Below are 55,987 nucleotides of genomic sequence, written 5' to 3'. Positions count from 1 at the left end.
ACGGATATTTCGAATTGGACGCCCAGCCGCCCATGATCACGCCATAGACCTCGAGCGAGGAGATGGCGAAGACGTAGAGGATGCCGACATTGACGTTGGCGATCGCCCAGCCCTCGTTGACCGGAATGACCGCCCAGGCCGAGATCGCCAGCACCGCCGACACCAGCGGCGCCAGCAGGAAGACGCCCTTGTTGGCGCCTGACGGGATCACCGGCTCCTTGAAGACGAACTTCAACAGGTCGGCGAAGGCCTGCAGCGTGCCCCAGGGGCCGACCACGTTCGGACCGCGGCGCAACTGCACCGCCGCCCAGATCTTGCGGTCGGCGTAGAGGATGTAGGCGACGAAGATCAGCAGCACGACGATCAGCACGACCGACTTCAGCAGGATCAGCAGCGCCGGCAGCACGTAGAAGGAGAAGAAGGTTTCCATGCTTATTCCGCCGCCTGCTTGAAGCCGCTCTTGGCCAGCGCCGAGCATTCCGCCATCACGGCAGAGGCCCGCGCGATCGGGTTGGTCAGGTAGAAATCCTTCACCGGCGAGGTGAAGGTGCCCTTGTTCAGCCGACCGCCGAGCTTCGCCACGTTGGCAACGTCGTCGGCGCTGCCGGCCAGAACCTGGTCGATGCGGGCAAGATGCGGATATTCGCCATAGAGCCTGGCGCGCAGCTGCGGCAGCGAATCGAATGGCAGCTTCTTGCCGAGCACATCCGACAATGCCCTGAGGATCGCCCAGTCCTCGCGCGCGTCGCCGGGCGCGAAACCGGCGCGATTGGTCTGCTGCACGCGGCCTTCGGTGTTGACGTAGGTGCCGGACTTTTCGGTGTAGGCCGCCGCCGGCAGGATGACGTTGGCACGGTGCGCGCCGGCGTCGCCATGCGTGCCGACATAGACGACGAACGCGCCGCCGGTCTTGGCCATGTCGATCTCGTCGGCTCCGAGCAGGAACAGCACGTCCGTCTCGCCGAGCATGGCAGCAGCGCCCTTGCCGCCCTCGCCCGGCACGAAGCCGAGGTCGAGGCCGCCGACGCGGCCGGCGGCATTGTGGAGCACGGCAAAACCGTTCCAGTCGGCGCGGGCGGCGTTGACGGACGCCCCGAGTTTGGCCGCCTGGCCGAGCACGGCGGCACCATCGGCGCGCGCCAGCGCGCCCTGGCCGACGATGATCAGGGGATGCGTCGCCTTCTTCAGCACCTGGAAGAACTTGCCGTTGCCGTCGGCCAGGTCCTTCAGCGATTCCGGACCGGCGCCGATCTGCTCATAGTCGTAGCGCGTGTCGCCGACCTCGCCGATGACGCCGACCGGCAGGTTGCCGATGCGCCAGCGCTTGCGGATGCGCGCATTGAGCACCGAGGCCTCGAAGCGCGGATTGGCGCCGATGATCAGCACCGCGTCGGCCTGCTCAATGCCCTCGATGGTCGGGTTGAAGATGTAGCTGGCGCGTCCGAGCGACGGATCGAGCGCGGCGCCGTCCTGGCGACAGTCGGTATTCTTCGAGCCGAGCGCCGCCATCAGAAGCTTCAGCGCATAGATTTCCTCGACCGCGGCGAGATCGCCGGCAATGGCGCCGATCCGCTCGGGCGCCGTCTTCGAGACCTCGTCCTTGATCGCCGCGAAGGCCTCCGCCCAGCTTGCCGCAACGAGCTTGCCATCCTTGCGCACATAGGGGCGGTCGAGGCGCTGCGTGCGCAGGCCGTCCCAGATGAAGCGGGTCTTGTCCGAGATCCATTCCTCGTTCACCGCCTCGTTGACGCGCGGCAGGATGCGCATCACCTCGCGACCGCGGCTGTCGACGCGGATCGCCGAGCCGACCGCATCCATGACGTCGATGGATTCGGTCTTGGTCAGCTCCCACGGCCGCGCCTGGAAGGCGAACGGCTTGGAGGTCAGCGCGCCGACCGGGCAAAGGTCGATGACATTGCCCTGCAGCTCCGAGGTCATCGCCTGCTCGAGATAGGTGGTGATCTCTGCATCCTCGCCGCGGCCGATCAGGCCGAGCTCGGAAATGCCGGCGACCTCGGTGGTGAAGCGGACGCAGCGCGTGCAGTGGATGCAGCGGTTCATCACCGTCTTGACCAGCGGCCCGATATACTTGTCTTCCACCGCGCGCTTGTTCTCGTGGTAGCGCGAGGAATCGACGCCGAAGGCCATCGCCTGGTCCTGCAGGTCGCATTCGCCGCCCTGGTCGCAGATCGGGCAGTCGAGCGGATGGTTGATCAGCAGGAACTCCATCACGCCTTCGCGGGCCTTCTTGACCATCGGCGTGTTGGTGAAGATTTCGGGCGCCTCGCCATTCGGGCCGGGGCGCAAATCGCGCACGCCCATGGCGCAGGAGGCCTGCGGCTTGGGCGGGCCACCCTTCACCTCGATCAGGCACATGCGGCAGTTGCCGGCGATCGACAGCCGCTCATGGAAGCAGAAGCGCGGCACTTCCGCGCCGGCGTCCTCGGCCGCCTGCAGCAGCGTGTAGTGGTCGGGTACAGTGATCTCTTTCCCGTCGACCTTGAGCTTTGCCATCTCGCCTCAAACCTCTGCGGACGTCCCGCAATCCCTCTTGCGGGCGCGACCAGAGCCGCGCCCGGCATTGAATTTCAACCCTTGGCCGCCAGCGCCGTTGCCTGGCTGGTCCAGTCGTCGCGGCCGACGCGGCCGGCGAGCGACAGATAGTCCTCGACCCAGGCGATCTCTTCCGCCGTCCAGGCCGCGATCTGGCCGTATGACCAGATGCCGAGCCCGTTCAGCACCTTCTCCAGCTTCGGGCCGATGCCCGAGATCGCCTTGAGGTCGGCCGGCTCCACCGGCCTGTCGATGGCCTTGGGCTGCCTGAAATCCTCCGGCATCAGTCCGGCCGCGGCACTGCTGGCCACCGTGTCGGCGCCGCCGGTGTCTTGCGCCTTCTCGACGCTGGTCTGGCCGATGTCGGTCACGTCCCTGGCGAAGGTCTGCGCCTCGGCGATCAGCGTCTTTGCCGCCTTGCGCGCCTTGGACGAGGTCTTCTGGGCTTCCGCGAGCTCCTCGCTCCGCGCCTCGAAATCGTCGACGATCGGCTGGAACAGCCGCTGCGAGGCTTCTGCGGCGCCCGAAAGCGCACCCAGCCAGACACCGAAGGCATGATTGGCCAGCCCGATGCTTATCGCCGACATGGCGGCGACTCCGGCAACAGGGTGCGCCAGGAGATTGACGGCGCTGGCCATCTCCTTAGGCATCATCCTGGTCAGATCCTGGTTCATCTTCTCCAACTGTTCCATGTCGGGCATCAGTGCATAGGGTATCGAATACAGCGCCATCGAGTGCTCCTGGTCGTTTCTTCGTATGCCCCGCCCGTTATTCCTGTCGCCGGGCTTTCGCCCGCAATTCCAACCTTACTCCGCCGCCACCATCACCGGCTCGACCCGGTGCGCGTTGCGCGAAAACTCGTCGATGCGGCGCTCCACCTCGCCGCGGAAATGCCGCATCAGGCCCTGGATCGGCCACGCCGCCGCGTCGCCCAGCGCGCAGATCGTGTGGCCCTCGACCTGCTTGGTGACGTCGAGCAGCATGTCGATCTCGCGCTTCTGCGCCTCGCCGCGCACCAGCCGCTCCATCACCCGCCACATCCAGCCGGTGCCTTCGCGGCACGGCGTGCACTGGCCGCAGCTCTCATGCTTGTAGAAGTAGGAGAGCCTGGCGATCGCCTTCACGATATCGGTCGACTTGTCCATCACGATGACCGCCGCCGTGCCGAGGCCGGATTTCAGGTCGCGCAGCGCGTCGAAATCCATCGGCGTGTCGATGATCTGCTCGGCCGGCACCAGCGGCACCGACGCGCCGCCCGGAATGACCGCCAGCAGATTGTCCCAGCCGCCGCGGATGCCGCCGCAATGCGTGTCGATCAGCTCGCGGAACGGGATCGACATCGCCTCTTCGACGGTGCACGGATTGTTGACGTGGCCGGAGACGCAGAACAGCTTGGTGCCGACATTGTTCGGCCGGCCGAAGGACGAGAACCAGGCCGCGCCCCGCCGCAGGATGGTCGGCGCGACCGCGATCGACTCGACATTGTTGACGGTGGTCGGGCAGCCATAGAGGCCGACATTGGCCGGGAATGGCGGCTTCAGCCGTGGCTGGCCCTTCTTGCCTTCGAGGCTTTCGAGCAGGGCCGTCTCCTCGCCGCAAATATAGGCGCCGGCGCCATGGTGCATGTAGACGTCGAAGTCGTAGCCGGAGGTGTTGTTCTTGCCGATCAGCTTGGCCTCGTAGGCCTCGTCGATCGCCCGTTGCAGCGCCTCGCGCTCGCGGATGAACTCGCCGCGCACATAGATGTAGGCGGCGATCGCGCCCATGGCGAAGCCGGCGAGCAGCGCGCCCTCGACCAGCGTGTGCGGATCGTTGCGCAGGATGTCGCGGTCCTTGCAGGTGCCGGGCTCGGATTCGTCGGCATTGATGACCAGGTAGCTCGGCCGGCCGTCGCTCTGCTTCGGCATGAACGACCATTTCAGGCCGGTCGGGAAGCCGGCGCCGCCGCGGCCGCGCAGGCCCGACGCCTTCATCTCGTTGACGATCCACTCGCGGCCCTTGGCGACGATGCCTGGCGTGTTGTCCCAGGCGCCGCGCGCCATCGCGCCGTTGAGCGACTTGTCGAAGAGGCCGTAGATGTTGGTGAAGATGCGGTCTTTGTCCTGAAGCATGGTTCGTCCCTCAGACCGGCTTCTTGCCGAAGACACGGATGTATTCGGCGACGCCGCCCTTGGCGAGCGCCTTGGCCTGCTTGACCCAGTCGTCGCGCTCGATACGGCCCTTGAAGTTCAGGTAGCCGTCGACCCATTCGCGCTCGGCCTTCTTCCAGGACGCGACCTGCGCGAAGGTATAGATGCCGAGCGATTGCAGCGTGCCCTCGATCTTCGGACCGACGCCGGAGATCAGCTTGAGGTCGTCGACCGCGGCGGGCCGTTCCATGCCGGCGGGCCGGTTCCTGTCGTCGAGCGAAGGTTTTGCGGCGGCAGGCTGCTTGGCTTCCGGCGACTTGAAGGCGGCAACCGGCTCGCCCTTGTTCTTCGGTCCGTTGCGCTGCTTCGAGACCCCCTCGACTTCCGGCGAGGCCTTGTTGGCGTTGGCGGCGGAATGCCGCGGCGCTGAGACGCTAGCCGCTCTTTCCACGGCCGGCGCGACCTTGACCGGCGACGGCGTCTTCAGCGCCGGGCTGGTTTCGGGCGCGTCGGTCTTCGGCTTGCTGGCCTTGGAGGGCGCGACCGGGGCAGCCGGCGCCGGCACCGGCGCCGCGATGATCGCATCCGGCGCCGCCTTGGCGGCCTTGGCCGCCGCCTTGGCTTCCTTCTCGCGCATCGACTTCAGGATCGCCTTTTCGCTCTTCAGCGTCGTCAGGCCGGTGGCCGGTTCCGAGCCGGTGCGGCCGTTCTGCGGGCCAGGCGTCACCGAGGCGCCCTTGCCGCCCTCGTAAAGGTCGATGATCTCGGCCAGCCGCTCCGGCGTCAAATCCTCGAACGTGTCCTTGAAGATCATCACCATCGGCGCGTTGACGCAGGCGCCGAGGCATTCGACCTCCTCCCACGACAGCGTGCCTTTTTCATTGGTGTGGAACTGGTCGTGATGGATCTTCGAGCGGCAGACATCCATCAGCGCTTCCGAGCCGCGCAGCATGCAGGGCGTGGTGCCGCAGACCTGGATGTGCGCGCGCGTGCCGACCGGATTGAGCTGGTACTGCGTATAGAAGGTCGCGACCTCGAGCCCGCGGATGCGCGGCATGCCGAGCATGTCGGAGATCGTCTCGATCGCCGCCTTCGTCACCCAGCCTTCCTGTTCCTGCGCGATCATCAGCAGCGGAATGATGGCCGACTGCTCGCGGCCCTTCGGATATTTCTTGATCCACTGCTTGGCCGCCGCCGTATTCGCCTTGTTGAAGGCGAAGGAAGCTGGCTGGACGCTGGCATCTGCGAGACGGCGGACTGACATTTAGCGATCGACCTCACCAAAGACGATATCGAGCGAACCGAGCACGGCGGTGACATCGGCCAGCATGTGGCCCCGGCACAGGAAATCCATGGCCTGCAGATGCGCGAAGCCCGGCGCGCGCAGCTTGCAGCGGTAAGGCTTGTTGGTGCCGTCGGAGACGAGATAGACGCCGAACTCGCCCTTCGGCGCCTCGACGGCCGCATAGACCTCGCCGGCCGGCACGCGATAGCCTTCGGTGTAGAGCTTGAAGTGATGGATCAGCGCTTCCATCGAACGCTTCATCGCCGCGCGCTTCGGCGGCACCACCTTGCCGTCGAGGTTGGACACCGGGCCGCTGCCTTCCTTGCCGAGCAGCAGGTCGACGCACTGGCGCATGATCTTCGCCGACTGGCGCATCTCTTCCATGCGCACGAGGTAGCGGTCGTAGCAGTCGCCGTTCTTGCCGATCGGGATGTCGAAATCCATCTCGGAATAGCATTCGTAGGGCTGCGACTTGCGCAGGTCCCAGGCAGCACCCGAGCCGCGCACCATCACGCCGGAGAAGCCCCAGGCCCAGGCATCGGCCAGCGACACGGTGCCGATATCGACATTGCGCTGCTTGAAGATGCGGTTCGGCGTCAGCAGCGCGTCGAGGTCGTCGATCGACTTCAGGAACGGTTCGATCCACTTGCCGATGTCCTCGACGAGCTTCTGCGGCAGGTCCTGGTGCACGCCGCCGGGGCGGAAATAGGCCGCGTGCATGCGCGAGCCCGAGGCGCGCTCGTAGAACACCATCAGCTTTTCGCGCTCGACGAAGCCCCACAGCGGCGGCGTCAGCGCGCCGACGTCCATCGCCTGCGTCGTCACATTGAGGATGTGCGACATGATGCGGCCCATCTCGGAATAGAGCACGCGGATCAGCTGGCCGCGCTTCGGCACCTCGATGCCGAGCAGCCGCTCGGCGGCGAGCGCGAAGGCGTGCTCCTGGTTCATCGGCGCGCAATAGTCGAGCCGGTCGAGATAGGGCACCGCCTGCAGATAGGTCTTGGCCTCGATCAGCTTCTCGGTGCCGCGATGCAGCAGTCCGATATGCGGGTCGACACGGTCGACCACCTCGCCGTCCAGTTCCAGCACGAGGCGCAAAACACCATGCGCCGCAGGATGCTGCGGTCCGAAGTTGATGTTGAAGTTGCGGACGGAGGTTTCAGCCATTGTGGCGCCTCTGGCGAAGAGCCAGTAGTGAGTAGTGAGTAGTGATCATCAGCTCAACGCCTACTATTCCGCCTGTTTCGCCTGCACCGTTCTGATCAGAGATCGCATCATTTTCCCAATCTCTTCGCATCGCAGCAGCAGTTCAGTCTCGTTGTCTCGCTCCAGCATACCGACACGGCACGCCAACAATATGTGAGTTTCTAGTTCCTTCAACGAACCCTGCGCCATGCGCAGAAATTGAACGAACGAGCCTCTGTTCTCACGACCGTACCCCTCAGCGATATTAGCGGCGATCGATACCGCCGAGCGGCGCATCTGGGAGGTCATTCCATAGATCTCGTCTTTCGGAAAACCTTTGGTGACGCGATAGCAATCTTCGGCGAGAACCATCGCCGCTTGCCACACCATCAGGTCGCGATAAGATTCGATCCGCTTTCCCAATTCCTTCCCTACTTACTACTGACTACTGACCACTCACTGTTTCGCTTTTTCATCCCCCGGCAGCACGTAGTCGGTGCCTTCCCACGGGGAAAGAAAATCGAAATTGCGGAATTCCTGCTTGAGCTCGACCGGCTCGTAGATCACGCGCTTGGCCTCGTCGTCGTAACGCACCTCGACGAAGCCGGTCAGCGGGAAATCCTTGCGCAGCGGATGCCCCTCGAAGCCGTAGTCGGTGAGGATGCGGCGCAGGTCCGGATGGCCGGAGAACAGCACGCCGTAGAGGTCATAGGTCTCGCGCTCGAACCAGTCGGCGCCCGGGTAGACGGCGGTCAGCGAGGGAACCAGCGTCTCCTCGTCGGCCTGGACCTTGAGCCGGATGCGGACATTCTGCTTCGGCGACAGCAGGTGGTAGACCACGTCGAAGCGCTTGGCGCGCGACGGATAGTCGGCACCGCTGACGTCGATGAACGAGACGAACTGGCAACGCGGATCGTCGCGCAGGAAGGTTGCCACCTCGATCAGGCTGCCCGGCTCGACGGAAACCGTCAGCTCGCCATAGGCCAGCACGGCTTCGCCGATACGGCTGGTGAGCTTCTCGCCGAGATAGGTGGAGAGTTCGTTCAACTTCTGGCTCATCGGCTCACCGCTCGATCGTGCCGGTGCGGCGGATCTTCTTCTGCAACAGAAGAATGCCGTAAAGCAGCGCTTCCGCGCTCGGCGGGCAGCCAGGCACATAGATGTCGACCGGCACGACGCGGTCGCAGCCGCGCACCACCGAATAGGAATAGTGATAGTAGCCGCCGCCATTGGCGCAGGAGCCCATGGAGATGACGTAGCGCGGCTCCGGCATCTGGTCGTAGACCTTGCGCAGCGCCGGCGCCATCTTGTTGGTCAGCGTGCCGGCGACGATCATGATGTCGGACTGGCGCGGGGACGCGCGCGGCGCGACGCCGAACCGCTCAGAGTCGTAGCGCGGCATCGAGGTGTGGATCATCTCGACCGCGCAGCAGGCGAGGCCGAAGGTCATGAACATCAGCGAGCCGCTGCGCGCCCAGGTGATCAGCGCCTCGGTCGAGGTGACAAGAAAACCCTTGTCGGCGAGCTCGTTGTTGATCTCGAGGAAGAACGGGTCATCCTGCCCCACCGGCCGGCCGGTATTGGGGTCGATGATGCCCTTGGGCTTCGGCGCGACGAGGGTGCCTGAACTGTCGTTCAATCCCATTCCAGCGCTCCTTTTTTCCATTCATAGGCGAAGCCGATGGTCAGCACCGCCAGAAACACCATCATCGACCAGAAACCGAGCATGCCGATCTTCGAGAAGGACACCGCCCACGGGAACAGGAAGGCCACTTCCAGATCGAAGATGATGAACAGGATCGACACCAGGTAGAAGCGGATGTCGAACTTCATGCGGGCGTCGTCGAACGAGTTGAAACCGCATTCATAGGCGGAAAGCTTTTCCGGGTCGGGGTTGCGGTAGGCCACCAGGAACGGCGCCGCAAGCAGCGCCAGGCCGACGACAAGCGCCACGCCGATAAACAGGACGATGGGCAGATACGAACTCAAAAGTGCGTTCATGCTGCGGCTTTCCGTTGGCGGTCAATCCACGTTGATTACAGCAACCGATCCTATTGCGGAAGCGTGACAGATTCACCGCTGAACCGTTTTAAGGGCCTATGCTGCAACGCGGCGAGGGTTAGCGCAGCGCTTTCGGCGAAGCAAGTCAAACCTTGTTCAAAACCTGGCGCTGGACGCCAGATCGGAAGAAACTGGTCCGATCCGCTCCTGTTTGATTTCCTTCGCTTTTTACTCCACTTTTCTCTCCTGACATATCTCCCGCCATTTGCCTGCTAGCATGGCTGGAATCATTGACTGGAAATTCGGGTAGACGGATCGGGGCAAGGCTTCTGGATGAAGGAAAAGATATCGCTCGCCATGGCCAGGCGCATCGCGCTCGGCGCGCAAGGTTTCACTGACCCGCAGCCGGGCGGCACGCCGGACCGCCGGCACCTCGCCCGCGTGCTGTCCCGCACCGGCCTGCTGCAGATCGATTCCGTCAGCGCCGTGGTGCGCGCGCACTATATGCCGCTCTATTCGCGCCTCGGCCCCTACCCGCTTTCCCTGCTCGACAACGCCGCGCTCACGCGCAAGCGCACCGTCTTTGAATATTGGGCGCATGAGGCCTCCTTCCTGCCGGTCGAGACCTGGCCGCTGCTGCGCTGGCGCATGCAGCGCGCCGAACAGGGCGAGGAAATGTATCTCGGCCTCGCGAAATGGGGCCGTGAGCAGCGCCAGATGATTGACGACGTCTACAACGAGGTCGCCGAACGCGGGCCGATCGCCGCCTCCGACATAGAAGGCCACAAGGGCAATGGCGGCTGGTGGGGCTGGAGCGCGGCCAAGCACGCCTTCGAGTGGCTGTTCTGGGCCGGCCGCATCACCACCGCCTACCGACGCGGCTTCGAGCGCTACTACGATTTGCCGGAGCGCGTGCTGCCGCAGGCCGTGCTCGATCTGCCGGTTCCCTCCGTCGAGGACGCGCATCGCGAATTGCTTCGCATTTCCGCCCGCGCGCATGGCATCGCCACCTACAGCGACCTGCGCGATTATTTTCGCCTCGCCCCCGGCGACACGAAGGACCGCATCGAGGACCTGGTCGAGATGGGCGATCTGCTGCCGATGCGGGTCGAAGGCTGGGACAAGCCCGCCTACCTGCACAAGGACGCCCGCTTTCCGCGCAAAATCGAGGCGCGCGCCCTGCTCGCGCCGTTCGATCCCGTCGTTTTCGAGCGCACGCGGACGGAAAAGCTGTTCGACTTCCGCTACCGCATCGAGATCTACACCCCGGCCGAAAAGCGCCAATACGGCTACTACGTGCTGCCCTTCCTGCTCGGCGACCGGATCGTCGCCCGCGTCGATCTCCGCGCCGACCGCCCGGCCAGCGTGCTGCGCGTCCACGCCGCCTATGCTGAGCCTGATACGCCGCCGGAAACTGCGGCAGAACTCTTCGAGGAGCTCAAGCGAATGCAGGGCTGGCTTGGCCTCGAGAGCATCGAAGTGACGCCGGCCGGCGACCTCGGCCCGGCGCTGGCAGGCCTTAGCGCGTCGTAGACGTGCGTTGACAGGCCCACACCCGTAAGCCTAAATCCGCCGCAGACGGTCTTCTCCCGGCAAAGGGAGGAGCCAAGAGGGAATGCGGTGAGGGAAAAATGCCCAAATCCGCGGCTGTCCCCGCAACTGTAAGCGAAGAGCCAAGGCCGAAAGCCACTGGGATGTTCCCCGGGAAGGCGGCAACCAAGGCGATGACCCGCGAGCCAGGAGACCTGCCGTCTGAGACAGATGAATCCGATCGCCTGGCGGGTTTTCCGGGCAAGGAGCCTGATTTGGAGCGCGACAGCAGTTTTCCGGCTGATAGAGCGGACATACCGTCCGACGACGGCGAAGCCTTGGCGGGCGTGACCGTCATCGTCTGCTCGTCCTGCCGCGACGAAACGGGTTCCGATGCCCATCCGCGCGCCGGCGCGCTGCTCGCCGAGGACACGCGCCGGGCTGCTTCCGGCCAGGACATACGCATCCGCACTGTCGAATGCCTCGGCAATTGCAAGCGTCGCCTAAGCGCAGCGCTTCTGCGTGACGGCTCCTGGAGCTACGTCTTCGGCGACCTGACAGCGACCAGCGGCGCCGACCTCGTTGCTGGCGCAAAGCTCTTCGCCACCTCGACCGACGGCCTCATCCCGTGGCGCGGCCGGCCCGATTCCCTGAAGCGCGGCCTTGTTGCCCGCATCCCTCCCCTCGACCTGCTGAAGGACTGACCATGACCGCATCCGTCTCCCGTGTTCCCTGCACCGTCGTCACCGGCTTCCTGGGCGCCGGAAAGACGACGCTGATCCGCAACCTGCTCGAGAACGCCAAAGGCAAGCGGCTGGCGATCATCGTCAACGAGTTCGGCGATGTCGGCATCGACGGCGAAATCCTCAAGGGCTGCGGCGTCGATGCCTGCCCGGAGGAAAACATCGTCGAACTGGCCAATGGCTGCATCTGCTGCACCGTCGCCGACGATTTCGTGCCGGCGCTCGACCAGATCCTGTCGCGGACGCCGAAGGTCGATCACATCCTGATCGAAACCTCAGGCCTCGCGCTGCCGAAGCCGCTGGTCCAGGCCTTCCAGTGGCCGAGCGTGAAGAGCCGCGTCACTGTCGACGGCGTCGTCGCCGTGGTCGACGGCCCGGCCCTGGCAGACGGCCGCGTCGCTTCCGACATGGATGCCCTGCAGGCGCAGCGCGCGGCGGATGACTCGCTCGACCATGACGATCCGGTCGAAGAAGTGTTCGAGGACCAGATCGCCTGCGCCGACCTGATCATCCTGTCGAAGAGCGATTTGATGGACGCCGCCGGCTCGGCGCGCGCCAACGCCGTCATCGGCGAGCATGTGGCTCGCGCCGTCAAGGTCGTGCCGACCGCCCAGGGCAAGGTCGACCCGTCCGTGCTGCTCGGTCTTGGCCTCGCCGTCGAGGACGACATCGAGAACCGCAAGACCCATCACGATGACGAGCTCGACCACGAGCATGACGATTTTGACTCCTTCGTCATCGACATCCCGTCGATCGCCAATCCGGATGAACTGGCACAACGCGTCGCCACCGCTGCCGAACAGGAGAATGTGCTGCGCGTCAAGGGCTTCGTCGAGGTCGGCGGCAAGCCGATGCGGCTTTTGCTGCAGGCCGTCGGGCCACGTGTCAACCATTACTACGACCGCGCCTGGACGGCCGAGGACGATCGCCGCTCGCGCCTCGTCGTCATCGGCCTGAAGGGGCTGAACCGCCCGGCGATCGAGCGTATCCTCGCCGGCTGAGGCAAACCCGAACCACGATGCACATCCTCACCACCACATCCGCCTCGCTCGACGATCTCGCCGAGCCTGTCGATCTCAGGCAGATGCCTGCGGATGTCGTGGCGCTGTCCTTCACCGACAGCGATCTTTCCGGACTGGCTGCGGCGTGGAAGGCGGACGCGGAACGATTGCCCTCAATGCGGCTGGCGGCACTTCGCGATCTCCGCCATCCGATGTCGGTCGACCTCTGGATCGACAGCGTCGCCCGCCACGCCAAAGTCATCCTGGTCCGCATCCTCGGCGGCTATGACTGGTGGCGCTACGGTTGCGACCAGCTCGCCGCGGTCGCGCGCGAACGCGGCATCAAGCTGGCGCTGCTGCCCGGCGAAAGCCACGACGAGGATCTGCGGCTGATCGAGGCCTCGACCCTGCCGCGCGCCGAGCTGGACGGATTGCTCGGCTATTTCCGCGAAGGCGGGCCTGCGAATATGACAGCGCTGGTGAAGAGGCTGGCGCGGCTGGCGGGGTCGGACACGGCGGTGACCGACCCGGTCTGCGTCCCGAAGGCTGGATACTACGAGCCGGGCCGCGGCGTCGTCCCCCTCCCCCTTGAGGGGAGGGTCCGGCCGCAGGCCGGGGGTGGGGTCCTCCGCGACACGCGCCGACACCCTGAAGAACGACCGCAGGAAGAGACGTTAAGCCCAGTCGTCCCGACCCCTCCCGGCCCTGCGGGCCACCCTCCCCTCGAGGGGGAGGGAGACGGCGCGCCTGTCATCCCCATCCTCTTCTACCGCTCGATGCTGCTCGCCGCCGATGTCGCACCGATCGATGCGCTGGTCGACGCACTGCACGCGCAAGGCATCGCGCCGGTGCCGATCTTCGTTTCGAGCCTCAAGGATCAGGCGTCTCTGGCCTTTGTCGAGAACGCCCTCGCCTCACTGAACCCGGCCGCCATCGTCACCGCCACCGCATTCGCCTCCGGCGCCGAACCCGGCGCGGAAACCCTGTTCGACCGTGCCGGCGTGCCGGTCTTCCAGGTCATCGTCGCCACGACCAGACGCGAGGTCTGGGAGAAGAACCAGCGCGGCCTGGCGCCCGCCGACCTTGCCATGCATGTCGTGCTGCCGGAACTCGACGGCCGCATCCTGGCCGGCGCGATTTCGTTCAAGGGCGAGAGCGAAACCGACCCGGCGCTGGCTTTCCGCGCCTTCGCCAACCGGCCGGAGGCAGGTCGCGTCGCGCAGGTCGCCAAGCGCATCGCGGCGTTCATTCGCCTGCGGCGGACCGAGCGGGCCGAGCGCAAGCTGGCGATCCTGATACCGGATTATCCGAGCGCTGCGGGGCGAACGGGCTATGCCGTCGGCCTCGACGTGCCGTCGAGCGTGCTCGCGATGCTGCACGACCTGAAGGAACAGGGCTACGCGGTTGAGGCGATTCCGCAATCGCCGCGGGAACTGCTGGATGCGCTGGAGGTGGGTGGGCAAGGCCTCTCCGTAGAGGCCTACTTCGCCTTTTCGGCCGAACTACCGAGGCCAGCGCACGATGCAATAGAGGCCGCGTGGGGCAAGGCAGAAGGGAAAGGTTCGCGCGAGGCGCCCCCCTCTGTCCTGCCGGACATCTCCCCCACGTGGGGGGAGATTGGCAGTTCCTCCGCCGGCTTTCCCCCTGCGAAGTCGGAGATTGGCGAAATCGACGGCGCGAGCCTGATCTCCCCCCTTGTGGGGGAGATGTCCGGCAGGACGGAGGGGGGCGCGACAGAACGCGAGCCTTCGCGGCTAGCGCACGAAACCCACTTCCCCTTCCGCGCAGCGACCTTCGGTAACGTCACCGTGGCACTCGCCCCCGATCGTGGCCGCTCAGTCGACCGCCGCGCCGACTACCATGACCCCACTTTGCCCCCGCGCCACGACCTGATCGCCTTCGGCCTCTGGCTGCAAAAATCGCTCGGGGTCCACGCCCTCATCCATGTCGGCGCGCACGGCACGCTGGAATGGCTGCCGGGCAAGACGGTCGCGCTCTCCGATATCTGCTTCCCCGAGATCGTCACCGGCGCGCTGCCCGTCATCTATCCCTTCATCGTCTCCAATCCCGGCGAGGCGGCGCAAGCCAAGCGCCGCATCGCCGCCGTCACGCTCGGCCACCTGCCGCCGCCGCTGACCGGCGCCGGACTGGACGAGAACCAGCAGCGCCTCGAGCGGTTGGTCGACGAATATGCGCAGGCCGACGGGCTCGACCGCCGCCGCCGCGACCGCCTGGCCAAGCTGATCGTCGAAACCGCACGCAAGACCGGGCTTGCCTCCGAAGCCGGAGTGGCCAGGACCGACGCGCCGGACGAGGCGCTGCGCCGCATCGACGCCTGGCTCTGCGATCTCAAGGATTTCGCCGTCAAGGACGGGCTGCATGTCTATGGCCGCGCGCCGGAGGGCGAAGCGGATTCGCTGCGCACCCAAAGCGCGGAAGCGGAGAGAGCGGCCCTTCTCGCCGCGCTCGATGGCCGCCACATCAAGGCCGGACCGGCCGGCGCGCCGGCGCGCGGCCGCTCCGACGTGCTGCCGACCGGCCGCAACCTGTTCACCGCCGACCCGCGCACCATGCCGACGCCGACCGCCTATGACCTTGGCCAGGCGGCGGCGGAAGAAGTCGTGCGCAGCTACATGCAATTGCATGGCGACTGGCCGCGCTCGCTGGTCATCGACCTCTGGGGCTCGGCCTCGCTGCGCACCGGCGGCGAGGAGATCGCGCAAGGCCTGGCGCTGATGGGCTGCCGGCCGCAATGGGATGGCGCCACCGGCCGCGTCATCGGCATCGAAGTGCTGCCGCCAGCCGCCCTTGGCCGGCCGCGCGTCGACGTCACCTGGCGCATTTCCGGCCTGTTCCGCGACATGTTCCCGACCCAGATCGCACTGATCGACGCCGCCGCCACCGCCGTCGCCAGCCGCGACGAGGACGATTCCGAGAACCCGCTCGCTGCCGCAACCCGCGCCGAGGGCAAGATCGGCCCGCGCATTTTCGGCACCTCGCCCGGCACCTACGGCGCCGGCGTCGAGGATTTGCTGTCGCGCGGCGACTGGGCCGCACGCGAGGAAATCGGCCGCGCCTATCTCGACGCCACCTCGCATGCCTATGGCGGCGCCGACGGCGAGGCGACTTCCGCGCCCGGCGCCTTCGAGGGCCGCATCGCCGAGGCCGACCTGCTCGTCCACACCGGCGACGATCCCGGCCGCGACATCCTCGAAGGCTCGGCCGACGTTGCCTTCATCGGCGGGTTTTCGGCCGCCTTGGCAGCACTGGGCAAAAATGCCGATGTCATCGTGCTCGACACCACGGACCCGCAAAAGCCGAAGCCGCGCTCGGTCGGCGAAGCGGTATCTCGCGTGGTGCGGGCGCGTGCCGTCAACCCGCGCTTCATCGCCGGCCAGATGCGCCATGGCCCGCGCGGCGCCTCCGAATTCGCCGAGACCGTCGATCGCCTCGTCGGCTTCGCCGAGACCACGCATGCCATATCGGGCGCGCTGATCGAGGCGGTGCACGATGCCTATCTCGGCGACGCGCACGTTCGCGCCTTCATCCTGCGCGAGAACCCGGCTGCCGCGAAGGTGATCGCGGAACGCTTCCTCTCCGCGCGACGGCGTGGCCTGTGGCACCCCTTGCGGAACTCCATCGACGACGATCTCGCCGCGCTGATCGCCGAAGCCCAGCAGGTGGCGGCATGAACGCCTTCTCGCGCCGTGGCGCCTGCCCTGCCCTCAGCGCCCCGATGCAGACCGGCGACGGACTGCTGGTGCGGCTCAATCCGGTCGCTGGAGGACTTGCCCCGAAGTCGCTGATCGGACTCGGCGAATCCGCCTTGCGCCACGGCAACGGCATCATGGAAGTGACCGCGCGCGGCAGTTTGCAGATCCGTGGCCTGACGGCGGAAAGCGCGCGCCTGCTGGCGGCGGAGGTGGATGCGCTGGGCATTGCCGTGCGCACCGGCGTTCCGGTGGAGACCGGGCCACTGGCGGGCATAGACCCACAGGAGGTCGCCGATCCGCGCCCGCTCGCCGAGCAGATCAGAACGGCGATTGAAGAGGCCGGGCTGACAGCAAGGCTGGGGCCGAAGGTGTCGGTGGTTGTCGACGGCGGCGGGCAACTGGCGATGGACGCGGTCACGGCCGACGTAAGGCTGAAGGCGGTGCGGGCCGACGCGGCCGTGCACTGGAGTTTGTCTGTCGTCGGAGACGCGCGCAATGCAATGCCGCTGGCGACGGCCGACGAGGATGCTGCACGCGACATCACTGTGGCGGCACTCAGGATGGTCGCGGAAAAAGGCCGTGAGGCGCATACCCGCGACTTGTCGGAGCGGCAGCTTAATTCACTCGCAAGTTGGCACTCTGTCGCCCCCCTCTCTGTCCTGCCGGACATTTCCCCCTCAAGGGGGGAGATTGACCCGTCGCCGACGGTTTCGCCAATCCCCAACATTGGCAGGGCGCAGCATATATCCACCCTCGCAAGAGAAGCGCCCCCGCCGAAGCTGCCAATCTCCCCCCTTGTGGGGGAGATGTCCGGCAGGACAGAGGGGGGCGCCGTAGAGCGCCCCCTCCCGCCGATTGGCATTTTCGGCTTGAATGCCGGCCAAGCTCTCGGTATCGGCCTGCCCTACGGCAGCATGCCGGCACAATCGCTCATCGAACTTGCCACGCAAGCCGCCGGCCTCGGCACCACCGAGATCCGCCTGTCCCCCGGCCGCGCCATGCTCTTCCGTGGCCTCGCCCCATCCGCCTGCGCCTCGCTGCAAGCCACCGCCGCCGCCCTCGGCTTCGTCACCGACGCCGCCGATCCGCGAACCCGCATCGCTGCCTGCCCCGGCACACCGGCCTGCGCCTCTGGCCGCATCGCCACCCGTGCCATCGCCGAAACCATCGCGGCGCAAAACAGCGGCCTCCTCGACGCCTCGCTCAGCCTGCACGTTTCCGGCTGCGCCAAAGGCTGCGCGCACCCCGGCTTGGCCGCCCTCACACTGGTCGGCGACGAAAACGGAGCCGGACTTGTCGTTGGCGGGACGGCAAAGGCTCTTCCTGCCGGATACAGGCCGGGCTATGACGCCGCGCGCGGCATAAGCGGCATCCTTGCAGCGATCCGCGCGCAACGACATCGAGGCGAAACCGCCGCCGCTTGCCTCACAAGGCTTGGCGCGGCCGGCATCGCCGAAATCTACCGACAGGAATGAGCATGGCGGCCTACGACTACATCCACGACGGCACGGCGATCTATGAGCGCTCCTTCGCCATCATCCGCGCCGAGGCCGACCTGTCGCGCTTCTCGGAAGCCGAGGCCGATGTTGCGATCCGCATGATCCATGCCTGCGGCCAGGTCGAGGCCGCCAGCCATTTCGTCTTCTCCGGCGATTTCGTTGCCGCCGCGCGCGCCGCTTTGGCCGCCGGCGCGCCGATCTTCTGCGACGCCGAGATGGTTTCGCATGGGGTGACCCGCGCCCGCCTGCCGGCCGGCAACGAGGTGATCTGCAAGCTGCGCGATCCGCGTACGCATGAGATCGCGAAAGAAATCGGCAACACCCGCTCGGCCGCAGCAATCGACCTCTGGGGCGAGCGCATCGCCGGCTCGGTCGTCGCCATCGGCAACGCGCCAACGGCGCTCTTCTATCTGCTGGAAAAACTGCGCGACGGCGCGCCGAAGCCGAAGGCGATCATCGGCATGCCAGTCGGCTTCGTGGGGGCCGCCGAATCGAAGGACGCGCTGGCCGAGAATTCCTATGGCGTGCCCTACGCCATCGTGCGCGGCAGGCTGGGCGGCAGCGCCATGACCGCCGCAGCCCTCAACGCATTGGCGAGGCCCGGCCTGTGAACGCGATTGTAAAAGGCCGCCTCGTCGGCGTCGGCACCGGTCCCGGCGATCCCGAGCTACTGACGCTCAAGGCTGCGCGGGCATTGGCAGAGGCCGACGTCGTCGCCTATTTCGCCAAGCGCGGCAACAACAGCAATGCGCGCGCCATCGTCGAGGCCCGCTTCCGGCCGGACATGATCGAGCTGCCGCTGCTCTATCCGGTGACGACGGAGATCGACAAGGATCACGACGACTATCGCTCGCAGATCGCCGATTTCTACGAGCAGTCGGCGGAGGCGGTCGCAGAGCATCTTGCCGCCGGCAGGATGGTGGCCGTGCTGTCGGAAGGCGACCCACTGTTCTACGGCTCCTACATGCACCTGCACGTGCGTCTCGCGCATCGCTTCCCGACCGAGGTCATTCCCGGCGTCACCGCCATGTCCGGCTGCTGGTCGGCGACCGGCCTGCCTATCGTCCAGGGCGACGACGTGCTGACTGTCCTGCCAGGCACGATGAGCGAGTTCGAGCTGACGCGGCGGCTGGCCGACACCGACGCAGCGGTGATCATGAAGGTCGGCCGCAACCTGCCGAAAATCCGCCGCGCGCTGCAGGCGACCGGCAAGCTTGCCAAAGCCGTCTATGTCGAGCGCGGCACCATGCCGGGCAGCGTCTCGATGCGGCTAGCCGACAAGCCGGACGACAAGGCCCCCTATTTCGCCATCGTGCTGGTCGCCGGCTGGTCCGCCCGTCCCGGTGCTGCCGGAGCCAAGGCATGAGCGGCCGCCTTACCGTCATCGGCCTCGGCCCCGGCAACGCCGATCAGGTTACGCCGGAAGCGAGCCGCGCCGTGTCCGAGGCCAAGTTCTTCTACGGCTACAAGCCCTATGTCGACCGCCTCGAGCTGAGGCCGGACCAGACCCGCATCGCATCCGACAACCGGGAGGAGCTTGCCCGCTCCAACGAAGCGCTGGCCAAGGCCGCCGAGGGCCATGACGTCGCCGTCGTCTCCGGCGGCGACCCCGGCGTCTTCGCCATGGCAGCCGCCGTCTGCGAGGCGATCGAGGCCGGCCCGACGGAATGGCGCGCGATCGACCTTGCGGTCGTTCCCGGCGTCACCGCCATGCTTGCCGTCGCCGCCCGCATCGGCGCCCCGCTCGGCCACGACTTCTGCGCCATCTCGCTCTCCGACAATCTGAAGCCCTGGGATCTGATCGAGCTGCGCCTGCTGGCCGCCGCCGGCGCCGGCTTCGTCATCGCGCTCTACAACCCGATCAGCAAGGCGCGCCCCTGGCAGCTCGGCCGCGCCTTCGAATGCCTGAAGGCGATCCTGCCCGGCACCACCCCGGTCATCTTCGGCCGCGCCGCCGGCCGGCCGGACGAGCGTATCGACGTGCATCTGCTCGCCGATGCCGATGCGGAAAAGGCCGACATGGCCACCTGCATCATCATCGGCTCGCCGGAAACCAGGATCATTCGGCGCGGTGACAAGCCGTCGCTGGTCTACACGCCACGCTCGGCAACGGGCTCGAAAAGATGATCGACCTTGGCGGCCAGCTGATCGACGGCGTCGGCCGATGGAACGTCGGGTACGGACGGCCGACGGACCATGATCACATCGATGCCGAGCGCCCGCGCCGCGGCGATCTTGCCGTAGGTCGCCTCGCCGCCGCTGTTCTTGGACACGATGGCCTCGATCCCGTGGCTTTCGAGCAACGCGCGTTCGTCCGCTTCCGGAAACGGTCCGCGCGCCAGCAGATAGATCGCGTCGGGCACAGCCAGCTTCGGCTCGACCGGGTCGACGCTGCGAATGAGATAGTGGTGCTGGGGAGCGGCCTCGAAGGCGCCGGCCTCCTGCCTGCCGATCGCCAGGAAGACCCGGCGCGGCGCCGTGCCGAGCGCCGTTGCCGCCTCCGCCACGCTGTCGACCAGCGTCCAGCGATCGCCCGCCACGGGCTCCCAGCCGGGACGCCGCAAGGCAAGGATCGGCACGCCGGCTTGCCCGGCAGCTTCAGCGGCGTTCGCCGAGATGCGCGCCGCGTAGGGATGCGTGGCGTCGATCAGCAGGGCCGTGCCGGTTTCCTTGAGATAGGCCGCCAGCCCCTGCGCGCCGCCGAAACCGCCAACGCGCAACGGCACGCCTTGCGCGACAGGGCTTTCCGTGCGGCCGGCCAGCGACAGCGTGACCGCGAGATCGGCGCGCGCGGCGAGCTTTCCCGCCAACTGCCGGGCTTCGGTGGTTCCGCCGAGGATCAGAATATTCGTCATGAGCACCACGATGCGCAGCGCCGGCGCGGCCCCTCACCCTTACCCTCTCCCCGTAAGGACGGGGAGAGGGAGTCGCCGACGTTGCAACCAGCCCCCTTCTCCCCGTCACTATACGGGGAGAAGGTGCCGGCAGGCGGATGAGGGACGGCGCGGCATGTCAAAAAACAAGCAGCCAAAACCTCAATGGCTCACCATCGTCGGCATCGGCGAGGACGGTGTAGCGGGTCTCGGCGACGAGGCCAAGCAGCACATAGCGCAAGCCGAATTCATCTTCGGCGGCAAACGGCACCTCGCGCTCGTCGCATCCTTGGCGACGGGTGAGAGCCGTGCCTGGCCGACACCATTCGACACCGAAATGGGCGATGTCCTGGCGATGGCCGGCAAAAAAATCTGCGTGCTTGCGTCCGGCGACCCGTTTTTCCACGGCGTCGGCGTCACGCTGGCGCGCAAGGTGAAACCCGAGCAAATGCGGGTGCTGCCGGCGCCTTCATCGCTGTCGCTGGCGGCAGCCCGGCTGGGCTGGGCATTGCAGGATGTCGAGGCGATCTCGCTCCACGCCCATGCGATCGACCTGATCCGCCCCCTCCTCCACCACGGCGCGCGCATCCTTGCGCTGACATCCGACGGCGATGCGCCGGCGGCGATCGCCGGGCTGCTCGACGAACTCGGCTTCGGTCCATCGCGGTTGACCGTCCTCGAAGCGCTCGGCGGCCCCGATGAAGCGCGCCGAAGCGCACGCGCCGACAGCTTCGATCTCGAGAACATCAATCCGCTCAACGTGCTGGCGCTGGACGTTGAATCGACACCGGATGCCCGTGTCCTGCCGCTTGCGTCGGGGCTTGCCGACCACCTGTTCGAGCATGACGGCCAGATCACCAAGCGCGAGATCCGCGCCATGACGCTGTCGGCGCTGGCGCCGCGGCGCGGCGAACTGCTGTGGGACATCGGCGCCGGCTCAGGCTCGGTCGGCATCGAATGGATGCTCGCTCACCCCTCGCTGCGCGCCATCGCCGTCGAGGCCGACCAGGAGCGCGCCGCCCGCATCCGCCGTAACGCCTCGCATTGCGGCGTGCCCGGTCTTGTCGTGATCGAGGGCCCGGCGCCCAAGGCGTTCGCCAGACTGGAGGCGCCGGACGCCATCTTCATCGGCGGCGGCGGCAGCGACGCCGGCGTGCTGGAGAAAGCCATCAAGGCTTTGCGGACGGGCGGCCGCCTCGTCGCCAATGCCGTGACGCTGGAGATGGAGGGATTGCTCCTCGCCCAGCATAACAAGCACGGCGGCGATCTCATCCGCATCGCCATCTCCCGGGCCTCGCCCGTCGGCTCGATGCAAGCCTGGCGGCCGGCCATGCCGGTCACACAGTGGAGCTGGGTGAAGCCATGATGGTCGCGGGCATCGGCAGCCGGAAGGGCGTGACGGCGAGCGACGTGCGCGCCGCCGTCGAGACTGCGCTCGAAGCGCATGGATTGGCAATGACGGCGCTTTCGGCCCTGGCGACCGGTGAAATCAAACGCGACGAGGAAGCGATCTTCCTCGCCGGCAGCGACCTCGCTTTGCCTGTGATCGTCGTCTCGAACGATGCCATGCGAGCCGTATCGTCCGGCGTGCTCAGCCACTCCATTCTCTCGCAGTCGAAGGCCGGCACGCCGTCGGTTTCGGAGGCCTCCGCGCTCGCCGCTGCCGGCAAGGGCGCGAAACTGCTCGGGCCGCGCACGGTGCTCGGTCCTGTCACCTGCGCCATCGCGCTCGGCGGAGATGCCGCATGACCGTTCATTTCATCGGCGCCGGACCGGGCGCGGCCGACCTCATCACTCTGCGCGGCAGCCGGCTGCTGGCCTCCTGCCCTGTGTGCCTCTATGCCGGCTCCATTGTTGCGCCCGAACTGCTCGAACATTGCGCGCCGGGGACAAAGCTGATCGACACCGCGCCGATGTCGCTCGACGAGATCGAGGCCGAATATGTCGCCGCCCACAGGGCCGGCGACGATGTCGCACGCCTGCATTCCGGCGACCTTTCGGTGTGGAGCGCGGTGGCCGAGCAGATCAGGCGTCTGGAGAAGCACGGCATCCCCTACACGCTGACGCCGGGCGTGCCCTCCTTTGCGGCAGCGGCTGCCGCGCTGCGGCGCGAGCTCACCATTCCCGAACTGGCGCAGAGCCTGGTGCTCACGCGCGTCTCAGGCCGCGCCTCGAAGATGCCGCCGGGTGAAACGCTGGCCGGCTTCGGCCGCACCGGCGCCACGCTCGCCATCCACCTCGCCATCCACGCCATCGACCGCATCGTTGCCGAACTGACACCGCACTACGGCTCCGAATGTCCGGTCGCGGTCGTCTTTCGCGCTTCCTGGCCGGACGAGCGCGTGCTGACCGGCACGCTCGGCACCATCGAGGCGCAGCTGGCGGAAAACCCGATGGAACGCACGGCGATCATCTTTGTCGGCAGCGCGCTCGCGGTTCAGGATTTCGGCGAAAGCTCACTTTACGACGCCCACTACCAGCGGCGTTTTCGCGGACGGGACGGATTGTGAACGGCAGCACCAACAGAAACGGACGGGCCACGGTGGAGCAGGCGCTGGCGCGGCTGAACTTCAAGCCGCGTGCGCTGGAGCCCGGCCATGTCTGGCTGGCCGGCGCCGGCCCCGGCGATCCCGGCTGCCTGACGCTCGAAGTGCTGGCCGCGCTCGGGCAATGCGACGCGCTCGTCTACGACGCGCTGGTCTCGCCCGATATCGTCGCGGTCGCCGAAAGCGCCGAGCTCTTCTATGCCGGCAAACGCGGCGGCCAGCCGTCGATGAAGCAGGACGACATCACCGCTTTGCTGGTGCGGCTGGCCCGCGAGGGACGCCGCGTCGTCCGTCTCAAGGGCGGCGACCCCTACATCTTTGGACGCGGCGGCGAAGAGGCTTTGGCGCTGGCGCGGGAGGCTATTCCTTTCCGCGTGCTGTCCGGCCTGACCTCCGGGCTGAGCGCACTCGCCGCCACCGGCATCCCCGCCACCATGCGCGGCATCAACAAGGCGGTCATCCTGGCCACAGGCCACGCCGCCGGCACCGAGGACGATCTCGACTGGGCGGCGATCGCCCGCACCGGCCAGCCGGTCGTCATCTATATGGGCATGGCCAACCTGCCGCGGATCGCGGCTTCGCTGCTGGAGGGCGGCCTGGCGCCGTCGACGCCGGCGGCGGTGATCGTTTCCGCGACGACGCCGCAGGAGCGCATCGTCGTCGCCACGCTCGCCACCATCGCCGAGGAAGCCGCAGCCGCCGGGCTCGCCCCGCCGGCGCTGATCGTCGTCGGCGGCATCGTCGCCATGCGCGCGGCACTGGCGGGCGAACCATGACGGCGCGCGCCATCATCATCGGCGCGCCGCGCTCCGGTTCGGGCAAGACCAGCGTCACCATCGGCATCCTGCGCGCGCTCGCCCGGCGCGGCCTGAAGGTGCGCGGCGCCAAGTCCGGGCCTGACTACATCGACCCGGGCTTCCACACCGCCGCCACCGGCCTCTCCGGCGTCAACCTCGACAGCTGGGCAATGCCGCCTTCCCTGCTCAATGCGCTGGCCAGGCAAGCGGCCGACGATGCCGACTTCGTCGTCCTCGAAAGCGCCATGGGCCTGTTCGACGGCATTCCCGCCCCAGAAGGCCGCACGGGTTCGGCCGCCGACCTTGCGCGGCTCTACGGCCTGCCGGTGCTGCTCGTGCTCGACGTATCGGGCCAATCGACAACTGCTGCCGCCGTTGCCAAGGGTTTTGCAACCTACGACCCGGACGTGCGCATGGCCGGCGTCGTCCTTAACCGGCTCGGCAGTGAGCGCCACCGGCGGCTGTCCGGCGATGCCATCGAGGCGATCGGCCTGCCGGTCGTCGGCGCCATCCTGCGCGATCCCACGCTCAACCTGCCTGAGCGCCATCTCGGCCTCGTCCAGGCCGGCGAATACCAGAACCTGATGGCGCATCTCGACCGGCTGGCCGATATGGCCGAGAAGTCGCTCGATCTCGACGCCATCATGGCGCTGGCCACGCCGCTGGTGCCCGCGGCTGGCGATTTCGGCGACGCGCTGCCGCCACCTGGACAGCGCATTGCGCTGGCGGAGGACGCCGCCTTCACCTTCGTCTACCCGCACGTCGCCGCGCACTGGCACAAGGCCGGCGCCGAGATCGTTACCTTCTCGCCGCTCGCCGACGAAGCACCCCACGACAGCTGCGATGTCTGCTGGCTGCCCGGCGGCTATCCCGAGCTTCATGCCGGCAGGCTGGCCGCCGCCACCAACTTCCGGGCCGCAATGGCGCGCTTCGCCGCGACCAAGCCGATCCACGGCGAGTGCGGTGGCTTCATGGTGCTGGGCGAGACTCTTGAGGACGCGGCAGGCGACACGCATCCGATGCTTGGCCTGCTCGGCCATTCGACCAGCTTCGCCAAGCGCAAGATGAACCTCGGCTACCGCGAGGCGCGGCTGCGCGCCGCTTGCCCGCTCGGAGCCGAGGGCACGCTGATCCGCGGCCATGAATTCCACTATGCGCAGATGACGGCCACCGGCAACGACGAGCCGCTGGCCGACCTTGCCGACGGCCAGGGCAATCCGCTCGGCGCCTCCGGCTACCGGCGCGGCCATGTCAGCGGGACGTTCTTCCATGCCATTGCGAGGGGCTAGGGCATGAAGCTCCAGAACTTTCCCCTTTCGCTCCGGCAAGTCCTCGATGACATCGCCCTTTGCCTGGTCTTCTTCACCAGGCTGCCGCTGCCCGTCTTTGATTTTCGCGGGCGCAGCCTCGCCGCCGCGATCTGGGCCGCCCCGCTCGCCGGGCTTGCCGTCGGACTGATCGGCGCGGTCGTCTACGCCACTGCGGAACGATTCGGCCTTGCCATGGGTCCGGCGGCAGCACTTGCGCTTGCCGCAACATTGCTCACCACCGGCTGCCTGCACGAGGATGGGCTGTCCGATGTCGCCGATGGCTTTGGCGGCGGCAAGTCGCGCGGTGGAAAACTGGAGATCATGCGCGACAGCCGCATCGGCGCCTATGGCGCGTCGGCACTGGCCCTGTCGCTGCTGATCCGCTGGAGCGCGATTTCGGAATTCGCCGACCCCACACAAGCCCTCCTGGCGCTCATTCCCGCGCACGCCGCCTCGCGCGGATTGCTGGGCGCCTTCATGCATCTCTTGCCCCCGGCGCGGTCCGACGGCCTCTCGGCCGGCGCCGGCAGCGTCTCGGCCGAGGCCGCAATAGCCGGCGCCGTGCTCGGCGCTATACCGCTCCTCCTGCTCGGGCCAGGCGGCGCCATTGTCGCGATCGTCCTGCTTGGTCTGCTGTTTGCCGCGTTCCGCGCCCTGTGCCTCAGCCAGATCGATGGCCAGACCGGCGACACGATCGGCGCCCTTCAGCAACTTGGCGAGATCGCAGTCCTGCTCGTCGCTTCCGTATCCCTATCCTGACTCTCTTTCGGAGACTTTGCCCCCATGTCTTTCAAATCGCTTGATGAACTTCGCGCTGCCTGCCTCGATCTGCCGGCCGGCAGCGACACCGCGGCCAATGCCGTCGCCCGCCGCCAGGACACGCTGACCAAGCCGCAAGGCAGCCTCGGCCGGCTGGAAACCATCGCCGCCTGGCTGGGGCGCTGGCAGGGTCGCGACATGCCGAAGCTGGACAAGGTCAAGGTCTTCGTCTTTGCCGGCAATCACGGCGTCACCGCGCAGGGCGTCTCGGCCTTCCCGTCGGAAGTCACCGTGCAGATGGTGGCGAATTTCGCCGGCGGCGGCGCCGCCATCAACCAGCTCGCCCGCATCGCCGGAGCCGATCTCGACGTCATTCCGCTCGACCTCGACCATCCGACCGGCGACTTCACCGAAGTGCCGGCGATGGACGAGAAGGCTTTCCTCGCCGCCGTCTCGGCCGGCCATGACGCGGTGACCAAGGATATCGACCTCGTCTGCTTCGGCGAAATGGGCATCGGCAACACCACGCCGGCGGCGGCGATTTCTGCCGCCCTGTTCGGTGGCGGCGCCGAGAAATGGACCGGGCGCGGCACCGGCGTCGACGATTCCGGCCTGAAGCGCAAGGTGACCGCGATCGAAGCCGGCCTCAAGCGCCATGCCGACGCGCTGTCCGACCCGCTGAAGATCGCCGCAGCCCTCGGCGGCCGCGAACTCGCCGCCATCTTCGGCGCCACGCTCGCCGCGCGCCGCAACAACGTGCCGGTGCTGCTCGACGGCTTCGTCTGCACCGCCGCCGCGGCGCCGCTGGCGCGGCTGCACCCGACCGGCCTCGCCCACACCATCGCCGCCCATGTCTCGGCCGAATCCGGCCACCGCCGCCTTCTCGAAGCGCTCGGCCTCCCGCCGCTGCTCGACCTCGGCATGCGGCTCGGCGAAGGCTCCGGCGCCTGCCTTGCCGTCAACATCGTGCGCTCGGCGCTGGAATGCCACGCCCGTATGGCGAGCTTCGCAGAGGCAGGTGTGTCGGAGAAGTGACGAGACTGCCCATAGGTATAGCAGCCTAATCAAGCGAATCTCAGATACTAAAAGCCAGCCCCTGAGATCGCGAGGGGCTGGTCTATTAACCATGCCGCGCCAATTACCAACAATTGCGAATGATTTGTGATTCAGCTCACATCTCAAAGACAACAGCCATGCCAATTACCTCGAGCCAATATTTCTGATTGTGGAAATATTACTGCAACGGAGGAAGACATGGCTCGTTCAATTCGTGTCCTCTACAGGGGTCAGCATGGTACAATTCGCAAGAATTTCAATTGGGACCCGATCAATCTTGACTCCACTGTGGTCATAACGGCGGCGGAATTCACACCCGCCTTCGGCGGCCTCGGCGGCGGCCCCAAGACACTTGGGCGCCCCAACCTTGGCCTGGCAAACGTCTATGTGACCAATGTTGGGCCTCACGGCCGGGCTGGCGTGGAAGCAGGAGGCGTTGAATTCCTCCTTCACGTCGACTGGAACAGCCCCCTGGACATTGTGGTGACCATCACCGTTTTGGATGACATCGAACAATTCTTCCAGGCATAGCGGACGTCTTGCCATCGCTATGCGCGGCGTTGGCCGCCACTATCCGATCCGGCGCTCGCCAGTTGGGCTAACTGGGCTGGCGATCGCTGCGTCTCACAGCCCTTGGCGGCTGGTTTCGCCGCACATGAAAAAAGAAAAGTTCAGCGGAAAAATTGGTGGGTGTGCACAGGATCGAACTGTGGACCCGCTGATTAAGAGTCAGCTGCTCTACCAACTGAGCTACACACCCACGCGGCCGGGAAACCCAGCGTCGGCGGGCATATAGCCGCCGATCTTGGGGATGTCTAGCCCTGCCGGGATCATTTCCCGACAAATCGCCTAAGTGCCGCACCCATCATACAAAAAGCTTGCCTTCCGCCACCTTGACGGCATGTCCGCCAATGCGGGCGGCGGCCAGTTTGCCGCCATCGACATTGAGCTCGAGGCGGATTCGCGACGGCCGTCCCATCTCCAGCCCCTGCTCGATCCAGAGTTGCGAAATGCCGTCGGTCGGGCCGTCGAAATGCATGATGGCGCCGGCAAAGGCGGCCGCTGCCGAGCCGGTCGCCGGGTCCTCATAGGAGGGGCTGCCGGGCACGATCATGCGCACATGGAAGGCGCTCTCGTGGTTCACCGTTTCGCGGCAATAGACATAGGGGCTGGCGAAAGCCCATTCGCTCTTGCGCGGCGCCAGTTCCGACCAGGCCTGGTTGTCCAGCCGGATCTGGCCCGCCGCCTTCAGGTCGGCGACCGGAATGGTCACGTAGGGCACGCCGGCCGACCAGAACGAGACCCGGTGATTCTCGAAGCCGATCTCATGCGGTCCAAGGCCAAGCGCGGCGCCGATCGCTTCCGCGTCGGCGGAGAGCTCCAGCGGCTCCGGCAGCTTCGCCAGGTCGAACTCGGCGAAGGTGGCGCCGTCATGCCTGCTCACCGCGCAGCGCACCGGGCCGATATTCTCCTCGAGCACGAAGATGCCGGCGGTCTCGCCGGCCAGGTCGGCAAGCGCGATCGCCGAACCGACGGTCGGATGGCCGGCGAACGGCATTTCATAGTCGGGCGTGAAGATGCGAATGCGGGCGCGGTGCTTGGCGTTGTCGGGCGGCAGCACGAACACCGTTTCGGACAGATTGAATTCGCGCGCGATGGCCTGCATTGCCGCAGTGTCCAGCCCCTTGCTGTCCAGGACGACAGCCAGCGGATTGCCGGCCAGCCGCTCGGTCGTGAAGACATCGTAGAGCAAGTAGTTCCGGGTCTGCATTCTTGCCTCAATCCCAACATGGGCGAAATTTAATTTGTAATTCGAACCACAAAGCCTGATCTGTGCACAGATAGGGACATTGCGCGTTATAGGGGTCCAGCGTGGACCAGATTGTCAATCCGCCAAAGACGGAATCGGATTCCGCCATCGAGACGGCGCTTGGCCTCGACCATCAGGGCCTGCGCAGGACACGCCGTCGCGGCTGGCGCTATGCCCTGTTGGCGTTGACCGCCGTTGCCGCCGCTTTTGCCGGCTACCAATTGTATTCAGCTTCTCCAGCCAGGATTGACTATACCACGGTGCCGGCCACTGTCGCCGACCTCACCGTCCAGGTCTCGGCCACCGGCACGCTGCAGCCCCTCACCCAGGTCGACATCTCCAGCGAGCTCTCGGGCGTCGTCCGATCGGTCGCGGTCGAGGAGAATCAACGGGTCAAGAAAGGCGACGTGCTGGCGACGCTCGACACCGCCAAGCTCGAAGTTCAGATCGAGCGCGCCGAAGCGTCCGCCAGGGCGGCCGCGGCCAGTGTCGAGGACGCAACGGTGACGCTGAAGGAGAACGAGAACGCTCTGACACGCGCGAACGAGCTCACCAGGCGCGGCATGGCGACTGACCAGTCGCTCGAGGCGGCGACCGCGACGCGCGACCGCGCCAAGGCTGCGCGAGACAGTGCCGAGGCCAACCTTGCCATCGCCAATGCCGACCTCAAGGCGCAGCAGACCGATCTCGCCAAGAGCACGATCTACGCGCCGATCGACGGCATCGTGCTGACCCGTTCGGTCGATCCCGGCCAGACGGTCGCTTCCTCGCTGCAGGCGCCAGTGTTGTTCATCATTGCCGCCGACCTGAGGAACATGGAACTGCAGGCTGCGGTCGACGAAGCCGATATCGGCTCGGTCAAGCCCGGCCAGCATGCCCGCTTCACCGTCGATGCCTTTCCGGAGCGGCCCTTCGACGCCGAGATCCGCGACATCTCTTATGCCTCTGTCACCACCGATGGCGTCGTCACCTACAATGCTCGGCTGGAGGTCGACAACGGCGAGCTGCTGCTCCGACCCGGCATGACCGCCACCGTCTCGGTCGTCACCAGGCAGGCCAAGGGCGTGCTCACCGTGCCAGCCACCGCCTTCCGCTACCGGCCGGCGCCGCCGGTCGCACGCACATGGAGCCTGCGCGACTTGTTCACCGGCCGCATGGGCCGCCCCGGCCGTCAGCGCGACGCGGCGCCGAGACCGACCGACGGCTCGCGCACGCTCTATGTGCTGGAAAACGGCCGGCCGCACGCGGTCAACGTCAGGGTCGGTTCCACCGACGGCGAGCTGACCGAGATCACGTCCGGCCTCGACGAGGGCGCGCAGGTCATCACCGGCTCGCAGCTGCGGAACTGACGCCGTGTCAGGCTCCACGCTGATTGCCTTCGACAAGGTCTGGAAAAGCTACGGCCAGGGCGAGGCCCGCGTGCACGCGCTGGCCGGCGTCGATCTCGCCATCCGCAAGGGTGAATTCGTCGCCATCATGGGCCCGTCGGGTTCCGGCAAGTCGACGGCGATGAACATCATCGGCTGCCTCGACACGCCGACGGCCGGGACCTACAGTTTCGAGGGCATCGATGCCGGCCGGCTCGACCGCAACCGCCGCGCCATGCTGCGCAACCTCTATGTCGGCTTCGTCTTCCAGGGCTACAATTTGCTGCCGCGCACCACGGCGGCAGAGAATGTCGAGCTGCCGCTGATCTATCGCGGCGTCGCCGCTCGCGAGCGTCGCCAGCTTGCCATGCAGGCGCTGGCCGAGGTCGGGCTTGTCGGGCGCGAGCATCACACGCCGGCCGAGCTCTCCGGCGGCCAGCAGCAGCGGGTGGCGATCGCGCGCGCCATCGTCACCAGGCCGACGCTGCTCGTCGCCGACGAGCCGACCGGCAATCTCGACACCGCCCGCACGCACGAGATCATGGAGCTGTTGACGCGGCTCAACGCCGGGCTTGGCCTCACCATCGTGATGGTCACGCACGAGGCCGACGTGGCAGCCTACGCCGAGCGCACGATCCGCTTCCTCGACGGCCATGTCGCGTCCGACTCCAACAAACTGGAGGCGGCCCAATGATCTGGGAGACAGTTCGCCTTTCGCTGATCTCGATCCGCCGAAACGTGCTGCGCTCGTTCCTGACCTTGCTCGGCATTGTCATCGGCGTCGCTGCCGTCATCGCCATGCTGACCATCGGCTCCGGCACCACCCAGAAGGTCAAGTCCGACATTTCCAAGCTCGGCAGCAATTTGCTCGTCGTCCGCTCCGGCCGCCCGGCCGGGCCAGGCGGACCGGGCGGGCTCGACCAGGTCGTTCGTCCGCTTGCCGACAAGGACCTTGCCGCGCTCGTCAAGCATCTCGACGGCGCCCGCGCCATCTCGCCCGCCTCGCAAAAGCAGGTCCGCGTCATCTTCGGCACCGAAAGCGTGACATCTGGCGTCACCGGCACCGACAGCGCCTATCTCGACGCACGCGACTGGAAACTGGTCTCGGGGCGTCCGTTCAGCGATTCCGAGACCCGCGCCGGCGCCGGCGTCTGCCTGGTCGGCGAGACGGTGCGCCAGCAATTCTTCGGCGCCGGCGATCCGGAAGGCGAGACCATCCGCGTCAACCGCACCTCCTGCAAGATCATCGGCCTCTTGGAACCCAAGGGCTACACCGGCTTCGGCCAGGACCAGGACAATGTCGTGCTGATGCCGCTTGCCGCCTACCAGCGCCGCATCGCCGGCAACCGCGACATCGATTCCATCTACATCGCCGCCGACGACCGCACGCCGACAACCGAACTGCAGCCGCGCGTCGAGGACATCCTGCGCGACACGCGCCGCGTCACGCCCGACCGCGATGACGATTTCTCGATCCGCGACATGACACAGATCGCCGACGCCATGGCCAGCGCCACCACCACCATGACCGGCATGCTGGGCGCGGTCGCCGGCGTCAGCCTGCTGGTCGGCGGCATCGGCATCATGAACATCATGCTGGTCTCGGTCACCGAGCGCACGCGCGAGATCGGCATCAGGCTGGCGATCGGCGCGCATGAGAAGCACATTCTCATCCAGTTCCTGGTCGAGGCGACGGTGCTGTCGCTCTTCGGCGGCATCATCGGCATCCTGATCGGGCTCTCGCTCGCCGCCATCGCCTCGGTGGCGCTGACCATCCCCTTCGCGCCGAGCCCGGCGGTCATCCTGCTCGCCGTCGGCTTTTCAGCGCTGATCGGCATGGTGTTCGGCTTCTTCCCGGCGCTGCGCGGCGCCAGGCTCGACCCGATCGACGCGCTGCGGCACGAGTGAGGCGCAAGGCAGGCGCGGCCTCGCCTGCCCTCTGTCGCCGTGCATCCGGCAATGCTACTGCTGTGACCTTTGGCGCATGGGGGAGATACGAATGAGCAAGAAGGCGCGGCTGGTCCTGACGCTGGCGATCATCGAGGCCGGCCTGGCTGGCCTGTGGTGGTATCTCGCCAGCTACGGCCTCCAGAATCCCGATCGCGTCGCCGCGAATTTCCAGGAGGTCGTCGGCCAGACGATGGGAATGGCGATGGGCGCGCTGCTTGGCCTCGGCGTGATCCTGTTCTTCGTCGCCGCCCGCAACGACCGTAAGGCATTGCCGGATAAGGGACAGCGCTGACCACCACCAAGAGCGGCCCTCTCAGAACGGAAGCCGCGCGTTCTCCTTGACCTCCTTCATGACGAAGAAGGTCCGGGTTTGCCGAACGCCCGGCAGCGCGATCAGCTTCTGCCCGTGCAGCTTGTTGAAATCCGCCATGTCGCGGACCCGTATCTTCAACAGATAGTCGAAGTCGCCGGCCACCAGATTGCAGTCGAGGACCTCCTTGAGCTTCAGCACGGCCTCCTCGAAAGCGGCGAAGCTTTCGGGCGTCGAGCGGTCGAGCACGACGCCGACCATCACCAGCGCGCCAAGGCCGACCGTAGCGGGGGCGATCTCCGCCCTGACTCCGGTGATATAGCCCTCCTCGAACAGGCGCTGCGTGCGCCGGTGGCAGGTGGCAGCGCTGACGTTCACGCGGGCCGCCAGTTCGGCATTGGTCAACCGTCCCTCGGCCTGAAGGGCGCGCAGGATTTTGACGTCGATGCGATCCAGAGTTTCGGCGGAAGATTCTTCCATTTCTGCTGCCCTCTTCGAATGGTTAGGCCAATCATATCGCTGATTTGCGGGAGATGTGAAAAATCCGCCCGCAAGTTCGAGAGCACCTTTCGAGCCACTGCGCCTATGATCGCTTCATGAAAATCACCAGAAGCGGAGACAGAACGATGTCACTTCTCGCCAAGTTTGAACGCTATCCGCTGACCTTCGGCCCGACACCGATCGAGCATCTGCCGCGGCTGAGCGCTGCGCTGGGCGGCAAGGTGCAGGTCTACGCAAAGCGCGACGATTGCAATTCCGGGCTGGCGATGGGCGGAAACAAATTGCGAAAGCTCGAATACATCGTGCCGGATGCTCTTCGGTCCGGCGCCGACACACTGGTGTCGATCGGCGGCGTCCAGTCGAACCATACGCGGATGGTCGCCGCGACGGCTGCCAAGATCGGCATGAAATGCGTGGTGATCCAGGAGAAATGGGTGCCTCACTACGACGCGGTCTACGACCGGGTCGGCAACATCCTGATGACACGCCTGATGGGCGCCGACAGCCGGCTGGTCGACGACGGTTTCGACATCGGCATCCGCAAAAGCTGGGAGGACGCCATCCAGTCGGTGAAGGATGCCGGCGGCAAGCCCTATCCGATCCCGGCCGGCGCCTCGGTGCACAAGTTCGGCGGGCTGGGCTATGTCGGCTTCGCCGAGGAGGTGGCCCGGCAGGAAGCCGAGCTCGGCTTTGCCTTCGACTACATCATCGTCTGCGTCGTGACCGGCTCGACGCAGGCCGGCATGATCGTCGGCTTCGCCGCGCAAAACCGTGCCGACCGGGTGATCGGCATCGACGCCTCCGGCACGCTCGACCAGACCCGCGCCCAGGTCCGCCGCATCGTCGACGACACCGCCGCCCTCGTCGGGCTCGGCCGCGCCGTCCGCGACGACGAGATCGTCATCAACCCCGACTATGCCTATCCCGCCTATGGCGTTCCGTCGGACGCCACGAACGACGCGATCCGGCTGGCGGCCCGCACCGAGGCCATGATCACCGATCCGGTCTACGAGGGAAAGTCGATGCAGGGCCTGATCGACCTGACCAGGAAGGGCTTCTTCCCCGAGGGCTCGCGAATTCTCTACGCGCATCTCGGCGGCGCGCCGGCCATCAACGGCTACAGCTATTACTATAAGGACGACGGCGGCTCCCGGAAAAGCATGCCGGACGAGGCGCTGCCGCCGATCTTCCCATGAGGCATTACAGGACTTCGTGGCCGCCCGCGAAATGCCATTCGATCAGCGGCTTCATATGTCCCATCAGCCCGTCCGGCAGGTCGGTGGCATCGCGGATGACGACGGGAGCTTCGATCTCCGGTTCCGCCTCCGTGGCGACGAAGGCGCTGATCCGCCGCGCGATCTCGTCGGCTGGCTCGCTCACCCGATAGCGGCGGAAGATCACCGTGCCGCTCGGCGTCGACAGCGCATGATAGTGCCGGCCGCGTTCGGCGCCCGACAGGTCGATCGCTGTCTCCTCGCGCACCTCGCGGATCATGTTGAGGTCGACATCGACGAGGCCGTCGCGGAAATCGATCGGCTCGAACGAGCCGGCGGCGAAGTAGACGCGGCCGGCATTGACGGTATGCGCGCCCATGCGGATCGCCACCAGCGCATTGTCGCCGGCGACCAGCATGGCATGCGCATAGGCATGCTCGGCGCCGCTCGCCTCGCGCTTCTTCCGCCACAGCATGAAGGTCGAATATTTCACCGCATGGCAGCGGCCGACGAGCCCGCCGTCGCGATAGGCGAGCGCCGAGAGCAACACCACCGTGCCGTCGAACAGCGCCGGGTTTGCCCCCATCTCGCGCCGCCAGTTCTCGGCGATCGCCTCGGCGTTGTCGCGTTCGAACGGATGCGGGCCGGGGTCGAGCCGGACATCGACCTTGTCGACCGGCAGGATGACGTTGCGCGGCAGATCGAAGCTCACCCGCCGATCCTCAGGCCATGTCCAGGGCGATCACCACCGGGCAATGGTCGGAGGCCTTCGGTCGGTCCCAGCCGGCGCGCGGGAAGCGCTCGACCTCCTGGCCCGCCGGAAAGATGGTGCGCCAGGGCTGGCCGTTGCGGACGATGTCGGGAACGGCGGTCGCGTTCTTCGCCGCCAGCCCCTTCGACAACAGGATATAGTCGAGCTGGCAGAGGTGCCGCTCCTCAGGACCGCGCGTGTGGTAAAAGCTCCAGCGGTCCATCTCCGGCCGCCGCTCGACCACGTTTTCGCAGAAGCCGCCGGCGGTCAGCACGTTGATGCAGGACTGGCTCTCGTCGATCACCTGGAAACGGTAGCCGTCGACGCTGTCGCCCTCGATCTTCACCCGCTGCCGGTAGTCGTTCATGTCACCGCAGATCGCCCAGCGCTTGTCGGCGGCATGATCCTTGCCGAAGCGCTCCTCGATGATGCGGCGCACCGCCTGCGCCTCGGCGACGCGCAGCGGCATGGTCGCCTCGCGTCCGTCGAGGCCGTTGCGCGGCGATCCCATCGACTTGAAGTGGACCAGATAGAGCGTCAGCGGCGCGCCGCCGATCTTCAGGTCGACCTCGAGGCAGTCGCGCCGGAAGATGCGCTCGATGGCCTGATAGCCGAGCGTCGCCAGTTCCGGCGTGAACAGGCCGAATTGCTCGAAGGTGACGTGGGCGTGGCTGGTCATGCGCACGAATTCGATCGGCTGGCCCTCGGCCGTCTCGCTGCGCATCATCACGGCAACGTCGATGCCGCGTGAATCATTGCCGGCCGTGGTGTATTTCTGCCGGTAGCCCTGCCCGACCATCTTGAACAGATAGCCATATTCGAAGGCCTTCAGCGCCTCGATATTGTCGACCTCCTGCATGCAGATGATGTCGGCACGGGTGGCGGCGATCGCCAGCGCGGTGAGCTGGCGAGTGTCGTCGGACTGGGAAATGGCGCGCGCCTGCTCGAGCATCTTGTACTCGGCCTCGCTCTGGATATCGAACAGCGCCAGCGTGCGATCCTCGTTGAGCTGGTTGCGGTAGCCGGAAAAATCGAACCTGTTCATCAGGTTCTCGACGTTGAAGGTGGCAAGGCGCAGCGACATGGCCGTGACCTTTGCCCAGAACTCCCGATGAAGACAAGGGCCTCCCATGCGCCCGTCATGGTTGACGGAACCTTTCCGTTCATCCGCCGTTCAGACGGCAAGTTCCATAAATAGGCCTCTTCCCGGGGTATTCTGGGCGTGGGGCCTGTAATCTTCGGAGTGTGCAATGAAACCGCTCTTTTTGTCTTCGTTGAGGTCCGGTCTGCTGACCCTGGGCCTTGTGGCGGGGGTGACGGCGCCTTCGCTGGCCGGTCCGATCCTTGAGCCCGACCTGTCGGTCCCGTCCAACCTAGCGGCGCCGGGCATTACACCCGTCCGCGACGAGTGGGCTGGCGGCAATGACCGGCAACTCAACAATGAGGAATGGCGCTGGCGTAACCGCGACGGCCGCTGGCGGTCCGGCAATTTCCGCGAGCGCAATTTCTCCCGCAACTGGGATGGTGACAATAACTGGAACGGCGACGACTGGCGCTGGAGACGCCACCATCACCGCCGCCATTTCCGAGATTCCGATGCCGCAATTCTTGGTCTTGGCCTGGGTCTCGGCCTCGGCAGCCTGTACTACAACAACGGCTACAACGGCTACAACAACGGCTACTATGTTGAGCCGCCCCACCGGATCTATCGGACACAGCGCCTTTCCAGAGCCCACGTCCAGTGGTGCTACGACCGCTACCGCTCGTACCGGGCATGGGACAACACGTTCCAGCCCTATAACGGCCCGCGCCAGCAGTGCTGGTCGCCGTATAGCTGAGCGGCAAGGGATCGAAGAATGCTCGAACGGCGCCGCGCCTCGCGGCGCCGTTTTTGCCTGGGCAGCGCCATCACGCTATCGGCGCTAACGCGCTGTTCATCAGGCGGGTCTATCACAGAGGCTGACCGGATCGCCCGGCAGCGGAAAGCCATGGCCGAGGACGAAAACAGGGACAAGCGCAGGCAGCGCGTGCTGAAGGGCGCGTCCATCCTGACCGGCATCGCCAATTCCGAGGTCAAATGCACGCTGCGCAACATGCATGCCGGCGGTGCCGAGCTGAATGTCCCGATCGAGGCGCGCGTGCCCGACGAGTTCCTGCTCTACGTGCCGACCGACGGCATCGGCTACAAGGCCGTGGTGCGCTGGCGCCGCGACGGCCGCATCGGCGTCGAGTTCACCGGCACCGAACCGAAGCCGCACTGGCACTACGGCTGAAGCGGGCTCTTTTCCACCGCGAACTCATCCGCTTAACGAAAAGCCGGCGGATTGCTCCGCCGGCTCGGTGTTTCTCGACCGGAAGCTTGATGACAATTCGCCCTGCCGAGTCAGCTGGTGCGGGTTTCGAGAACCGGAGCGGAGCGGACATTGAAGTCCGTGAGCACCGCAGAAACCCGCGGCAGATGGCCGGCAGGGTAGAATTGGCACCGCGCGTCCGCAGGGCGAAGCCCGAGGACGCGCAATGCAAAGACCGTGGATCGCCTCAGTTCTTGGCCTTGTCGACCAGCTTGTTCTTGGCGATCCACGGCATCATCGCGCGCAGCTTCGCACCGACCTCTTCGATCTGGTGGCTGTCGTTGTTGCGGCGGATGCCCTTGAAGCGCGCCAGGCCGGCCCGGTATTCCTGCATCCATTCCGAGGTGAACTTGCCGGTCTGGATATCCTTCAGCACGCGCTTCATCTCGGCCTTGGTCTCGGCGGTGATGATGCGCGGACCCGAGACATATTCGCCCCATTCGGCGGTGTTCGAAATCGAGTAGTTCATGTTGGCGATGCCGCCCTCATAGATCAGGTCGACGATCAGCTTGACCTCGTGCAGGCACTCGAAATAGGCCATTTCCGGCGCGTAGCCGGCTTCCACCAGCGTCTCGAAGCCGGCGCGGATCAACTCGACCAGACCGCCGCAGAGCACCACCTGCTCGCCGAACAGGTCGGTCTCGCATTCCTCGCGGAAATTGGTCTCGATGATGCCGGAGCGGCCGCCGCCGACGCCGCAGGCGTAGGAGAGCGCCAGATCGAGTGCATTGCCGGAAGCATCATGGTTGACGGCCACCAGGCACGGCACGCCGCCGCCCTTCTGGTATTCGCCGCGCACGGTGTGGCCCGGGCCCTTCGGCGCAATCATGACGACGTCCACGGTCGACTTCGGCTCGATCAGGCCGAAATGCACGTTGAGGCCGTGCGCAAAGGCAATCGCCGCGCCATCGCGGATGTTCGGCGCGATCTCGTTCTTGTAGATGTCGGCCTGCAGTTCGTCGGGCGTCGCCATCATCATCAGGTCGGCCCATTTGGCGGCGTCCGCGACGGTCAACACCTTGAGCCCGTCGGCCTCGACCTTCTTGGCGGTCGCCGAGCCGGCCTTAAGACCGATGGCGATGTCCTTGACACCGGACTCCTTGAGGTTGAGCGCATGCGCCCGGCCCTGGCTGCCATAGCCGATGATGGCGACCTTCTTGCCCTTGATGAGGTTGAGGTCGGCGTCACGATCGTAATAGACACGCATTTTCGTCTTCCTTCCCGTTTTGAAGATCAGAGGGCTCGGGGCCCGGTTTTTGCTCCGTAAAGAGCGAGAAACTGCTGCGTCGCACGGGCGGCATCGCCACCGATCGTCGCCTCAGTCAATTCCAGCCGGTCGCCGAGCAGAAGCCTCATCTGCACATCGCGGGCGACCAGCCCGAAAAAGGTGCGGAATGCCGTTTCGGCATCCGCGAAATCCAGCAATCCGGCCTCGCGTCCCGCTTCCAGCACCGGCTTCAAGCGCCTGGCGAGCGCGAAACGTCCATTCTGCAGCACTATGGCGCCGAGGTCATCCTTGCCGGAACCGGCATGGCCGACGGCTACCCGGTTCAGCGCGATCGAGGTGTCGCTCGAAATCACCTTGAGCCAGTCCGAGGCGAAGCGTTCGAGGCTCGCCGTCAGCGAGGCGATGTCGAGGCCCTTGCGGTCGATGGGCGCCACGCGCACCTTGGAGGCCTGCCACTGCACCGTCGCCGTCAGCAGCCCGTCGCGGTCGCCGAACCATTTGTAGAGCGTTTCCTTGGAGCAGCTCGCCCGCCGCGCCACCGCGGTCATGGTCAGGCTGTCGCCCTCCTCGACCAGCAGGCGAAGGGCGGCGTCGAGAACGGCCTGCTGCCGCTCCGTCAGCGCTTCGCTGCTGTCGATCTCGGCGCCTGCCTGCAACACGTTTCTTTCTCGCCTGATGAAAGGTCACGCCCGTTCTTGGTGGCGTACCGTACGTTACGGTTCGGCATATTGCGCAATCCTGCTGCCGACGCAAGCGCAAAATGGAGAAAATCATTTTGGTATCCAGACGCAGCGCGCAAACCGCCAGGTCTTGGCTGGCTCAGTCGCCGGCAGGCGGATCGCGCAACCTGCCGAGCAGGGTGGCCAGTGTCTCAAGGTCCTCGACCGGAAGCCTGGCGCCCACCAGCTCGGCGATCGATCGCCCGTAGGCGGCCCACATGCGGCGACGCGTCTCGCGTCCGCTGCCGGTGATGCGGATGGTCTGGCCGCGGCCGTCATCCGCGACCGGCAGCTTCTCGATCAGGCCATCGGCCTCAAGACGGGCCAGCAGCCGCGAGATGTTGTATTGCGCGAACAAGGTCCGCTCGATGAGCTGGAACGGCCGCAGCCCGCCCTCGCCCGCTTCGGCAAGCTCGTGCAGCACGTCGTACCAGGCGAGCGGCGGCAGACCGCTGGCCTTCAGCGCATCCTCCGCTCTTTCCACGAGCTGGCGCGAGACGCGCATCAGGCGCGCCCAGGCTTTGATCGCGGCGGGTGAAGGCGATGTCCTCGTCATTGGCGCAGCCTAAGCGATAGATGCAATTGCATCAAGCTTGACGTTCGATGCATTTGCATCCATATCAATGCAACTGCATCTATATGGAGTCATCCGATGAAACACGAAATCTGCAAGGTCACCGGGGAAAGTGAGAGCGGCAAGCTCACCCTCGTCAGCCATCACCTGTGCCCCTATGTGCAGCGCGCGGCGATTGCCCTTGCCGAGAAGGGCGTGCCGTTCGAGCGCGTCATGATCGATCTCGCCGACAAGCCGGCCTGGTTCAGGGCGAGATCGCCGCTCGGCAAGGTGCCGCTGCTCAGCGTCGATCGCGGCGGCGAAGAGACGGTGATTTTCGAGTCCGCCGTCATCCTCGAATTCCTCGAGGAAACCGAGGCCAATCCGCTGCACCCAGCCGACCCGCTGACGCGCGCCCGGCACCGCGCCTGGATCGAGTTCGGCTCGGCCACGCTGAACGCCATCGGCCGCTTCTACGCCGCCTCCAGCGAGGCCGCCTTCACGGCCGAAAGCAAAGGCCTGTCGGCGATGTTCGATCGGCTCGAAGCGGAACTGGCGGACCGCGCCAGCCCCGGCCCCTGGTTCGCCGGCGAGCGCTTTTCTCTGGTCGATGCCGTCTATGGCCCGATCTTCCGCTATTTCGACGTCTTCGACGAGATCGGCGATTTCGGCATCCTCGGTGGAAAACCCCTCGTCCCGGCCTGGCGCCGTGCCTTGAGCGAACGGCAGTCGGTGAAGGAAGCGGTCGATCCTGATTATCCGCAGCGCCTCGAGGCCTTCCTGCGGGCCAAGGCTTCGCATCTTTCCGAGGTCATCCGGCAGCGCGATCAGGCCACCTCGCTTCCTGAAGCCCGATACGCCTGAACGGGTCGATCACCGTTCCGGCCACCATCGAAGCCAGCAACTGAGGCGCCGGCGGGATTTTGGCGATCGTCGCCACCAGGCGGTCGCGGATGAAGGGCAGCGCCACGGAATCGGACTGATAGAACGGCGTGAAGGCCAGCGACAGCGCCTGGAAGATGCGCACGTGCCAGCGCCGCGCCTTTGCGTAGCCCTCCAGCGCCGCATCGACGCTGCCCGCCCGCGCAAGCGCATGGCTGAGCGCCGCCGCGTCGAGCAGCGCCATGTTCGCCCCCTGGCCGAGCTGCGGGCTGGTCGAATGGGCCGCGTCGCCGATCACCGCCAGCCGCCGACCGATGGGCTGCCTCATCGTGTGATGGCCATAGCGCGCCAGCGACAGTTGCTCGAAACTCTCGATCTGGTCGGTGAAGGCGGCGCACTCCGGCCACAGCGAGACCACCCTTGCCTTCCAGGCGTCGAGCCCCGCGGCGCGGGCGCTCTCGGCATCCGCCGGCTTCAGGCTCCAGAAGAAGGCAGCCATCCGTTCGGCGCCGGGCTCGGGCCGGCCGATCGGCAGCACGCCGATCATCACGCTCGCTTTGTCATAGCGCTGCAGCAGCGCGTTCTCGTCAAAGCCCTCGCCTCTCCAGCCGAGCGAGGCCCAGAACGCGCCATAGGTGAGTGGCCTGGGTTCAGTTGGATCGTTGAGGCTTTGGCGGCGCAGCCTGGAGCGCGCGCCACTGGCATCGACGACAAGATCGAACGACCCTGCCTTGCGTCCGTTGCCGCAGAGCAGCACGGCCCTTTCGCCGGTCTCCAGCGCTTCGACCTCGACATTGGTCTCGATCGCGATCGCTTCGCGCCGGGCGGCGCGGAACAGCACGCCGAACAGCGCCGCCCGATGCACCGCCAGCCCGAATCGGCCGCCGCGTTGGGCATCGTAGCGGACGTCGAGCACCGTGCGGCCGCTTCTGGCGTCGGCGCCGTGCAGGCGATCGATGCGGCTGCCCAGTGAAAGCATGTCGCCGAGCAGGCCGAGTTCGGCCAGCACGCTGAGCCCGGTCGGCTGCAGGATCAGCCCGGAACCGACCGGCTTCGGCTCATCGAACCGTTCGAAGATGGTGACCCGGTGCCCTGCCCGCTTGAGATAGAGCGCGGTGGCCAGCCCGGCCGGCCCGGCGCCGGCAATCGCGATGTCCAGAGATTTTTGCATTGCCCGCCCAACCCGAAGTGGCCGGACAATCCTTCAGCGGCATGGCTAAATCAAGCCACCGCGCCGTCGCAGCGTGGGTCAGGCCTGCGCCGCGTCGAATGCGGCGCGCGCCTCGCGCACCGCGTCATGGTTGAGTTCGGCCCATTGGACGAGCTGATACAGGGGCACGAACATCGAACGCCCGAGATCGGTCAGGCTGTATTCGACACTTGGCGGCTTGGTTGGGAACACCTCGCGATGGACGTAGCCGTCGCGCTGCAATTCGTGCAACGTCTGGGTCAACATGCGCTGCGAGATGTCGGGAACCAGCCGCCGCAGTTCACCGAAGCGATAAGGCTTTTCCGCAAGCGCCGTTACCAGCAACGGGCTCCATTTGCCGTTCATGCCTTGCATGACGTCGCGAACCGGGCAATCGGCGAAATTGGCGCCGTCCGTCATCGCCTTGTAGATCTCGATCTTCGATTTCAGATTGACGATCTTGCCGTCCATCGCTGGTTCCCTGCGTGTGCCTACGTCCCGGAAAACTGCCTTCTTTACGGGGAGCGGTCAATTCCTAATTTAGTGCTGGTCTCTTTTTGAGACCATCAAGAGCACCCGCCGCTTCGGCGCAAAATCAGGATCTCCCCATGAGCGAAACCCTTCTCGTCACCGGCGCCTCCGGCCAGCTTGGCCGCAGCGTCCTGCGCCACCTGCTCGATGCGCAAAAGATTGCGCCGGCACGCATCATCGCCACCACGCGCAATCCCGAAAGCCTCGCCGATCTGGCGGCGCTCGGCATCACCGTGAGGGCGGCCGACTTCAACGACCAGGCCTCGCTGGAAGAGGCTTTCAAGGGCGCCGACCGCGTGCTGATCATCTCGACCGGCGACCTCGACCTCAAGAGCGACCGGCGCCTGAAGCAGCATCAGGCGGCGGTGGCCGCAGCCAAGGCGGCCGGCGTCTCCCACCTGCTCTACACCTCGATGCCCAATCCGGAGCCGGGTTCGCCTGTGCTGTTTGCCGGCGACCACTACGGCACCGAACAGGCGATCAAGGCGAGCGGTATCGCCTACACGATCTTCCGCAACGGCTGGTACCAGGAGAACCTGTTCCTGGCGCTGCCGCACGCAATTGCCTCGGGCAAGTGGTATACGTCGGCGGGCGAAGGGCGCATCGCCCATGCTGCGCGCGACGACATGGCCGCCGCGATCGCCGCCGGCCTCGCCTCCGGCTCGACCGACAGCCGGATCCACACGCTGACCGGCCCGCAAGCCTATACGACGACAGAGATCGCCGCCCTCGTCAGCGAGGTCACCGGCAAACCGCTGGAAGTCATTCAGTTGCCCGACGAGGCCCTGACCGAGGGCGTGAAGGCGGCCGGTGTTCCCGAGGAATTCGCCCGCGTCATCGTTTCCTTCGACGCCAACACCCGCTCCGGCCGCATCTCCATGGTGACGGACGCGATCGAGACGCTGTCGGGACGCAAGCCGAAGTCGCTGAAGCAGTTCCTCGAAGCCAACAAGGCCGCGCTCGCCGGCTAGAGCGACGCATCTGTGCGAAGGCCGTGCCGTGCGGCACGGCCTTTTGCTCCGCTGTTAGATGGCGACTTGCGTGCCGATCTCCACCACGCGCCCCGTTGGAATCTGGAAATACTCCGTGGCATCGGCTGCCGTGCGCGCCAGGCCGATGAACAGCCTGTCCTGCCACACCGGCATGCCGGAATTGGGCGAAGCTTTCAGCGAGCGCCGCGACAGGAAGAACGACGTCGTCATGATGTCGAACTTCCAGCCCTGCTTGCGGCAGATCGCCAGCGCGCGCGGGATGTTCGGCTGCTCCATGTAGCCGAAGGTCAGCGTCACCCGCATGAACAGCTCGTTGACTGTCTCCATCTTGACGCGGTCGCTGTCGGGCACCACCGGCTGCGGCGCCGTCACCACCGACAGGATGACGTTCTGCTCGTGCAGCACCTTGTAGTGCTTCAAGCTGTGCATCAGCGCGGTCGGCGCGCTCAGCGGATCGCTGGTCAGGAACACTGCCGTGCCGGACACCAGTTGCGGCTTCTTCTTCAGCAAATTGCCGGCCAGGAAATCGAGCGGGATCTCGTTGCGGCGGGTCTTGTCGAACAGGTAGCGGCTGCCCCGCACCCACGTCCACATGGCCAGGATGATCGTGAAGGCCACCGCCAGCGACGCCCAGCCGCCCTCGAACACCTTGACGATGTTGGAGGCGAAGAAGCCAACGTCGATGAAGGCGAACAGCGCCGTCATCGACACCGCCACCCAAAGCTGCCATTTCCAGATGCGCGTCATGACGACATAGAGCAGCACCGTCGTCACCAGCATGTTGCCGGTCACCGAGATGCCGTAGGCCGAGGCGAGCTTGCTGGATTCGCCGAAACCGACCACCAAGAGCATCACCACCAGCGCCAGCAGCAGGTTGACGCGCGGCATGTAGATCTGGCCGGACTGCTTTTCCGACGTGTGCAGGATCTCGAGCCTCGGCAGCATGTTGAGCTGCACCGCCTGCCTGGTCAGCGAAAAGGCGCCGGAGATCACCGCCTGGCTGGCGATCACGGTGGCGGCGGTCGCCAGCACCACCATCGGGATCAGCGTCCAGCCCTGGTTCATCTCGAAGAAGGGATGGCCAACGGTGCCGCCATTGGCGAGCACGAAGGCGCCTTGGCCGACATAGTTGAGCAGCAGGCAGGGAAACACGATCGACAGCCAGGCGAGCACGATCGGCTTGCGCCCGAAATGGCCGAGGTCGGCATAGAGCGCCTCGGCGCCGGTGACGGCGAGGAAGATGGCGCCGATGGTGACGAAGGCCACATCTGGCGAATTGATCAGGAAGGCGACGATGTAATGCGGGCTGACCGCCAGCAGGATTTCGGGGTCGGCGATGATATGGTTGAGGCCTGACAGGCCGATCGCCAGGAACCAGACCGCCGTGATTGGGCCGAAGATCAGCGCGACGCCGCCGGTGCCGAAGCGCTGCACCGAAAACAGGATCGCCAGGATGACAAGCGTCAGCGGCACCACATAGGGCTGGAACGTCGGCGTGACGACATTCATGCCTTCGACCGCCGAAAGCACCGAGATCGCCGGCGTGATCACCGCATCGCCGAAAAACAATGAAGCGCCGACGATGCCAATTCCGAGGATGATTGCCGAGCGCGTCGGGAAACTGCCGCGCGCCAGCGCCATCAGCGACAGCACGCCGCCCTCGCCGCGGTTATCGGCGCGCAGCACGAAGTTGATGTACTTGATGGTGACGATGATGGTCAGCGACCAGATGATCAGCGACAGCACGCCGAGGATATCGCCGCGATCGGCGACGTTGCCGCCGGACGACGCCACCAACGCCTCGCGGAACGCGTAGATCGGGCTCGTGCCGATGTCGCCATAGACCACCCCGAGCGCGCCCAGCATCAACACCTTGGTGCTGTGCTGCTCGATTTCGGGATGGCTCGATTGGTCGACGGGTTCTGCCTCACTACCAGTGTTGGCAAGGGCCATAAACGACACTCCGATAAACGCGCGGTGCTCTACGCTTGCTGCGATGCAATATCAAGTGCCGTCACGTTATGGCTTCCATGTCGGCAACGCGGGGCTCGCCTTCCTACCAACCGCAAGCTCCGAGAAACCGTCCCACCGTGCCGGCCATGCCATACTCCAACGCATCGGCTGTCAACCCGTGTCCGATCGACACTTCCGCCAATGCCGGAATGCGCCTGGCCAGCGCCGGCAGATTGGCCACCGTCAGGTCATGCCCGGCATTGACCTGCAGCCCGGCGGCAAATGCCGCATCAGCGGTTTTTCCCAATCTTTCCAGCTCCTTGGCCGCCTTGGCGGAATCGGAATGGCAACTGCCGTAGGGGCCCGTATAGAGCTCGACGCGGTCGGCGCCGGTGTCGCGCGCGGCATTGATGCCGCCCGGATCCGGATCGGAGAACAGGGACACGCGAAAGCCGCCTTTCTTCAGTCGTTTGACGATCGGAGTGAGGAACGCCGCGTCGGCGATGAAGTTCCAGCCATGGTCCGATGTTGCCTGGCTCGGATCGTCCGGCACCAGCGTCACCTGGTCGGGCTGATGCTTTTCGACAAGCGCCAGGAACTCCTCGGTGGGGTGGCCTTCGATGTTGAATTCCGCCTTCGGGAACTCGTCGTCGATCAGCGCCCTGATCTCGGGCAGGTCGGTGCGCCGCGTGTGCCGCTCGTCGGGCCGCGGATGCACGGTCAGTCCATGCGCGCCCGCCGCAAGCGCGATACGCCCGAGCCCGATGACGCTCGGCCAGGGCAGGTCGCGGCGGTTGCGCAGCATGGCGATGGCGTTGAGGTTTACGGAAAGCTTGGCGGGCATGGCTTCGGCTCGGGCTCCTCTGGGCACCCGATTGGGCGCCGCCGCGTTTGAATTGCGCGCATCTATAGCGTCTTTGACGGGAACAGACAGAGGGTTTCGGGTGTTCCAGGGGTACGACCCGAGATTGAGCAGGAGGAAAGTGCCCGTGAACTTCCTCGAATCCGTTCCGGCAATCCGGCGCGTCGACACCGACCGCGACACGCTGTTCGCCATCGATGTGGTCGGCCATGTCACGCCAGCCGATGCGGAAAACCTGTTCGGCCTGCTAGAGGCGGCCTATGCGCTGCACGCCAAGATCGACGTGCTGGTGCGCATGGTCGACCACGAGGGCGTCGACTGGGCCGAAGTGTCCGATGAAACCGTCAAGCAGGGCACGGCCCACGCGCTCGAGCATGTCCGCCGCTGCGCTGCGGTCGGCAAGCCCGACTGGGTGCCTTACGCGCAAGGCTTCTTCGCCGCGCCCCTGCCCTTCGAACTCCGGCATTTCGAAGCGCAAGACGAGGCGGATGCCTGGCGCTGGCTCGGCGCCAGGCCCGTCGAACGTCGGTGAGACCGGATCGGCCTATCTGACCACGGTCAGCCGCTCGGCCGCGCGCGTGATCGCGGTGTAGAGCCAGCGCTGGCGGGTTTCCTTGAACGCCCAGCTTTCGTCGAACAGCACGACGTCGTTCCATTGCGAGCCCTGCGCCTTGTGCACAGTCAGCGCATAGCCATAGTCGAAGTCGTCGAAACGTTTCTTCTGCTGCCAGGGGATCTCGGCGTCGGGGTCCTCGAACGCCGCCTTGAGCAGCTTGATCTTGGCGACGCCGCGGTCCGGATCGTCCTCTTCCGGCGAGACCAGCAGGTTGATGCCGGGCTTCACCGTCTCGCGCGACGAGGTCATCACCTTCCACAGCGAGCCGTTGAGCAGGCCCTTGGCGGGGTCGTTGCGCAGGCAGACCAGCTTGTCGCCGGCCTGCGGGAAATCGGCATTGAACCCCTTCAGTTCGCGCAGCCGCTGGTTATAGCGCCGCCGCGTGCGGTTGGTGCCGACCAGCACCTGGTCCGCCTTCAGCACCAGCTCCTGGTTGACGTCTTCCTTGCCGATGACCTGCGCCGAGCCATAGTCGCCGCGCATGAATTCGCGACCCTCGCGCACGTCGAGCGCCAGCCGGATGATCGGATTGTCGCGCGCCTGGCGATGGATCTCGGTGAGCAGAACGTCCGGCTCGTGTTCGGTGAAGAAGCCGCCGCCCGAGATCGGCGGCAGCTGCGCCGGATCGCCGAGCACCAGGATCGGCGTCCCGAAGCTCATCAGGTCGCGGCCGAGCTGCTCGTCGACCATCGAGCACTCGTCGATGACGACCAGCTTGGCGCGCGCGATCGGGCTTTGCCGGTTGAGCGAGAAGGTCGGCGAGATCGAGGTCTTGCCGGTCACCTCGTCCGAGACCGATTCCTCGCCCTTCGGCCTGTAGATCAGCGAATGGATGGTGCGGGCGTTGACCGCGCCCTTGGAGCGCAGCACCTGCGCCGCCTTGCCGGTGAAGGCGGCAAACTGCACCTGGCCGTCGACATGCTCGGCGAAATAGCGCGCCAGCGTCGTCTTGCCGGTGCCGGCATAGCCGAACAGCCGGAAAATCTGCGGCCGGCCGTCTTTCAGCCAGCGCGCGACTGCCTTCAACGCCTCATCCTGTTGGGGAGAGAATTCCATCAGCTGGAAAGACCGGATTCGCAAGCGAAAGACAAGACAGCCGCCACCATATCGACCACCGCCGGTGGTGAAACTCGGCGTCTACGACGGCTCAAACTATCAGGCGCCAATTGGAACGTAAAGGGAACAAATCCTATCGCGTTTCAGTTGGGCTCGGACGGGTGGTGGTCAGCCAAGGGCCATCGCGGCTGGCGGGTCGGGATCGTCGGGTGGAACGGGAACAGGCACGTATCCGGCATAGCTGCCACTCAACCGCGCTTGCCCTTTCGAACACGACCGAAGCGTATCCTCCAGCTTGAACATGTTTGCGAGCGGCACGAGCGCATCGACGACGACCTCGATGCCCCGGGTTTCTTGGCTCTCGATCTTGCCCCGGCGGCTCTTCAAGTCGCTGGCAATGTCGCGGAAATAATCCTTTGGCGTCACCACCTCGACCTTCATGATCGGTTCGAGCAATTGCACGCCAAGCTTGGGTGCGGCTTCGCGAAAACAGGCGCGGCCGGCGATCTCGAACGCCAGCGCCGAGGAGTCGGTATCGTGCCAGGCGCCGTCAACAAGCGTCGCCTTGACACCGATCATCGGAAAGCCTGCGAACGGGCCGGACGATATGACGCTGCGCAGCCCCCTTTCGACTCCCGCCACGTATTGGTCCGGAACCGCACCGCCGACGATCTTGGATGCGAAAACGAAGTCAGCGTTGCGCCCATTCGGCTCGAACGCAATCTTGACGCGAGCGAACCGTCCCTGACCGGCGACGATCGCCTTGTGCGTGTAGTCCTGTTCTCCGGCGTGGGTGATCGTCTCGCGATAGGCCACCTGCGGAGCACCGACATTCAAGTCGATCCCAAACTCGTCGCGCAGGCGATCCACCATGTTGCCAAGGTGACGCTCATCCCTGCCGCCGACGATCGTCTGGCCGGCCTCCTCGTCCCGCGTGACGCACAAGTCGGGATCCCGATCCGCCAGGCTCAACAAGGCGATATTCAGCTGTTCTTCAACGGCTTTCGACTTCGGCTCGATCGCGACTTGAAGCAAAGGCCATGGCGCGGCGGATGTCCCCATCGACCTATCCGGTCTGGCCACGGCCTGCGCTAGGCCCAGGATCGTTCTCCAGCAGGATCGGCTTGCCGTGCGGTGTGGCGTGCGCGGCGCGCTCCCAGGCGGCGGCAAGTCGATCGACATCGCTCCTGCCGGCAACGCCCTTGGCTGACAGCAGGCTTTCCAGCGCCGCCAGCCAGTGCTCGTAATAGTCATGCCTGTCCGCTGCCGCATCCGGCCTCTTCACTTCGGCGGACAGCGCATCGGCCCATTCGCTCCAGGAAAACAGACCTTTGTCGTGCAGCGCCACGGTCATGGCGAAGGCCTCGGCCTGCCACGGCTCGGCGAAGACCGGCTCGTCGAAGTCCGCCGGGAGGTCTTCACGCCGGCTCAAGATAGCTCTCCCAGGCGTCGATCGACACGGTCAGCGTCGGGTCGGCGCCCTCGCCCCAGACCGGTGCCGTCGAAGACCACCGTATAGAGCCATTGCGGGTTCTCGCCTTTCCCATGCGCATTGCTGTCGGGGAAGACAAAGCCCTCGCGCACGACCTCGACGGTGCCTTGCCTGCCGCGTGCGTAGCGCGGCAGCCGCGTGTGCCCGGTCGGATTGAAATTCTTCATGAGCACCCGGTCGCCGGCCCTGAACCGCGCCGGCGTGGCGACCGGCCGGTTGCACGGGCCGCCCCTGGCCAGCGCTGCCGGGACGTTTTCCGCCTTCAGCACTCTCTTGGGAGCAGCTGCCGGATCGACCGCCCGGCCCTCGGCCAGATCGCGGTCGCTGACGAAGCCATGCCGTTTGAGCAGCACTTCCAGCGCCTTGATCCAGATCTGATAGTAGCTCGATGAATAGTAATCGGCCGGATGCAGCGATTCCCGCGCATGCCGGCTTTCGTCGATGTTCCAGGCGCCCATGGCGCCGGCGGTGAGCGTCACGCCGAGTGCCCGCCTTTCCCAGCCGGCATGGAAATAGGGCTCGTCCGTTTCGGGCGCGACCGGCCCAAAGCCCATCTGCCCGCCGAGATCCTGCGGCCCGTTCATGCCGGCTCCCCCGTCATGCCGGCGCCTTTGCCAGTGCGGTGCCGATCATCGCATCGCGGCTCACCAGTTCGGCCAGTTGCTCCTCGCTCCAGCCCTCGGTGCCCTTCGGCCGCATCGGCACCACCAGATAGCGCAGCTCCGCCGTCGAATCCCAGACGCGGATCTTCTTGTCCGCCGGCAGGGTCAGGCCGAATTCCGCCAGCACGCCGCGCGGATCGATCACCGCCCGCGAGCGATAGGGCGGCGCCTTGTACCAGACCGGCGGCAGGCCGAGCACCGTCCACGGATAGCAGGAGCACAGCGTGCAGACGACGAGATTGTGCGTCTCCTCGCTGTTGAAGACGGCCTGCATGTGCTCGCCCTGCCGGCCGGTATAGCCCAGCGATTCGATCGCCGCCGTCGCATTGCGCCTCAGCCAGTCGGCATAGGCCGGATCGGTCCAGGCTTTGGCCACCACCCTGGCGCCGTTGCGCGGGCCGATCTTGGTCTCGTAGGTGTCGACGATGACGTCGATCGCGGCCGGATCGATCAGGCCTTTCTGGGTCAGGATCGTTTCCAGCGCGCGCACGCGCGCCGCGAACGGATCGAGCTCGTTGTCATGGTCATGATCATGCGACATGAGCCCAGACTAGAACCGCCGACATGTGGCCGCAAGCATGTCGGCTTGGGCCAGCAAGCGGCGGTCGAGCTATTCGGCCGCGGCTTTCTGGAGTTGGATGACCCGGCCTTCTTCCGGATCGAACAGCGACGGTTGCTCCGCACTTTCGACCGCATGCAGCGCCGGCCGGCTCTTCTTCATGGAGAAGCCGAGCAGCCAGCCGGAGAAATTCTCGAAATAGACGTAGATCACCGGCGTGACGAAGAGCGTCAATGCCTGCGAGGCGAGCAGGCCGCCGACCACCGCGACGCCGAGCGGCTGGCGCAGTTCGGCGCTGGCGCCGGTGCCGAGCGCGATCGGGAACGTGCCCATCAGCGCCGCCAGCGTCGTCATCATGATCGGCCGGAAACGCATCAGGCAGGCCTTGTGGATGGACTCCACCGCCGACATGCCCTCGCGCCTGAGCTCCAGCGCCACGTCGACCATCATGATGCCGTTCTTCTTGACGATGCCGATCAGCATCAGGATGCCGATCACCGCGATCACCGAAATGTCCATGCCGGCAAAACGGAGTGCAACCACCGCCCCCAGCACCGCCGACGGCAGGCCGGTGAGGATGGTGAGCGGATGGATGAAGCTCTCGTAGAGCATGCCGAGCACGATATAGATGGTCAGGATCGCGCCGCCGATCAGCAGCCCCTGGTTGGCGAGCGAATCCTGGAAGGTCTTGGCGGTACCGGCAAAGCTGGTGCCGATCGTCGTCGGCATGCCGACCTGCTCCTTGAGCTGGTCGATGCGGGTCACGCTGTCGCCCAGCGCCACGCCCGGCGGCAGATTGTAGGAAATCGTCACCGCCGGAAGCTGGCCGAGCTGGTTGACGGTGAGCGCGCCGGCCGTGCGGTCGACATGGGCGAAGGCGCCAAGCGGCACCAGGCTGCCGCTCGCCGTCCGCACCTGGATGGCGAGCATGCGCTCGGGCGACCATTCGATCTTCGGGTCGAGCTCGGTGATCACTGCATAGCTGTCGGCCGAGCCGAAGATCGTCGAGACCTGATCGGTGCCGAAGCCGCCATAGAGGGCCGAGCGCAGCGTATCGGTATCGATGCCGAGCTGGGCGGCCTTGTCGCGGTCCACCACCAACGACGCCTGTAGGGCATTGTTCTGCAGGTCGCTGGTGACATCGGCGAAGAAATTGTGGTCCGCCGCCATCGCGTCATTCAGCTTCTGTGCCCAGATATCGGTCTGGCCGGTGTCGAGGCCTTGAACCACGAGCTGGTAGGCGCTGGCCGACGACCGCGAACCCAGCCTCAGGTTCTGCACCGGCTGCATATAGGTCTCGATGCCAGCCACGCCTGCCAGTTGCTTGCGCAGATCCGAGAGCACCTTTTCGATGTCCGGGCGCTTGTCCTTGTCCTTGAGCTGCACGAACAACTGGCCCTGGTTGAGCGCATTGTTGCCGCTGCCTGCCGACCACGCCACATGATCGACATAGGGCGAATGGGAGAAGACGCTGGCCACCTGGCCCTGGAGCTTGGCCATGGCGTCGAACGAGATGTCCTGGCGGGCGACCGTCGTCACCGATATCTGGCCGATGTCCTCTTGCGGGAAGAAGCCCTTCGGCGAGACCTCGATCAGCCAGACCGACGCCGCAGCGGTGCCGACGAAGACGAGGAACACCAGGAAGGTGTGGCGCAGGCAGAAGCTCAGCAGCCAGTCGTAGCAGCGTGTGACGAAGTCATGCCTGTGGCCGCCTCCATGGGCTACCCTCTCCGCCTTCGAGACCGAAAGCAGGCGCGAGCAGAGCATCGGCGTCAGCGTCAGCGAGACGAACATCGACGCCAGGATGGCGACGGTCACCACGACCGCGAACTCGTTGAAGATGCGGCCGATGACGCCGCCCATCAACAGCACGGGAATGAACACCGCCACCAGCGAGATCGAGATCGAGATGATGGTGAAGCCGATTTCGCGCGCTCCCTTCAGCGACGCGTCGAACGCCGAGAGCCCGTCTTCCTCCATGTGCCGGAAGATGTTTTCGAGCATGACGATGGCGTCGTCGACGACCAGGCCGACGGCGAGCGTCAGTCCCATCAGCGAGATGTTGTCGATGGAAAAGCCGAACAGGAACATCGCACCGAGCGTGGCGATCAGCGAGATCGGCACGGCGACGGCCGGGATGATCGTCGCGGTAACGCGGCGCAGGAAGACGAAGATCACCATCACCACCAGCGCGATGGTCAAAAGCAGCGTGAACTGCACGTCGTCGACGGCCTGGCGGATCGAGGTCGAGCGGTCGTTGAGCAGCTTGATCGAGGCAGCGCCCGGCATCTGGTCCTGGAAGGACGGCAGCATCGCCTTGACCTTGTCGACGACGTCGACCGTGTTGGCGTCCGGCTGGCGCTGCACGGCCATGATGATGGCGCGGGTGCCGTCATACCAACTCGCTGTCGTCGTGGTCTGAACCGAATCGACGACGCGGGTCACATCGCCCAGCCGTACCGGGTGACCGTCTTTGGTGGCGATGATGAGATTCGCGAAACCCGCCGCGTTGTTAAGCTGAGTATCGGCGGTGATGGTCAGTTGCTGCTTGTCGTTCTGCAGAACGCCGAGCGGCGTGTTGCTGTTGGCCGAGGCGACCGCCGTCTGCAGCTGGTCGATCGAGATGCCGCGCGCGGCGAGCGCCGTCGGGTCGATCTGGATGCGCACGGCGTATTTCTGCTGGCCGTAGATCGAAACCTGCGCCACGCCGTCGATGGTCGACAGCGAGGGCGAGATGACGTTCTCGGCGAAGGCATCGAGATCGGTCATTGGAACCGTGTCGCTGACCAGCGACATCAACAGGATCGGCGCGTCGGCCGGATTGACCTTGCGATAGCTCGGCGGCGCCGTCATCTCGGGCGGCAGCGACCTTTGCGTGCGCGCGATCGCCGCCTGCACATCCGCCGCCGCGGCGTCGATGTCGCGGTTGAGCACGAACTGGATGGCGATCGAGGTCTGGCCGAGCGAATTGGTGGTCGAGATGGAATCGATGCCGGCGATCGTGGCGAACTGCTTGATCAGCGGCGTCGCGACGGACGTCGCCATGGTCTCCGGCGAAGCGCCGGCCAGCTGGGCGGAGACGTTGACCACCGGAAACTCGGCGCTGGGCAGCGCCGCGACCGGCAGGAACTTGTAGGCGAAAAGTCCGCCCAGCACGAGGGCGAACGACATCAGAAGCGTGGCGACGGGCCTGCGAATGCAGAATTCGGAGATCATTGGCGGGCCTCGCCCGCCTTGCCGGCTTGCGCAACCTTGGGTGCGCCCTGAGCGCCGCCATTGGCGGCCGCCTTGCCCTCATGCACGGCCGCGCCGTCCTTCAACCTGGTCTGGCCCTCGACGACAACCTTCTCCCCACGCTTGAGGCCCTGGCTGATGGCGCTGTTGTCGCCTTCGGTCAGCGCCACCTGGACGGGGCGCATCTCCACCGTATTGTCCGGCTTGACGACGTAGACGAACGGCCCCTTCTGGCTGGGTTGCACCGCGACGGTCGGAACCGAGGTCATTTGCGGCATCGTGCCGGCGTCGAGCACGACGTTCACATACTGGCCGGGCCACAGCGAAAGATCCGCGTTCGGTACGCTCGCCCGAGTGGCGATAGTGCCGGAGGCGGTGTCGACGCTGGAATCGACGAAGTCGAGCGTGCCCTTGCCGATCGGCGTCGGATCGCCGTCCTTGGTCAGCGTCACGTCGCCTTGCTGCGGGTCGGCCAGCGCCTTGTGCAGCAGGGCGAGGTTGCTCTCCGGCAGGGTGAAATTCACCTGCAGCGGATCCATCTGCGTGATGGTCACCAGCGGGGTCGAGCTGCTGCTGTTGCCGTTGCTGGTGGTGACGAGATCGCCGACCGAGACATTGACGGCCCCCAGCCTGCCCGAGATCGGCGCCGAGATCGCCGCGTAGCTCAACTGCACTGTATCGGCGTCGATGGTGGCCTTGTCCGCGTCGATGGTCGCGGCAGCCGCCTTCTGCGCCGCCAGCGCCTGATCGTAGGTCTGCTGCGTGCCGGCCTGCTTGGCGACGAGGTCCTTGGCGCGCTGCAGGTCGGCCTGGGCGCTGACCAGCATGGCCTGATCCTTCACCAGCGTCGCCTGGTCTTTTGCGAGCTGCGCCTTCAGCGCCCGGTCATCGAGCGAGAACAGAAGATCGCCGACCTTGACCATCTGCCCGTCCTTGACCGCGATCGAGACGATCTGGCTGGAGACGCGGGCGTTGATGGCAACCACGGCCGGCGAGGACACGAAGCCGATGGCATAGCGGCGGATGGGGAAATCGGCGGTGGTGGCGGCCGCGGAAACGATCGAGGCAGAATGCGTGCCACCGCCGCCGCCCTTTGCATTGTCCGGTGCCTTGGCCGTCTTTTCCGTGCCGTTGCTGGCGGCCTGACGACCCGAAATCAGTTGCTGGACTTTGCCCAGCGCCGTCGGCGAAAGGTAGAGACCGGCCCCGGCAACGCAGGCCAGCGCAATCACCGCAAAGACGATTTTTCCGCGCATCGACAACAAGCCCTCTCACGCGACACGCCGAATCCGGTGGTCTATTTCTGCTCGATCCGCGGCGCCTTGCCGCGAATTTCGCCGAAATAGATAGGACAAGGCTTTGGCGGAAAAGGGCCAAAACACGGCATTACGAAGATTTAATGTGCAGTGCACAATAAGGAGGCAACCCGACCGATGGGCCGGGACCGCGACCTAAGATCTGTTGAGAATCAGGTCGGGCCGAGTCGAAAACGGTGATTTCCGAGAACCGGAGCGGAGCGTACCTTTGGGTAGGTGAGCACCGGAAGCGCAGGAAAGCGCGGTTTGCAGGCCGGCCTCACCTGAATTTCAACAGATCTTAGCGCAGCATCGGCCACAGCGTCGCCGCCAACAGCACACCCATGGCGATGTTGAACCATTTCAGCCGCACCGGATCCGACAGGAACCCGCGCAGCGCCGTGCCGAAGCCCGCCCACACCGAGACGCTCGGCAGGTTGACGATGGTGAAGGCGACCGAGATCAGCACCACCGACAGGAACGGGTGCTCCGCATTGGCATAGACGGCCATGGCGGTGATCGCCATCACCCAGGCCTTGGGATTGACCCACTGGAATGCGGCCGCATCTATGAAGCGCATCGGTCGCGCTTCCGTCTCGCCCTTGCTGCTCAGCGAACGCGACATGGCGATCTTCCAAGCGAGATAAAGCAGATAGACGCCGCCGGCGACCTTCAATCCGGTGTGCAGCACCGGAAACGCCGTCAGCACCGCGCCGAGCCCGAAGCCGACGGCAAGCAGCAGCACCAGAAATCCGATGCTGATGCCGAGCATGTGCGGAACGGTCCTGACGATGCCGAAATTGACGCCGGAAGCCAGCAGCATGAGGTTGTTCGGCCCCGGCGTGATCGAGGTGACGAAGGCGTAGACCAGGAGCGCAAGGAACGTTTCAAGCGGCATGACGCCCTCCCAGACAAGTCATCGCGTCG

53 protein-coding genes, 1 tRNA gene, 3 pseudogenes and 1 riboswitch (1 of these 58 only partly in view) are annotated in these 55,987 nt (G+C 65.8%); of the genes and pseudogenes, 26 read left to right on the top strand and 31 right to left on the bottom strand.

What is annotated here, in order from left to right:
- The 10 genes from nuoH to EN786_RS09965 form a co-directional block, all read right to left on the bottom strand.
- On the bottom strand, positions 1–430 hold the 5' end (the start) of the coding sequence (gene nuoH / locus EN786_RS10010; protein ID WP_127284944.1) for an NADH-quinone oxidoreductase subunit NuoH. The gene continues 614 nt to the left of window position 1, outside the view; only the first 430 of its 1,044 coding nucleotides appear in the window; it begins with the start codon at positions 428–430; its stop codon lies off the left edge, out of view.
- 2 nt (positions 431–432) lie between these two features.
- Positions 433–2,514 carry an NADH-quinone oxidoreductase subunit NuoG gene (gene nuoG / locus EN786_RS10005; RefSeq protein ID WP_127309013.1) on the bottom strand — a complete coding sequence of 694 codons (2,082 nt, stop codon included), beginning with the start codon at positions 2,512–2,514 and terminating at the stop codon, positions 433–435.
- 74 nt (positions 2,515–2,588) lie between these two features.
- Entirely contained in the window at positions 2,589–3,284 is a 696-nt protein-coding gene (locus EN786_RS10000; protein WP_127309012.1) for an NADH-ubiquinone dehydrogenase, read from the bottom strand.
- Between the two features lie 75 nt (positions 3,285–3,359).
- Positions 3,360–4,664, bottom strand: a complete 1,305-nt coding sequence (nuoF, locus tag EN786_RS09995; protein ID WP_127309011.1) for an NADH-quinone oxidoreductase subunit NuoF — start codon at positions 4,662–4,664, stop codon at positions 3,360–3,362.
- A gap of 10 nt (positions 4,665–4,674) precedes the next feature.
- Positions 4,675–5,946, bottom strand: a complete 1,272-nt coding sequence (locus EN786_RS09990; RefSeq protein WP_135908275.1) for an NADH-quinone oxidoreductase subunit E — start codon at positions 5,944–5,946, stop codon at positions 4,675–4,677.
- Entirely contained in the window at positions 5,947–7,137 is a 1,191-nt protein-coding gene (locus EN786_RS09985) for an NADH-quinone oxidoreductase subunit D (protein WP_127311210.1), read from the bottom strand.
- A gap of 63 nt (positions 7,138–7,200) precedes the next feature.
- The gene (locus EN786_RS09980; RefSeq protein WP_127311211.1) at positions 7,201–7,578 is read right to left on the bottom strand and encodes a four helix bundle protein; all 378 of its coding nucleotides are present in this window, start codon (positions 7,576–7,578) and stop codon (positions 7,201–7,203) included.
- 33 nt (positions 7,579–7,611) lie between these two features.
- Positions 7,612–8,214: an NADH-quinone oxidoreductase subunit C gene (locus EN786_RS09975; RefSeq protein ID WP_127311212.1), complete on the bottom strand. Its 603-nt coding sequence runs from the start codon at positions 8,212–8,214 to the stop codon at positions 7,612–7,614.
- Positions 8,215–8,218: 4 nt separating this feature from the next.
- Positions 8,219–8,800, bottom strand: a complete 582-nt coding sequence (locus EN786_RS09970) for an NADH-quinone oxidoreductase subunit B (RefSeq protein WP_126054018.1) — start codon at positions 8,798–8,800, stop codon at positions 8,219–8,221.
- Entirely contained in the window at positions 8,791–9,156 is a 366-nt protein-coding gene (locus tag EN786_RS09965; RefSeq protein ID WP_010910112.1) for an NADH-quinone oxidoreductase subunit A, read from the bottom strand. The genes EN786_RS09970 and EN786_RS09965 overlap by 10 nt, the downstream gene beginning before the upstream one ends.
- Positions 9,157–9,489: 333 nt before the next feature.
- Here EN786_RS09965 and EN786_RS09960 point away from each other — a divergent pair, with 333 nt between their 5' ends.
- The 8 genes and pseudogenes from EN786_RS09960 to EN786_RS09925 all read left to right on the top strand — a co-directional run bounded on the left by EN786_RS09960 (position 9,490) and on the right by EN786_RS09925 (position 19,769).
- Positions 9,490–10,689 (top strand): winged helix-turn-helix domain-containing protein, encoded by a 1,200-nt coding sequence (locus tag EN786_RS09960; protein WP_127311213.1) that lies wholly within the window; start codon positions 9,490–9,492, stop codon positions 10,687–10,689.
- A gap of 29 nt (positions 10,690–10,718) precedes the next feature.
- Positions 10,719–10,924: riboswitch (cobalamin riboswitch) on the top strand.
- A gap of 37 nt (positions 10,925–10,961) precedes the next feature.
- Positions 10,962–11,390, top strand: coding sequence for a DUF1636 family protein (locus EN786_RS09955; RefSeq protein WP_127311214.1), 429 nt, complete (start codon positions 10,962–10,964; stop codon positions 11,388–11,390).
- A gap of 2 nt (positions 11,391–11,392) precedes the next feature.
- On the top strand, positions 11,393–12,430 hold the full coding sequence (gene cobW / locus EN786_RS09950) for a cobalamin biosynthesis protein CobW (protein WP_127311215.1): 1,038 nt from the start codon (positions 11,393–11,395) through the stop codon (positions 12,428–12,430).
- A 17-nt stretch (positions 12,431–12,447) separates the two neighbouring features.
- On the top strand, positions 12,448–16,122 hold the full coding sequence (locus tag EN786_RS09945) for a cobaltochelatase subunit CobN (protein WP_135908273.1): 3,675 nt from the start codon (positions 12,448–12,450) through the stop codon (positions 16,120–16,122).
- Positions 16,119–17,664: pseudogene (gene cobG / locus EN786_RS09940) on the top strand (precorrin-3B synthase). Before EN786_RS09945 ends, cobG begins: the two are co-directional and overlap by 4 nt.
- On the top strand, positions 17,621–18,253 hold the full coding sequence (locus EN786_RS09935) for a precorrin-8X methylmutase (RefSeq protein ID WP_127311919.1): 633 nt from the start codon (positions 17,621–17,623) through the stop codon (positions 18,251–18,253). The pseudogene cobG and the gene EN786_RS09935 overlap by 44 nt, the downstream one beginning before the upstream one ends.
- Positions 18,250–19,008, top strand: coding sequence for a precorrin-2 C(20)-methyltransferase (locus EN786_RS09930; protein WP_127283355.1), 759 nt, complete (start codon positions 18,250–18,252; stop codon positions 19,006–19,008). The genes EN786_RS09935 and EN786_RS09930 overlap by 4 nt, the downstream gene beginning before the upstream one ends.
- Positions 19,005–19,769: a precorrin-3B C(17)-methyltransferase gene (locus EN786_RS09925; protein ID WP_127283356.1), complete on the top strand. Its 765-nt coding sequence runs from the start codon at positions 19,005–19,007 to the stop codon at positions 19,767–19,769. The genes EN786_RS09930 and EN786_RS09925 overlap by 4 nt, the downstream gene beginning before the upstream one ends.
- Here EN786_RS09925 and EN786_RS09920 read toward each other — a convergent pair.
- Positions 19,733–20,497: a cobalt-precorrin-6A reductase gene (locus EN786_RS09920; RefSeq protein ID WP_127283357.1), complete on the bottom strand. Its 765-nt coding sequence runs from the start codon at positions 20,495–20,497 to the stop codon at positions 19,733–19,735. The two genes, EN786_RS09925 and EN786_RS09920, sit on opposite strands and share 37 nt — an antisense overlap.
- A gap of 154 nt (positions 20,498–20,651) precedes the next feature.
- Between EN786_RS09920 and cbiE the strand changes: the two genes are divergently transcribed.
- The 8 genes from cbiE (at position 20,652) to EN786_RS09880 (ending at position 27,514) form a co-directional block, all read left to right on the top strand.
- A complete protein-coding gene (cbiE, locus tag EN786_RS09915) occupies positions 20,652–21,881 on the top strand; it encodes a precorrin-6y C5,15-methyltransferase (decarboxylating) subunit CbiE (protein WP_127283358.1) in 1,230 nt (409 codons plus the stop codon).
- Positions 21,878–22,264, top strand: a complete 387-nt coding sequence (locus EN786_RS09910; RefSeq protein ID WP_127283359.1) for a cobalamin biosynthesis protein — start codon at positions 21,878–21,880, stop codon at positions 22,262–22,264. Before cbiE ends, EN786_RS09910 begins: the two co-directional genes overlap by 4 nt.
- Positions 22,261–23,025, top strand: a complete 765-nt coding sequence (gene cobM, locus EN786_RS09905; RefSeq protein ID WP_127283360.1) for a precorrin-4 C(11)-methyltransferase — start codon at positions 22,261–22,263, stop codon at positions 23,023–23,025. Before EN786_RS09910 ends, cobM begins: the two co-directional genes overlap by 4 nt.
- Positions 23,022–23,837 (top strand): uroporphyrinogen-III C-methyltransferase, encoded by an 816-nt coding sequence (gene cobA, locus EN786_RS09900; protein WP_127283361.1) that lies wholly within the window; start codon positions 23,022–23,024, stop codon positions 23,835–23,837. Before cobM ends, cobA begins: the two co-directional genes overlap by 4 nt.
- On the top strand, positions 23,834–25,147 hold the full coding sequence (locus tag EN786_RS09895; RefSeq protein WP_127283362.1) for a cobyrinate a,c-diamide synthase: 1,314 nt from the start codon (positions 23,834–23,836) through the stop codon (positions 25,145–25,147). Before cobA ends, EN786_RS09895 begins: the two co-directional genes overlap by 4 nt.
- A gap of 3 nt (positions 25,148–25,150) precedes the next feature.
- On the top strand, positions 25,151–25,927 hold the full coding sequence (locus EN786_RS09890) for an adenosylcobinamide-GDP ribazoletransferase (protein ID WP_127283363.1): 777 nt from the start codon (positions 25,151–25,153) through the stop codon (positions 25,925–25,927).
- Positions 25,928–25,951: 24 nt separating this feature from the next.
- Positions 25,952–26,962 carry a nicotinate-nucleotide--dimethylbenzimidazole phosphoribosyltransferase gene (gene cobT / locus EN786_RS09885; RefSeq protein ID WP_127283364.1) on the top strand — a complete coding sequence of 337 codons (1,011 nt, stop codon included), beginning with the start codon at positions 25,952–25,954 and terminating at the stop codon, positions 26,960–26,962.
- 219 nt (positions 26,963–27,181) lie between these two features.
- Positions 27,182–27,514: a hypothetical protein gene (locus tag EN786_RS09880; protein ID WP_127283365.1), complete on the top strand. Its 333-nt coding sequence runs from the start codon at positions 27,182–27,184 to the stop codon at positions 27,512–27,514.
- Between the two features lie 153 nt (positions 27,515–27,667).
- On the opposite strand, the gene EN786_RS09875 is transcribed toward EN786_RS09880, so the two are convergent.
- Together EN786_RS09875 and EN786_RS09870 are read right to left on the bottom strand one after the other, a co-directional pair.
- Positions 27,668–27,743 (bottom strand) — tRNA-Lys (locus tag EN786_RS09875).
- A 105-nt stretch (positions 27,744–27,848) separates the two neighbouring features.
- Positions 27,849–28,754: a PhzF family phenazine biosynthesis protein gene (locus EN786_RS09870; protein ID WP_127283366.1), complete on the bottom strand. Its 906-nt coding sequence runs from the start codon at positions 28,752–28,754 to the stop codon at positions 27,849–27,851.
- Positions 28,755–28,855: 101 nt separating this feature from the next.
- Here EN786_RS09870 and EN786_RS09865 point away from each other — a divergent pair, with 101 nt between their 5' ends.
- From EN786_RS09865 to EN786_RS09850, 4 genes are all read left to right on the top strand, one after another.
- Positions 28,856–30,142, top strand: a complete 1,287-nt coding sequence (locus EN786_RS09865; protein WP_127283367.1) for an efflux RND transporter periplasmic adaptor subunit — start codon at positions 28,856–28,858, stop codon at positions 30,140–30,142.
- Positions 30,143–30,146: 4 nt separating this feature from the next.
- The gene (locus EN786_RS09860) at positions 30,147–30,854 is read left to right on the top strand and encodes an ABC transporter ATP-binding protein (protein WP_127283368.1); all 708 of its coding nucleotides are present in this window, start codon (positions 30,147–30,149) and stop codon (positions 30,852–30,854) included.
- Positions 30,851–32,068, top strand: a complete 1,218-nt coding sequence (locus tag EN786_RS09855) for an ABC transporter permease (RefSeq protein ID WP_127283369.1) — start codon at positions 30,851–30,853, stop codon at positions 32,066–32,068. The genes EN786_RS09860 and EN786_RS09855 overlap by 4 nt, the downstream gene beginning before the upstream one ends.
- A 91-nt stretch (positions 32,069–32,159) precedes the next feature.
- On the top strand, positions 32,160–32,402 hold the full coding sequence (locus EN786_RS09850; RefSeq protein WP_127283370.1) for a hypothetical protein: 243 nt from the start codon (positions 32,160–32,162) through the stop codon (positions 32,400–32,402).
- Between the two features lie 21 nt (positions 32,403–32,423).
- Here the strand turns inward: EN786_RS09850 and EN786_RS09845 are convergent, their stop codons facing one another.
- On the bottom strand, positions 32,424–32,900 hold the full coding sequence (locus EN786_RS09845; RefSeq protein ID WP_127283371.1) for an Lrp/AsnC ligand binding domain-containing protein: 477 nt from the start codon (positions 32,898–32,900) through the stop codon (positions 32,424–32,426).
- A 146-nt stretch (positions 32,901–33,046) separates the two neighbouring features.
- Between EN786_RS09845 and EN786_RS09840 the strand changes: the two genes are divergently transcribed.
- A complete protein-coding gene (locus EN786_RS09840; protein ID WP_127283372.1) occupies positions 33,047–34,117 on the top strand; it encodes a 1-aminocyclopropane-1-carboxylate deaminase in 1,071 nt (356 codons plus the stop codon).
- Between the two features lie 4 nt (positions 34,118–34,121).
- Here the strand turns inward: EN786_RS09840 and EN786_RS09835 are convergent, their stop codons facing one another.
- Positions 34,122–34,847 (bottom strand): hypothetical protein, encoded by a 726-nt coding sequence (locus EN786_RS09835; RefSeq protein ID WP_127283373.1) that lies wholly within the window; start codon positions 34,845–34,847, stop codon positions 34,122–34,124.
- Between the two features lie 10 nt (positions 34,848–34,857).
- Complete coding sequence (locus EN786_RS09830) at positions 34,858–35,970, bottom strand: endonuclease/exonuclease/phosphatase family protein (RefSeq protein ID WP_127283374.1); 1,113 nt, start codon at positions 35,968–35,970, stop codon at positions 34,858–34,860.
- Positions 35,971–36,136: 166 nt separating this feature from the next.
- Between EN786_RS09830 and EN786_RS09825 the strand changes: the two genes are divergently transcribed.
- Positions 36,137–36,724: a BA14K family protein gene (locus tag EN786_RS09825; protein ID WP_127311759.1), complete on the top strand. Its 588-nt coding sequence runs from the start codon at positions 36,137–36,139 to the stop codon at positions 36,722–36,724.
- A gap of 150 nt (positions 36,725–36,874) precedes the next feature.
- Positions 36,875–37,159: a PilZ domain-containing protein gene (locus tag EN786_RS09820; RefSeq protein ID WP_127283376.1), complete on the top strand. Its 285-nt coding sequence runs from the start codon at positions 36,875–36,877 to the stop codon at positions 37,157–37,159.
- Between the two features lie 265 nt (positions 37,160–37,424).
- On the opposite strand, the gene ilvC is transcribed toward EN786_RS09820, so the two are convergent.
- From ilvC to EN786_RS09805, 3 genes are all read right to left on the bottom strand, one after another.
- Positions 37,425–38,444 (bottom strand): ketol-acid reductoisomerase, encoded by a 1,020-nt coding sequence (gene ilvC / locus EN786_RS09815; protein WP_127283377.1) that lies wholly within the window; start codon positions 38,442–38,444, stop codon positions 37,425–37,427.
- 26 nt (positions 38,445–38,470) lie between these two features.
- The gene (locus tag EN786_RS09810) at positions 38,471–39,124 is read right to left on the bottom strand and encodes a TetR/AcrR family transcriptional regulator (protein ID WP_135908271.1); all 654 of its coding nucleotides are present in this window, start codon (positions 39,122–39,124) and stop codon (positions 38,471–38,473) included.
- Between the two features lie 160 nt (positions 39,125–39,284).
- The gene (locus tag EN786_RS09805) at positions 39,285–39,740 is read right to left on the bottom strand and encodes a MarR family winged helix-turn-helix transcriptional regulator (protein ID WP_127311233.1); all 456 of its coding nucleotides are present in this window, start codon (positions 39,738–39,740) and stop codon (positions 39,285–39,287) included.
- Positions 39,741–39,836: 96 nt separating this feature from the next.
- Here EN786_RS09805 and EN786_RS09800 point away from each other — a divergent pair, with 96 nt between their 5' ends.
- The gene (locus EN786_RS09800; protein WP_127311234.1) at positions 39,837–40,601 is read left to right on the top strand and encodes a glutathione S-transferase family protein; all 765 of its coding nucleotides are present in this window, start codon (positions 39,837–39,839) and stop codon (positions 40,599–40,601) included.
- On the opposite strand, the gene EN786_RS09795 is transcribed toward EN786_RS09800, so the two are convergent.
- Entirely contained in the window at positions 40,549–41,790 is a 1,242-nt protein-coding gene (locus EN786_RS09795; protein ID WP_127311235.1) for an NAD(P)/FAD-dependent oxidoreductase, read from the bottom strand. The genes EN786_RS09800 and EN786_RS09795 overlap by 53 nt on opposite strands.
- A 78-nt stretch (positions 41,791–41,868) precedes the next feature.
- Positions 41,869–42,279: a helix-turn-helix domain-containing protein gene (locus EN786_RS09790; RefSeq protein WP_127283382.1), complete on the bottom strand. Its 411-nt coding sequence runs from the start codon at positions 42,277–42,279 to the stop codon at positions 41,869–41,871.
- A 137-nt stretch (positions 42,280–42,416) separates the two neighbouring features.
- On the opposite strand from EN786_RS09790, the gene EN786_RS09785 reads away from it, so the two are divergent.
- Complete coding sequence (locus EN786_RS09785) at positions 42,417–43,310, top strand: SDR family oxidoreductase (RefSeq protein WP_127285269.1); 894 nt, start codon at positions 42,417–42,419, stop codon at positions 43,308–43,310.
- A 54-nt stretch (positions 43,311–43,364) separates the two neighbouring features.
- On the opposite strand, the gene EN786_RS09780 is transcribed toward EN786_RS09785, so the two are convergent.
- Entirely contained in the window at positions 43,365–45,284 is a 1,920-nt protein-coding gene (locus tag EN786_RS09780) for a potassium transporter Kup (RefSeq protein WP_127285268.1), read from the bottom strand.
- Positions 45,285–45,387: 103 nt separating this feature from the next.
- Positions 45,388–46,128: a pyridoxine 5'-phosphate synthase gene (locus tag EN786_RS09775; RefSeq protein WP_127285267.1), complete on the bottom strand. Its 741-nt coding sequence runs from the start codon at positions 46,126–46,128 to the stop codon at positions 45,388–45,390.
- A 145-nt stretch (positions 46,129–46,273) separates the two neighbouring features.
- Here EN786_RS09775 and EN786_RS09770 point away from each other — a divergent pair, with 145 nt between their 5' ends.
- Positions 46,274–46,678, top strand: a complete 405-nt coding sequence (locus EN786_RS09770; RefSeq protein ID WP_127285266.1) for an STAS/SEC14 domain-containing protein — start codon at positions 46,274–46,276, stop codon at positions 46,676–46,678.
- A gap of 12 nt (positions 46,679–46,690) precedes the next feature.
- Here EN786_RS09770 and EN786_RS09765 read toward each other — a convergent pair whose 3' ends face one another.
- From EN786_RS09765 to EN786_RS09730, 8 genes and pseudogenes are all read right to left on the bottom strand, one after another.
- On the bottom strand, positions 46,691–47,818 hold the full coding sequence (locus EN786_RS09765; protein ID WP_127285265.1) for an ATP-dependent RecD-like DNA helicase: 1,128 nt from the start codon (positions 47,816–47,818) through the stop codon (positions 46,691–46,693).
- A gap of 168 nt (positions 47,819–47,986) precedes the next feature.
- Positions 47,987–48,862 (bottom strand): annotated as a pseudogene (gene fusA / locus EN786_RS09760) (elongation factor G); the annotation flags it as partial.
- Positions 48,863–48,884: 22 nt separating this feature from the next.
- Positions 48,885–49,250, bottom strand: a complete 366-nt coding sequence (locus EN786_RS09755) for a nitrile hydratase accessory protein (RefSeq protein WP_127285263.1) — start codon at positions 49,248–49,250, stop codon at positions 48,885–48,887.
- Positions 49,237–49,894: pseudogene (gene nthB, locus EN786_RS09750) on the bottom strand (nitrile hydratase subunit beta). Before nthB ends, EN786_RS09755 begins: the two are co-directional and overlap by 14 nt.
- 13 nt (positions 49,895–49,907) lie before the next feature.
- On the bottom strand, positions 49,908–50,513 hold the full coding sequence (gene nthA / locus EN786_RS09745) for a nitrile hydratase subunit alpha (RefSeq protein ID WP_127285261.1): 606 nt from the start codon (positions 50,511–50,513) through the stop codon (positions 49,908–49,910).
- Positions 50,514–50,582: 69 nt separating this feature from the next.
- Positions 50,583–53,747 (bottom strand): efflux RND transporter permease subunit, encoded by a 3,165-nt coding sequence (locus EN786_RS09740; protein ID WP_127309603.1) that lies wholly within the window; start codon positions 53,745–53,747, stop codon positions 50,583–50,585.
- Complete coding sequence (locus tag EN786_RS09735) at positions 53,744–55,021, bottom strand: efflux RND transporter periplasmic adaptor subunit (protein ID WP_127309602.1); 1,278 nt, start codon at positions 55,019–55,021, stop codon at positions 53,744–53,746. Before EN786_RS09735 ends, EN786_RS09740 begins: the two co-directional genes overlap by 4 nt.
- 340 nt (positions 55,022–55,361) lie before the next feature.
- Positions 55,362–55,958 carry a LysE family translocator gene (locus EN786_RS09730; RefSeq protein ID WP_127309601.1) on the bottom strand — a complete coding sequence of 199 codons (597 nt, stop codon included), beginning with the start codon at positions 55,956–55,958 and terminating at the stop codon, positions 55,362–55,364.
- Between the last annotated feature and the right edge of the window lie 29 nt (positions 55,959–55,987).

Origin of the sequence: Mesorhizobium sp. M4B.F.Ca.ET.143.01.1.1, assembly GCF_004792275.1 — a bacterium.
Classification (GTDB): domain Bacteria; phylum Pseudomonadota; class Alphaproteobacteria; order Rhizobiales; family Rhizobiaceae; genus Mesorhizobium; species Mesorhizobium abyssinicae.
The sequence above is the reverse complement of the archived record's forward strand: the minus strand, read 5'-3'. Positions and strand labels throughout refer to the sequence as shown.

What these genes read in the sequence shown, in the direction of transcription:
- EN786_RS10000 (WP_127309012.1), bottom strand. Translation starts at nt 3,284, where the DNA reads ATGGCGCTGTATTCGATACCCTATGCACTGATGCCCGACATGGAACAG.
- EN786_RS09895 (WP_127283362.1), top strand. Translation starts at nt 23,834, where the DNA reads ATGACGGCGCGCGCCATCATCATCGGCGCGCCGCGCTCCGGTTCGGGC.
- cobT (WP_127283364.1), top strand. Translation starts at nt 25,952, where the DNA reads ATGTCTTTCAAATCGCTTGATGAACTTCGCGCTGCCTGCCTCGATCTG.
- EN786_RS09960 (WP_127311213.1), top strand. Translation starts at nt 9,490, where the DNA reads ATGAAGGAAAAGATATCGCTCGCCATGGCCAGGCGCATCGCGCTCGGC.
- EN786_RS09775 (WP_127285267.1), bottom strand. Translation starts at nt 46,128, where the DNA reads ATGCCCGCCAAGCTTTCCGTAAACCTCAACGCCATCGCCATGCTGCGC.
- EN786_RS09890 (WP_127283363.1), top strand. Translation starts at nt 25,151, where the DNA reads ATGAAGCTCCAGAACTTTCCCCTTTCGCTCCGGCAAGTCCTCGATGAC.
- EN786_RS09975 (WP_127311212.1), bottom strand. Translation starts at nt 8,214, where the DNA reads ATGAGCCAGAAGTTGAACGAACTCTCCACCTATCTCGGCGAGAAGCTC.
- EN786_RS09845 (WP_127283371.1), bottom strand. Translation starts at nt 32,900, where the DNA reads ATGGAAGAATCTTCCGCCGAAACTCTGGATCGCATCGACGTCAAAATC.
- EN786_RS09790 (WP_127283382.1), bottom strand. Translation starts at nt 42,279, where the DNA reads ATGGACGGCAAGATCGTCAATCTGAAATCGAAGATCGAGATCTACAAG.
- EN786_RS09840 (WP_127283372.1), top strand. Translation starts at nt 33,047, where the DNA reads ATGTCACTTCTCGCCAAGTTTGAACGCTATCCGCTGACCTTCGGCCCG.
- EN786_RS09855 (WP_127283369.1), top strand. Translation starts at nt 30,851, where the DNA reads ATGATCTGGGAGACAGTTCGCCTTTCGCTGATCTCGATCCGCCGAAAC.
- EN786_RS09780 (WP_127285268.1), bottom strand. Translation starts at nt 45,284, where the DNA reads ATGGCCCTTGCCAACACTGGTAGTGAGGCAGAACCCGTCGACCAATCG.
- EN786_RS09785 (WP_127285269.1), top strand. Translation starts at nt 42,417, where the DNA reads ATGAGCGAAACCCTTCTCGTCACCGGCGCCTCCGGCCAGCTTGGCCGC.
- EN786_RS09870 (WP_127283366.1), bottom strand. Translation starts at nt 28,754, where the DNA reads ATGCAGACCCGGAACTACTTGCTCTACGATGTCTTCACGACCGAGCGG.
- EN786_RS09830 (WP_127283374.1), bottom strand. Translation starts at nt 35,970, where the DNA reads ATGTCGCTGCGCCTTGCCACCTTCAACGTCGAGAACCTGATGAACAGG.
- EN786_RS09825 (WP_127311759.1), top strand. Translation starts at nt 36,137, where the DNA reads ATGAAACCGCTCTTTTTGTCTTCGTTGAGGTCCGGTCTGCTGACCCTG.
- EN786_RS09920 (WP_127283357.1), bottom strand. Translation starts at nt 20,497, where the DNA reads ATGACGAATATTCTGATCCTCGGCGGAACCACCGAAGCCCGGCAGTTG.
- EN786_RS09850 (WP_127283370.1), top strand. Translation starts at nt 32,160, where the DNA reads ATGAGCAAGAAGGCGCGGCTGGTCCTGACGCTGGCGATCATCGAGGCC.
- EN786_RS09880 (WP_127283365.1), top strand. Translation starts at nt 27,182, where the DNA reads ATGGCTCGTTCAATTCGTGTCCTCTACAGGGGTCAGCATGGTACAATT.
- EN786_RS09765 (WP_127285265.1), bottom strand. Translation starts at nt 47,818, where the DNA reads ATGGAATTCTCTCCCCAACAGGATGAGGCGTTGAAGGCAGTCGCGCGC.
- cobM (WP_127283360.1), top strand. Translation starts at nt 22,261, where the DNA reads ATGACCGTTCATTTCATCGGCGCCGGACCGGGCGCGGCCGACCTCATC.
- nuoF (WP_127309011.1), bottom strand. Translation starts at nt 4,664, where the DNA reads ATGCTTCAGGACAAAGACCGCATCTTCACCAACATCTACGGCCTCTTC.
- cobW (WP_127311215.1), top strand. Translation starts at nt 11,393, where the DNA reads ATGACCGCATCCGTCTCCCGTGTTCCCTGCACCGTCGTCACCGGCTTC.
- EN786_RS09805 (WP_127311233.1), bottom strand. Translation starts at nt 39,740, where the DNA reads ATGACGAGGACATCGCCTTCACCCGCCGCGATCAAAGCCTGGGCGCGC.
- EN786_RS09965 (WP_010910112.1), bottom strand. Translation starts at nt 9,156, where the DNA reads ATGAACGCACTTTTGAGTTCGTATCTGCCCATCGTCCTGTTTATCGGC.
- EN786_RS09735 (WP_127309602.1), bottom strand. Translation starts at nt 55,021, where the DNA reads ATGCGCGGAAAAATCGTCTTTGCGGTGATTGCGCTGGCCTGCGTTGCC.
- EN786_RS09910 (WP_127283359.1), top strand. Translation starts at nt 21,878, where the DNA reads ATGATGGTCGCGGGCATCGGCAGCCGGAAGGGCGTGACGGCGAGCGAC.
- EN786_RS09800 (WP_127311234.1), top strand. Translation starts at nt 39,837, where the DNA reads ATGAAACACGAAATCTGCAAGGTCACCGGGGAAAGTGAGAGCGGCAAG.
- EN786_RS09970 (WP_126054018.1), bottom strand. Translation starts at nt 8,800, where the DNA reads ATGGGATTGAACGACAGTTCAGGCACCCTCGTCGCGCCGAAGCCCAAG.
- EN786_RS09740 (WP_127309603.1), bottom strand. Translation starts at nt 53,747, where the DNA reads ATGATCTCCGAATTCTGCATTCGCAGGCCCGTCGCCACGCTTCTGATG.
- EN786_RS09730 (WP_127309601.1), bottom strand. Translation starts at nt 55,958, where the DNA reads ATGCCGCTTGAAACGTTCCTTGCGCTCCTGGTCTACGCCTTCGTCACC.
- EN786_RS09795 (WP_127311235.1), bottom strand. Translation starts at nt 41,790, where the DNA reads ATGCAAAAATCTCTGGACATCGCGATTGCCGGCGCCGGGCCGGCCGGG.
- EN786_RS09990 (WP_135908275.1), bottom strand. Translation starts at nt 5,946, where the DNA reads ATGTCAGTCCGCCGTCTCGCAGATGCCAGCGTCCAGCCAGCTTCCTTC.
- EN786_RS09985 (WP_127311210.1), bottom strand. Translation starts at nt 7,137, where the DNA reads ATGGCTGAAACCTCCGTCCGCAACTTCAACATCAACTTCGGACCGCAG.
- cbiE (WP_127283358.1), top strand. Translation starts at nt 20,652, where the DNA reads ATGTCAAAAAACAAGCAGCCAAAACCTCAATGGCTCACCATCGTCGGC.
- nthA (WP_127285261.1), bottom strand. Translation starts at nt 50,513, where the DNA reads ATGTCGCATGATCATGACCATGACAACGAGCTCGATCCGTTCGCGGCG.
- EN786_RS09925 (WP_127283356.1), top strand. Translation starts at nt 19,005, where the DNA reads ATGAGCGGCCGCCTTACCGTCATCGGCCTCGGCCCCGGCAACGCCGAT.
- ilvC (WP_127283377.1), bottom strand. Translation starts at nt 38,444, where the DNA reads ATGCGTGTCTATTACGATCGTGACGCCGACCTCAACCTCATCAAGGGC.
- EN786_RS09945 (WP_135908273.1), top strand. Translation starts at nt 12,448, where the DNA reads ATGCACATCCTCACCACCACATCCGCCTCGCTCGACGATCTCGCCGAG.
- nuoG (WP_127309013.1), bottom strand. Translation starts at nt 2,514, where the DNA reads ATGGCAAAGCTCAAGGTCGACGGGAAAGAGATCACTGTACCCGACCAC.
- EN786_RS09935 (WP_127311919.1), top strand. Translation starts at nt 17,621, where the DNA reads ATGGCGGCCTACGACTACATCCACGACGGCACGGCGATCTATGAGCGC.
- EN786_RS09820 (WP_127283376.1), top strand. Translation starts at nt 36,875, where the DNA reads ATGGCCGAGGACGAAAACAGGGACAAGCGCAGGCAGCGCGTGCTGAAG.